Annotated in this window: 30 protein-coding genes, 1 tRNA gene, 1 pseudogene and 2 CRISPR repeat arrays; of the genes and pseudogenes, 10 read left to right on the top strand and 22 right to left on the bottom strand. The window is 50.7% G+C overall.

What is annotated here, in order from left to right:
• Positions 1-74: 74 nt before the first annotated feature.
• A pseudogene (locus tag FC814_RS15875) lies at positions 75-1076 on the bottom strand (APC family permease); the annotation flags it as partial.
• 207 nt (positions 1077-1283) lie between these two features.
• Complete coding sequence (locus FC814_RS15880) at positions 1284-2432, bottom strand: MFS transporter (RefSeq protein WP_000109306.1); 1149 nt, start codon at positions 2430-2432, stop codon at positions 1284-1286.
• A gap of 314 nt (positions 2433-2746) precedes the next feature.
• Between FC814_RS15880 and ycaC the strand changes: the two genes are divergently transcribed.
• Positions 2747-3373 carry an isochorismate family cysteine hydrolase YcaC gene (ycaC, locus tag FC814_RS15885; protein ID WP_000165876.1) on the top strand — a complete coding sequence of 209 codons (627 nt, stop codon included), beginning with the start codon at positions 2747-2749 and terminating at the stop codon, positions 3371-3373.
• Positions 3374-3409: 36 nt separating this feature from the next.
• Here the strand turns inward: ycaC and FC814_RS15890 are convergent, their stop codons facing one another.
• The 8 genes from FC814_RS15890 to lrp all read right to left on the bottom strand — a co-directional run bounded on the left by FC814_RS15890 (position 3410) and on the right by lrp (position 15549).
• A complete protein-coding gene (locus FC814_RS15890; RefSeq protein WP_000534711.1) occupies positions 3410-4273 on the bottom strand; it encodes a dimethyl sulfoxide reductase anchor subunit family protein in 864 nt (287 codons plus the stop codon).
• A 1-nt stretch (position 4274) separates the two neighbouring features.
• Positions 4275-4892 carry a dimethylsulfoxide reductase iron-sulfur subunit DmsB gene (gene dmsB, locus FC814_RS15895; RefSeq protein ID WP_000213098.1) on the bottom strand — a complete coding sequence of 206 codons (618 nt, stop codon included), beginning with the start codon at positions 4890-4892 and terminating at the stop codon, positions 4275-4277.
• Between the two features lie 10 nt (positions 4893-4902).
• Positions 4903-7347: a dimethylsulfoxide reductase subunit A gene (dmsA, locus tag FC814_RS15900; protein ID WP_137326171.1), complete on the bottom strand. Its 2445-nt coding sequence runs from the start codon at positions 7345-7347 to the stop codon at positions 4903-4905.
• A 237-nt stretch (positions 7348-7584) separates the two neighbouring features.
• On the bottom strand, positions 7585-8877 hold the full coding sequence (gene serS, locus FC814_RS15905) for a serine--tRNA ligase (protein WP_000886683.1): 1293 nt from the start codon (positions 8875-8877) through the stop codon (positions 7585-7587).
• A 90-nt stretch (positions 8878-8967) separates the two neighbouring features.
• Positions 8968-10311 carry a replication-associated recombination protein RarA gene (rarA, locus tag FC814_RS15910; RefSeq protein ID WP_085460577.1) on the bottom strand — a complete coding sequence of 448 codons (1344 nt, stop codon included), beginning with the start codon at positions 10309-10311 and terminating at the stop codon, positions 8968-8970.
• A gap of 10 nt (positions 10312-10321) precedes the next feature.
• Complete coding sequence (gene lolA / locus FC814_RS15915) at positions 10322-10933, bottom strand: outer membrane lipoprotein chaperone LolA (protein ID WP_105279494.1); 612 nt, start codon at positions 10931-10933, stop codon at positions 10322-10324.
• Between the two features lie 153 nt (positions 10934-11086).
• Positions 11087-14920, bottom strand: a complete 3834-nt coding sequence (gene ftsK / locus FC814_RS15920; RefSeq protein ID WP_137326172.1) for a DNA translocase FtsK — start codon at positions 14918-14920, stop codon at positions 11087-11089.
• Between the two features lie 134 nt (positions 14921-15054).
• A complete protein-coding gene (gene lrp / locus FC814_RS15925) occupies positions 15055-15549 on the bottom strand; it encodes a leucine-responsive transcriptional regulator Lrp (RefSeq protein ID WP_000228473.1) in 495 nt (164 codons plus the stop codon).
• A gap of 544 nt (positions 15550-16093) precedes the next feature.
• Here lrp and trxB point away from each other — a divergent pair.
• From trxB to FC814_RS15955, 6 genes are all read left to right on the top strand, one after another.
• Positions 16094-17059 (top strand): thioredoxin-disulfide reductase, encoded by a 966-nt coding sequence (gene trxB / locus FC814_RS15930; protein ID WP_000537426.1) that lies wholly within the window; start codon positions 16094-16096, stop codon positions 17057-17059.
• Positions 17060-17181: 122 nt separating this feature from the next.
• On the top strand, positions 17182-18948 hold the full coding sequence (gene cydD / locus FC814_RS15935) for a cysteine/glutathione ABC transporter permease/ATP-binding protein CydD (RefSeq protein WP_105280637.1): 1767 nt from the start codon (positions 17182-17184) through the stop codon (positions 18946-18948).
• Positions 18949-20670, top strand: a complete 1722-nt coding sequence (cydC, locus tag FC814_RS15940) for a cysteine/glutathione ABC transporter ATP-binding protein/permease CydC (RefSeq protein WP_137326173.1) — start codon at positions 18949-18951, stop codon at positions 20668-20670. It begins immediately after the preceding gene.
• Positions 20671-20714: 44 nt separating this feature from the next.
• Positions 20715-21419, top strand: a complete 705-nt coding sequence (gene aat / locus FC814_RS15945; RefSeq protein WP_001241665.1) for a leucyl/phenylalanyl-tRNA--protein transferase — start codon at positions 20715-20717, stop codon at positions 21417-21419.
• A gap of 284 nt (positions 21420-21703) precedes the next feature.
• Entirely contained in the window at positions 21704-21922 is a 219-nt protein-coding gene (infA, locus tag FC814_RS15950; RefSeq protein ID WP_001040187.1) for a translation initiation factor IF-1, read from the top strand.
• 106 nt (positions 21923-22028) lie between these two features.
• A CRISPR array of direct repeats spans positions 22029-22596; the repeat unit is 28 nt; unit sequence TTTCTAAGCTGCCTGTACGGCAGTGAAC.
• 339 nt (positions 22597-22935) lie between these two features.
• A tRNA-Ser gene (locus FC814_RS15955) sits at positions 22936-23023 on the top strand.
• A gap of 237 nt (positions 23024-23260) precedes the next feature.
• On the opposite strand, the gene cas6f is transcribed toward FC814_RS15955, so the two are convergent.
• The 9 genes from cas6f to FC814_RS23245 all read right to left on the bottom strand — a co-directional run bounded on the left by cas6f (position 23261) and on the right by FC814_RS23245 (position 35720).
• On the bottom strand, positions 23261-23815 hold the full coding sequence (gene cas6f / locus FC814_RS15960; RefSeq protein WP_000350180.1) for a type I-F CRISPR-associated endoribonuclease Cas6/Csy4: 555 nt from the start codon (positions 23813-23815) through the stop codon (positions 23261-23263).
• 10 nt (positions 23816-23825) lie between these two features.
• Positions 23826-24827, bottom strand: a complete 1002-nt coding sequence (gene csy3, locus FC814_RS15965) for a type I-F CRISPR-associated protein Csy3 (RefSeq protein WP_137326174.1) — start codon at positions 24825-24827, stop codon at positions 23826-23828.
• Positions 24828-24837: 10 nt separating this feature from the next.
• Positions 24838-25761 carry a type I-F CRISPR-associated protein Csy2 gene (gene csy2 / locus FC814_RS15970; RefSeq protein WP_137326175.1) on the bottom strand — a complete coding sequence of 308 codons (924 nt, stop codon included), beginning with the start codon at positions 25759-25761 and terminating at the stop codon, positions 24838-24840.
• On the bottom strand, positions 25758-27062 hold the full coding sequence (gene csy1, locus FC814_RS15975; protein WP_301546370.1) for a type I-F CRISPR-associated protein Csy1: 1305 nt from the start codon (positions 27060-27062) through the stop codon (positions 25758-25760). The genes csy2 and csy1 overlap by 4 nt, the downstream gene beginning before the upstream one ends.
• 20 nt (positions 27063-27082) lie before the next feature.
• The gene (cas3f, locus tag FC814_RS15980) at positions 27083-30316 is read right to left on the bottom strand and encodes a type I-F CRISPR-associated helicase Cas3f (RefSeq protein ID WP_137326177.1); all 3234 of its coding nucleotides are present in this window, start codon (positions 30314-30316) and stop codon (positions 27083-27085) included.
• Positions 30313-31296 carry a type I-F CRISPR-associated endonuclease Cas1f gene (cas1f, locus tag FC814_RS15985; RefSeq protein WP_137326178.1) on the bottom strand — a complete coding sequence of 328 codons (984 nt, stop codon included), beginning with the start codon at positions 31294-31296 and terminating at the stop codon, positions 30313-30315. Before cas1f ends, cas3f begins: the two co-directional genes overlap by 4 nt.
• Positions 31297-31465: 169 nt before the next feature.
• Positions 31466-32694: direct repeats of the CRISPR family, unit length 28 nt; unit sequence TTTCTAAGCTGCCTGTACGGCAGTGAAC.
• Between the two features lie 225 nt (positions 32695-32919).
• Complete coding sequence (gene clpA, locus FC814_RS15990) at positions 32920-35196, bottom strand: ATP-dependent Clp protease ATP-binding subunit ClpA (protein WP_000934072.1); 2277 nt, start codon at positions 35194-35196, stop codon at positions 32920-32922.
• 30 nt (positions 35197-35226) lie between these two features.
• Positions 35227-35547: an ATP-dependent Clp protease adapter ClpS gene (clpS, locus tag FC814_RS15995; RefSeq protein WP_000520781.1), complete on the bottom strand. Its 321-nt coding sequence runs from the start codon at positions 35545-35547 to the stop codon at positions 35227-35229.
• Between the two features lie 98 nt (positions 35548-35645).
• The gene (locus FC814_RS23245) at positions 35646-35720 is read right to left on the bottom strand and encodes a hypothetical protein (protein ID WP_212741843.1); all 75 of its coding nucleotides are present in this window, start codon (positions 35718-35720) and stop codon (positions 35646-35648) included.
• A gap of 149 nt (positions 35721-35869) precedes the next feature.
• On the opposite strand from FC814_RS23245, the gene cspD reads away from it, so the two are divergent.
• Positions 35870-36094, top strand: a complete 225-nt coding sequence (gene cspD, locus FC814_RS16000; protein ID WP_000410785.1) for a cold shock-like protein CspD — start codon at positions 35870-35872, stop codon at positions 36092-36094.
• A gap of 72 nt (positions 36095-36166) precedes the next feature.
• Here the strand turns inward: cspD and macB are convergent, their stop codons facing one another.
• Both macB and macA read right to left on the bottom strand, forming a co-directional pair.
• Entirely contained in the window at positions 36167-38113 is a 1947-nt protein-coding gene (gene macB / locus FC814_RS16005; RefSeq protein WP_137326179.1) for a macrolide ABC transporter ATP-binding protein/permease MacB, read from the bottom strand.
• Positions 38110-39225 carry a macrolide transporter subunit MacA gene (gene macA / locus FC814_RS16010; protein WP_000797455.1) on the bottom strand — a complete coding sequence of 372 codons (1116 nt, stop codon included), beginning with the start codon at positions 39223-39225 and terminating at the stop codon, positions 38110-38112. The genes macB and macA overlap by 4 nt, the downstream gene beginning before the upstream one ends.
• A 150-nt stretch (positions 39226-39375) precedes the next feature.
• Between macA and FC814_RS16015 the strand changes: the two genes are divergently transcribed.
• Positions 39376-40332: a VirK/YbjX family protein gene (locus FC814_RS16015; protein ID WP_137326180.1), complete on the top strand. Its 957-nt coding sequence runs from the start codon at positions 39376-39378 to the stop codon at positions 40330-40332.
• Here the strand turns inward: FC814_RS16015 and FC814_RS16020 are convergent.
• Positions 40329-41987, bottom strand: a complete 1659-nt coding sequence (locus FC814_RS16020; protein ID WP_000599824.1) for an ATP-dependent endonuclease — start codon at positions 41985-41987, stop codon at positions 40329-40331. The two genes, FC814_RS16015 and FC814_RS16020, sit on opposite strands and share 4 nt — an antisense overlap.
• A gap of 423 nt (positions 41988-42410) precedes the next feature.
• On the opposite strand from FC814_RS16020, the gene aqpZ reads away from it, so the two are divergent.
• Positions 42411-43106: an aquaporin Z gene (aqpZ, locus tag FC814_RS16025; protein WP_010347562.1), complete on the top strand. Its 696-nt coding sequence runs from the start codon at positions 42411-42413 to the stop codon at positions 43104-43106.
• Positions 43107-43371 lie beyond the last annotated feature (265 nt).

Consider the following 43371-nt stretch of genomic DNA (forward strand, 5'->3'; position numbering starts at 1 on the left):
CTGATAGAAACAGAAGCCACTGGAGCACCTCAAAAACACCATCATACACTAAATCAGTAAGTTGGCAGCATCACCCGACATAAACTTGCTGGAATATATTTGCTGTCGGCATCGCCTAATAACACTTTAAGCGGTGCATCAATCGAAAATACCAGTGCGGCAACTTGCCCCAGAGTGTTCGCAATAGCATAAATCACCATTAAGGTATTACCCATATTGTAATACTCCCCCAGCTTCTGGAAGGCGTAATACTGACCGTTAGTCATCAAATCATCGGGAATATTGCGCGAGTCAAACATCATCCCCATCGCCAGTGAGCCGAGAATCGCACATACTGCTACCATGCCCGCCAGACACAACATCCCTTTTGGAAATTCTTTTCCTGGGTTGCGTGTTTGGTTAACGTAAGGAGAAATCTTCTCAGCACCACCAACCGCAAAAACCAGCATTGAAATGGTGGTAATGTAGGTGAAATCGATATGTGGTATGAATGTTTCCCAGGTAATATTAGTAGTCGCAATATGCACTTCAGTAATCGCAGGCGCGGTTACCGCCATCGCCACATAGAGGAGCGACATGACAAACATCGCAATCCCTGCCACTGAACCAACAATTTTCAGTGACTTCATGCCTCGGGAGGCAACCCACATAAAGAAGATAAACAGCACCAGCGTTAACCCCTGTAACGCTACGACCGAATATTCTTTGATTAACGAACCATCGCCTTTCATCGCCCAACCGAGCGCGATCAGTATTGCCTGTGGTTTTTGTGCCAAATAAGGAATATGCACCACCCAGTAGGTCCATGCTGCAAGGTAAGCCAGCCCTGGCCCCATGGTATGTTTAATCCAGGTACTAACGCCCCCTCTCCCGTCTTTAAAGGTCGAACCTAACTGGCCGACAATCAGGGCATAAGGTGTGAAATAGAGCGCAAAAATAAATACCCATGAAAAAACAACCACCAGTCCCTGGTTGGCATAGTTATTTACAACGTTGCCAAAGCCCCAAACGGTAATAAATGACATCAAAGCAATGTTGTACCATCGCAACTGTTTTTCCTGAACGTTCCCAGCCATAGTTCGATCCTTCGCCAATATTTAATGGATATTTCGAAAACGAGGAATTATGCGCGGCAAACAAGACGTGCGGAAATAGCGGAATGCAAAATTATAACCTGCTGCACACTTTATTTTTTAACGAATAAAATTTGCTAAAAAATAGTTGTACAGCGGAAACAAAAAACAGAGTGCGAAACAGCCAGTTCACACTCTGCACTCATTCATTTACACGTGAGCAACGGGTTTTGGTGTATGACCGGCGTTGCGAAGCAGCATGAGTAAATAAATAAACGACACACTGGCGATCATGATAAACAGCAGATTATCAGAGAAATTCTGCATTAACATGGCAGTAAAAGACGGGCCAAGCAGACTACCGACGGTATAACTTAACAATAACGCCTGATTCATTGCCACCAGCTGATGATGTTCAACTTTCTCGCAAGCCCAGGCCATCGCCACCGGATAGAGCGTAAAACCGGCTGCACCGAGGATGAACAACGCAGGTGCCATTGCCGCCTGACTTAACATCGCAATACTACCGAGAATGACGACAAATACCTGAACGCGCAGTACCAGCAGGCGACCAAATTTATCTGCCAGACGACCAATTGGCCATTGCCCAAGGATACCAGCACTAACCAGAACCGCCATCCAGAAGCCAATGCTGGCGTTGCTAATCCCTTTATGATTGAGGTACAGCGGCATCAGACCATACAAAGAACCCAGAACGATTCCCGAGATAATACAGCCGTTCACGCCAAGCCGCGCCTGACGAAGTTTTAGCATTGACGTAATTGGCGTCGAAGCATGGTTCTCAGCCTGCTGATTCACGATACGAGTAAACAGCAGCGGCAAGATCCCTGCCAGGGTCAACCCTGTAGCCCACGGCAATACGCTCATCAACTCGGTTGAAACTTTACTGAGCAGTAACTGGCCTAAAAACGTCCCCACATAATAAACCATCATATAGGCGGCAAGTAACCGCCCACGGTTACGTGACGTACCGCTGCACATCAGCGCGCTTTCTACCACCACCCAAATCATGGCGCAACCAACGCCTGCGACGAAACGCCAGGCTAACCAGCTCCAGAAACCAATCATCAAGCCAAGCCCGGCACAACCCGCAGCAAAAATAAAGGAAGCAAGGTAATAGCTGCGATTAAACCCAAAGCGTTTAATGACATACCCTGTCAGTAAAGTACCAACCAGGTTGCCGGTAAAATAAGACGAACTGACGACGCCGACCTGCCATGTGGGCAAGTGTACCTGGGCGAGCCATAGCGGCACGAGTGTATTTAACACCGCGATCGCCAGAGTCAACAAAAGTAGGCCAGACAGCAAAAGCATGACAGGCCGGGTATACGTGGACATGAATGAAAACCGTGAGGAAGTTCAAATTTCATGCGCATCATGCCACCGCCAAAAACATTGTCAATGGGTGAAAATACGTACATAACGCAGCGGCTGTATTATCGATTTATATTACTCATTCATAACACTAATAACGAAAAGATAATCAGTCTCATCTAATTGTTTTTATTGATCTAACATAACGTTCATATGTTTAGTTCAGTCGAAAAATTTCATGGTCACTGCAAACCTGAATTTCCCGTCTATGCTTTCAGGGCAACGCATCGCGTCTGAACGATTTCAGGCGTACCACTGACTCTCGAAAGGAGAAGAGAATGACCAAACCGTATGTTCGTCTCGATAAAAATGATGCTGCTGTTTTGTTAGTTGATCACCAGGCCGGTTTACTTTCCCTCGTGCGGGATATTGAACCTGACAAATTTAAAAATAACGTGCTGGCGCTGGGTGACTTAGCCAAATATTTCAATCTACCCACCATTCTTACTACCAGTTTTGAAACCGGTCCTAACGGCCCATTAGTCCCTGAACTGAAAGCACAGTTCCCGGATGCACCGTATATTGCCCGTCCGGGAAATATTAACGCCTGGGATAACGAAGATTTTGTTAAAGCGGTCAAGGCGACAGGTAAAAAGCAGTTGATTATCGCCGGAGTGGTCACCGAAGTTTGCGTAGCATTCCCGGCGCTTTCGGCGATTGAAGAAGGTTTCGATGTCTTTGTGGTGACTGACGCGTCAGGAACCTTTAACGAAATTACCCGGCATTCGGCATGGGATCGTATGTCACAAGCAGGGGCACAATTGATGACGTGGTTTGGTGTCGCCTGCGAACTGCACCGTGACTGGCGCAACGATATCGAAGGTCTGGCGACGCTGTTCTCTAACCACATTCCTGATTATCGTAATTTGATGACCAGTTATGACACCTTAACGAAACAGAAATAAAAGAAAACCGGGGCCGAGACCCCGGTTATAAACATCTTAGCTGGCAACGGCCATCCCCACAGTCATATGCAACCCGTAGAACACGCCGCGCCCGATTAACTCACCAGCCAGAAGCAGGATGAATGACACGGAAAGCAGCGATACAGCAGGCTGAGAACCTTTTAACTGCGGTACAATCCACAAGCACAGTGCCACGGCGATAAGCACAATCCGCCAGGCCATCAGCGCACCGTAATCCGGCACTAACGCCACTGCCTGTTGTACAGAAGAGTGAATCGTAGCGAGTTCAGCCCCCTGCATCACAGACATTACGCCGCTCACCACCAGCGCCAGCACTGAAATGGCCGGAAGTAAACGCATCACCCAACCATTAACCCCCGCCAGACGCAGTAACAAATATCCCAGCAGCGGGCCTCCCATAAACATAGTCAGGAAGAAGCCCATCGGTGTCCAGATGCTGTACCAGGTCGGTACGGTATCGATGCTGTTATAAACTCGCACCATCATCCAGACAAACACCACGCCGAGAATCATCGTCACCACCAGCCACAGCGTGCGTAATGCCGGTGACAGTTTTTTCAGCACTGCCAACAACCAGCCGATGCCACCTACGGCAAAAAAGATCGAACCACTGGCGATTTCATTACTCAATGCCGAAGAGCCAACCCGGTTGAGTGAGTTAAAGGCGCGCATAGGTGAGCCAAGGTGAAGCATTGAGGCGATAAAGCCAATGCCCATCAGTACCCACAAGCCAAACATACAGGTAATCACCCGCTGTTGGGTATCAGCCCGAAGTTCGCCTTTCAACAAGGCAAATGCCAGAACGATAAAACCGCCCACGACGCACTGCCCGAAGACCGTGAAGATCATCAACGGCCATTCATGCCATCCACTTCCCATCTCACACCTCCTTCGGATTTGCCAGATAGCCAGTGGTATCCCCGGTTGGGCGGCTGTTGGCGTTAGGTTTGATCACAATATTCGGTTTGGTAAAGTGCGCTCGTGGCAATGGCGCAACAGCCGCCAGATCACCATGTTTTTTACGCAGCTCGTCGATAGGGCCAAAATCCAGCGCCCGCAGCGGACAAGATTCAACGCAGATCGGCTTTTTACCTTCCGCGACACGGTCATAGCAACCATCGCATTTGGTCATATGCCCTTTGGTTTCGTTATACTGCGGTGCGCCATACGGGCAAGCCATATGGCAGTAACGACAGCCGATGCACACATCTTCATCAACAACGACAAAACCATCTTCACGTTTATGCATCGCACCGCTCGGGCAGACTTTGGTACACGCCGGATCTTCGCAGTGATTGCACGAAATCGAGAGATAGTAGGCAAATACGTTCTGATGCCAGACACCGTTATCCTCCTGCCAGTCGCCACCAGCATATTCATAAATGCGGCGGAAGCTGACTTCAGGCGTCAAATCTTTGTAGTCTTTACAAGCCAGTTCGCAGGTTTTGCAACCGGTGCAACGGCTGGAATCAATAAAAAATCCATACTGGGTTGTCATCGGTTACTCCTTACACCTTTTCAACCTGAACAAGGTTTGTATGCGACGGATTCCCCTTGGCGAGAGGAGACGGACGTTGAGTGGTCAGTACGTTGATACAACCGCCCTTATCGACACGTTTTGCATCCGGGTCATACCAGGCGCCTTCGCCCAGTGCGACCACGCCCGGCATCATTCGTGGCGTCACTTTCGCCTCAATATGAACTTCACCACGATCGTTAAAGATCCTGACCTTATCGCCGTTGCTGATACCACGTTTTTGCGCATCAAGCGGGTTGATCCACATTTCCTGGCGGCAAGCCGCTTTCAGCACGTCTACGTTGCCGTAGGTGGAGTGAACGCGAGATTTATAGTGGAAACCTGTAAGTTGCAGCGGATACTGTTTGTTCAGCGGATCCTGATAACTTTCAAAGCCCGGCGTGTAGATCGGCAGTGGATCGATCACGTCGCCTTCTGGCAATTCCCAGGTAGCGGCAATGTCAGCCAGCGCCTGCGAATAGATCTCAATTTTGCCTGATGGCGTGGTCAGTGGATTAGCCTGCGGATCTTCACGGAAGGCTTTATAAGCAACGTGATGCCCTTGTGGGTCGCGCTTTTTAAAGATCCCCTGCTGGCGGAACTCTTCAAAGGTAGGCAACTCAGGAATCGCTTCCCGCGACTGGGCATACAGATGGCGCATCCACTCTTCCTGAGTACGACCTTCAGTAAACTGTTGCTCAACGCCAAGACGTTTTGCCAGTTCGCTGGTCATCTCATAGATGGTCTTACATTCAAAGCGCGGTTTAATCACCTGGTCGTTGAAAATCACATAAGACATATTCCCGCAGGATGCATCCAGCGCAAAGTCCATCTGTTCGGAAGCGGTGCAGTCCGGCAGCAGGATGTCAGCATATTTCGCTGATGAGGTCATGTGGCAGTCGATAACCACAATCAGCTCGCACTTCTTATCATCCTGAAGGATTTCATGGGTACGGTTGATTTCAGAATGCTGGTTAATCAGGCAGTTACCGGCATAGTTCCAGATCATTTTGATCGGCACATCCAGCTTATCTTTCCCGCGCACACCATCACGCAGCGCCGTCATTTCCGGGCCTCGTTCAATGGCATCGGTCCACATAAACATGGATATGCTGGTCTGGATCGGATTTTCGAGAGTCGGCATACGGACAAACGGTAAGCTGTATGAACCTTCGCGCGCGCCGCTGTTCCCTCCATTGATACCAACGTTACCGGTCAGAATCGCCAGCATCGAGATAGCACGGGTTGCGATTTCACCATTAGCGTGACGCTGCGGCCCCCACCCCTGGCTGATAAACGCCGGTTTGGTACTGCCGATTTCACGAGCCAGTTTGATGATTTTGTCTGCCGGAACACCGGTAATTTGCGATGCCCATTCCGGCGTTTTGGCAACGCCGTCTGTCCCTTCACCCAGAATATAGGCTTTGTAGTGGCCATTTTTCGGCGCACTGGCTGGCAGGGTTTTCTCGTCGTAGCCAACGCAATATTTATCGAGGAATTCCTGATCAACCAGATTTTCGGTGATCATGACGTACGCCAGACCGTTAACCAGTGCGGCATCTGTTCCCGGACGAATTGGGATCCACTCATCTTCACGCCCGGCACCGGTGTCGGTATAGCGCGGATCGATGATGATCATGCGAGCATTTGATTTCTGACGTGCCTGTTCAAGGTAATAAGTTACCCCGCCGCCGCTCATTCGCGTTTCGCCCGGGTTATTACCAAACAGCACCACCAGCTTACTGTTTTCGATATCTGACGGGCTGTTGCCATCCGCCCAGCCGCCATAGGTATAGTTCAGACCTTCTGCAATTTGCGCGGAGGAATAATCACCATAATGGTTCAGATAACCGCCGCAGCAGTTCATCAGGCGTGCGACCAGGGTATTTCCCGGTGGCCAGGAACGGGTCATGGTGCCGCCCAGCGTACCTGTACCATAGTTCAGATAGATGGATTCATTACCGTACTCTTTAATCAGGCGCTGCATATTGGTCGCGATAATGTCGTAGGCTTCTTCCCAGCTAATACGCTCGAATTTGCCTTCACCGCGCGCCCCGACGCGTTTCATCGGATATTTCAGGCGGTCTGGGTTATAAACGCGGCGACGCATGGAACGTCCACGCAAACAGGCGCGTACCTGATGCAGGCCGTCGTAATTGTCATCACCGGTATTATCTGTTTCGACGTATTTGATTTCACCGTCCACAACATGCATTCGCAGTGGGCAGCGGCTACCGCAGTTAACTGTACAGGCGCTCCAGATAACCTTCTCGTCAGAATTTGCCGCAATGGCGTTATCGACAGCGTGCGCTATTCGACTAAAAGGTAATGTTAATGCACTGCTGGCCATCGCCAGGCCACCGATCGCTGTCGTTTTAACCAAACCACGGCGACTCACCTCAGCAGCCAATACCGCATCAGGGATTTTCGTTTTCATAATGGCTCACTCAAGCTTGCTCACGATTAATTCCAGTAACAAACCGTATTGTGTAATTATTTTTATAGCTGGCGCTATATAGGTTTGTATACATCGAATGATTTGAAAATCAACGGGATAGGTAGATTTTCACTCGTAAGTAGTATTGCGCTTAAGTAACGAGTAATTATTGTTTGGTATCAAAGGGAGACAAAAAAAGCGCCCGCAGGCGCTTTTTAGATTCAGAAAAATTGGGTATTAGCCAATATATTCCAGTCCGTTCATATATGGACGCAAAACTTCTGGTACTTCAATACGACCATCTGCCTGCTGATAGTTTTCCATTACCGCAACCAGCGTGCGACCAACAGCCAGCCCGGAACCGTTCAGGGTATGAACCAGACGGGTTTTCTTGTCAGACTTGCTGCGGCAGCGTGCCTGCATACGACGCGCCTGGAAATCCCAGACGTTAGAGCAGGAAGAAATTTCGCGGTAGGTGTTCTGCGCCGGGATCCATACTTCCAGGTCGTAAGTTTTGCACGCGCCAAAGCCCATGTCACCAGTGCAAAGGATGATTTTACGGTACGGCAGACCCAGCAGTTGCAGGACTTTTTCTGCATGACCGGTCATCTCTTCCAGCGCCGCCATAGAGTCTTCCGGGCGCACGATCTGAACCATTTCAACTTTGTCGAACTGGTGCATACGGATCAGACCACGGGTATCACGACCATAAGAACCGGCTTCAGAACGGAAGCATGGCGTATGGGCGGTCATCTTAATCGGCAGGTCATCTTCATCAATGATTTCACCGCGAACCAGGTTGGTCAGCGGAACTTCTGCCGTTGGGATCAGCGCGTAGTTACTGGTGTCTGCTTCTTCTTCCAGCGGACGGGTATGGAACAGGTCGCCAGCAAATTTCGGCAACTGACCTGTACCGTAAAGCGTATCCTGATTAACCAGATACGGGACATAGTTTTCACTATAGCCATGCTGCTCGGTATGCAGATCCAGCATAAACTGCGACAATGCGCGGTGCATACGTGCGATCTGCCCTTTCATCACCACAAAGCGCGAACCGGTCAGCTTAACCGCTGCTGCAAAGTCGAGGCCAGAGTGCATTTCACCCAGCGTCACGTGGTCACGAACTTCAAAGTCAAACTCACGCGGGGTGCCCCAGCGGCTGACTTCAACGTTGTCATTTTCGTCTTTACCCACCGGCACTTCATCTGCAGGCAGGTTAGGGATTGTCAGCGCGATATCGCGAATTTCAGCCTGTAAAGCATCCAGTTCGGCTTTTGCTGCATCCAGCTCTTCGCCCAGTTTGTTCACTTCCAGACGTAAAGGCTCGATATCTTCCCCGCGCGCTTTCGCCTGGCCAATGGATTTCGATCGGGAGTTACGCTCCGCTTGCAGGTTTTCCGTTTTGACCTGCAATACTTTACGACGCTCTTCAAGAGCGCCCAGCTTATCTACATCCAGCTTAAAGCCCCGGCGTGCCAGTTTTTCAGCGACTGCGTCTGGCTCATTACGCAGCAGATTGGGATCGAGCATGCTTATCCTGTGCTTATCGAATTAAATGGGAGATGTGGCCACAGCCTGCGACCACAGGGATACAGTAACAACATTACCGCAACGATAACATTAACGGTAGCGTTTTATGGGGCTATTTTGATCCTGTTCAGCCAGCCAGGCGAGCTTTTCGCCAATCTTGCCTTCCAGCCCCCTGTTTGTCGGGAAATAATAGCGTGTTTGTGCTATTTCCGGTGGGAAGTAAACCTCTCCGGCCGCATAAGCGTTTGCTTCATCATGAGCGTAACGATATTCCTGCCCGTAGCCCATTTCCTTCATTAATTTCGTCGGCGCATTACGCAAATGAACCGGCACGTCATAATCCGGACGTTCGCGAGCATCGGCCAGCGCGGCTTTAAACGCCGTATACACAGCGTTGCTTTTCGGTGCGCAGGCCAGGTAAACAATCGCCTGGGCAATGGCGCGTTCGCCTTCTGCCGGACCAACACGGGTAAAGCAATCCCATGCAGCAATCGCTACCTGCATCGCACGTGGGTCAGCATTGCCGACGTCTTCCGACGCTATCGCCAGACAGCGACGCGCGACATATAACGGATCACCACCAGCAGTAATAATTCGCGCATACCAGTACAACGCCGCATCAGGTGCGCTGCCACGCACAGATTTATGCAGTGCGGAAATCAGATCGTAAAAGCGATCGCCTTTGTTATCGAAGCGGGCGCTACGCTCACCGGCGATTTCCGTCAGTAATTCGGGCTTCAGGACACGTTTGCCACTGCCATCGACTTCGGCCATATCCGCCATCATTTCCAGCGTATTTAACGCCCGACGCGCGTCACCATTCACCAGTTCAGCAATCGCACGGCGTGTTTCATCTGGCAGAACAATATCCTGCCCGCCATAGCCGCGCGTTTTGTCTTCCATCGCCTGAGTAAGTACTCGCTCAATATCCTCGGTCGTCAATGATTTCAGCAGATAGACGCGGGCACGTGAAAGCAGCGCCGAATTAAGCTCAAACGAGGGGTTTTCAGTCGTCGCGCCAATGAAAGTGATGGTGCCATCTTCAATATGCGGTAGAAACGCATCCTGCTGGCTCTTGTTGAAGCGATGCACTTCGTCAACAAACAGAATGGTGCGGCGTCCGGCGTTGCGGTTCTGTCGCGCGCGCTCGATCGCCTCGCGAATCTCTTTCACACCAGAAGTAACGGCAGAAATACGTTCCACATCAGCGTTTGCGTAGCGGGCGATCACTTCAGCAAGGGTCGTTTTACCCGTACCCGGCGGCCCCCAGAGGATCATTGAATGCAGGTGCCCGGCTTCGATAGCGCGCGGCAACGGCTTCCCCGCAGCCAGCAAATGTTGCTGACCGATATACTGTGCTAAATTTTCTGGCCGCATACGCGCGGCCAGAGGTTGAAAAGTATTATCCGAAAAATCGAGCGACAGATTGCTCACTCAGGTGCCTCTACTTACGTTGGTCATCTACCGTTACGCCTTGCGGCGGGGTGAAGGTAAATTTCGCTGCATCCACAACGCCATTTTGCTGGGATTTCAGTTGATAACTGCTGCGCTGATCGTCCTGCTCCACCGCGCTAAACTGATGGATTGTGCCGTCACGCCCCACGTTGATGGTGAACTGCTTCAGGTTGCCATTGCTGGATTTCGGCGTGAGGATAAAGTCATCACCATTCTGTTTGATATTGTACTGCTGCCAGTCACTGGACTGGTTGCGGGCAATCAGCATAAACGGCGTATTACCAGTAGCATCTTTCAGCCAGGTTGCCGTAGCCTGCTCAACGAACGGGTTATAAAACCACAGTGTTTTACCGTCAGAAACCAGGATGCTTTCATCAGGTTGAGTCATATGCCAGTTGAATAAGTTAGGACGTTTCACCCACAGATCGCCCTGACCTTCCTGCACCGCCGCACCGCTACCGTCAGTCACTTTTTGCGTGAAGCTGGCGTGGAAGCTGCTGACTTTATCCAGGCGGCTTTTCAGATCGCTTGCGGCATCAGCCCAAACACTGGACGCCACTAAACTTGAGAGTAATGCACAGGTGATGGCAATTTTTTTCATCATTGTTCCTCAAATTACGTCACTCCCAAACGGGAGTTCCCTCTACTCTATTCCAGGCTAATAATCAGCTTGAGGAAAGAAGAAAATACTGAATTTTCAGTTGATAGAGTGCCGAATGCGACGCTATTGCGTCTTATCCGGCCTACACATCCATTAGTCAAACGGCGGTGGGGCCAGCACTTCACGATTACCGTTGTGCCCCTGTTCGCTGACGATCCCCTGCGCTTCCATCTGTTCGATAATACGCGCCGCACGGTTATAACCAATGCGGAACTGACGCTGTACGCCTGAAATTGACGCTTTGCGTTTTTCAGTGACAAACTGCACCGCCTGATCGAACAACGGATCCAGTTCTTCAGCGCCATCGAAACCGCCCGCGCCACCTTCGCTTTCACTGTCGGAGGTGATGCCATCAACATACTGTGGGCGACCACGCGCTTTCCAGTCCTGCACCACGGCATGAACTTCCTGATCCCGAACAAAGGCACCATGAACACGTACCGGCATGGTGGAGTTCGGCCCGGAGTAGAGCATATCCCCCATGCCCAGTAACGATTCGGCACCAGCCTGATCGAGAATGGTTCGTGAGTCAATTTTACTGGATACCGTAAAGGCGATACGGGTCGGAATATTCGCTTTAATCAGACCTGTAATAACATCAACTGATGGACGTTGCGTTGCCAGTACGAGGTGGATACCTGCGGCACGGGCTTTTTGCGCCAGACGTGCAATCAGCTCTTCCACTTTTTTACCCACCGTCATCATCAGGTCGGCAAATTCATCGACCAGAACAACAATATAAGGCTCTTTTTTCAGCACCGGATGCTGAGCATCCATACTGTCGCCCGGTTTCCAGTACGGATCTGGTATTGGGCGCATCATACGGTCAGCTTCAGCAATTTTTTCGTTATAACCCGCCAGGTTACGCACACCCAGCGCAGACATCAGTTTATAACGACGCTCCATTTCGTTGACGCACCAGCGTAAAGCGTTGGCAGCATCTTTCATGTCGGTCACGACTTCCGTTAGCAGATGCGGAATACCTTCATATACCGAAAGCTCCAGCATTTTCGGGTCGATCATGATGAAACGCACATCTTCCGGCTGCGCTTTATAGAGCATACTCAAGATCATGGCGTTCACACCGACTGACTTACCGGAGCCGGTAGTGCCCGCAACCAACAAATGCGGCATTTTTGCCAGATCGGCAACGACCGGATCGCCAGCGATATCTTTACCCAGCACTATCGTTAATGGCGATGGGTTATCGCGGAACTTAGCGTTGTCCAGCACTTCGCGCAGGTAAACGGTTTGGCGTTTTTTGTTGGGTAACTCCAGACCTACGTAAGGTTTACCCGGAATAACTTCAACGACACGAACCGCCACGGTTGATAGCGAACGAGCGAGGTCACGTGATAAATTAGAAATACGCGCCGCTTTTACGCCCGGTGCCAGATTCAGCTCAAAGCGGGTGATAACTGGCCCCGGAGAATAATTGACGACATCGGCTTTAATGCGGAAATCAGCCAGACGCGCCTCTACCAGACGCGCCATTTGCTCAAGCGCAAAGGTATCTACGGGTTCCACTTCGCTCGGCGGCGGCGTCAGCAAATCCAGAGAAGGCAGCGGCGTCGTCGGTTTGTGTAGTGGACGACTGTCGCCATTGCGCATTAACAGCGGATGAAGCAGGGTATCCTGCGACTGTGGCGCTACCGGTTGTTGCGGCTGTTGAACAGGTTCAACAATTGGCGCAAACAGCGGTTCGTGTGGACCATCATCCACTAACGCTTTCATCGGTGAAAATTCGAAATCATCCAGCGAGAACGGATTCGCCCCAGCCGGTTGTTCACCGGAATAACGCTGCTGCTGAGTCTGGGCAAACTGACGAGCCAGCTCAGCCTCTGCCGCAGCATCTGCATCTTCCGCGTTCACTGGCACATCATGTTGATATTGCTCGCCATAGCGTTGCTGCTGCGTCTGGGCGAACTGACGAGCCAGTTCATCCTGCTGCATCGCATCGATTTCATCATCGTTATACTGCCCGCCAGCATCGTACTGGTTGCGCTGGGCTTCACGAGCCTTCTCTTCCGCTGCACGCTGTGAGGGCAGCTTAATGCCATATGACGCCAGTTCACGACGTGTTGGTACGCGGATACGCTTCGGTCGAGGTAACTGCGGGCCAATGCCCTCTTTCACTTGCGGACGCGGCGCACCGCTATTTGCCAGGCTGAAAACAGGCGCAGCAACCGTCGCTGCGGCTCCCGTCGCCAGGGTCGCTTTTTTCACGCCCGATGCCAGCGGTGAAACAGCGGCAGCGGCTTCTACTGGAGGTACTGCTGCAACAGAAGTTGCTTTCAGCGAAGATTTGATCGGTTCTGGTTCTTTAACCGGTTCAGGAATCGGTTGATACCAGGCCGCAAGTTGTTCACGTTCACGGGCACGCTTCTCTTCCACTTCTTCAAAATAGTAAAGCGGCGGACGCGCAGGCTTTGTCTCTTCTACAACAGGCTCAGGTGTCGCGACAGGCTGCTGTTCAACAGGTTGCGGCTGTTGGTACAACGGCTCCTGAACGGCTGGCTGCTGATAAGTTTGCTCAGTCTGGTATGTAGACTGTGGAGCAAAAGCGGATTGCTGCTCTTCGGCTTGCCAGGCGTTACCAGCCACCGGCTGTTCTGGTGCAGGGGCATAATACGGCTGTTGAACAGGTTGTTCCGCAGCAGGTGCGTAAGATGGTTGCTGAACCGGTTGTTCCACAGCAGGCGTATAGTACGACTGCTGTGGCGGTACAGGCTGTTGCAGCGGCTCATTATATTGCACCGCAGGCTGCGAATATTGTGGCTGCTGTGGGTAACCTTCCGCTGCAGGAGCAATAACCGGCTCGCCCGTTTGCGGCTCCGGTACAGGCTGCCAGGCAACAGTAGGTTGCGCAGGTGGAACATCAACAGAGGCAACAGGCGGCGTCTGAGTAACAGGTTCAACCGGCGCGGCCCAGCTTTGCGTCGCCGTGGTTGCAGCCGCTGCGGCAGCAACAGGCTCGGTAATCGGCGCACCATTTAATAAAGGATCGTATTCGTCATACTCTGGCTGCGTTGCACGATTGCCCGAAAACAGGACGTCATCAGGATCGGCTGCTACGCCGCGCGCAGTGTAGGTAACATCGTCTTCATCATCCATCCGCTTGCCGGAGAATAACGCAGCGTCTGTTTGCCGCCCCATCGGATTAATGAATTTTTCCGCCAGGCGTTTACGACGCGCTAGCGCGCCACGAAGAATACGAGCACGGCGCGATTCATGCTGTTTGCCGTGGTTTTCATCTTCGTACTCTTCGTCGTCTTCATACTCATCTTCATCGACCCAGGTATCATCGCGACGGGTGCGATTACTGGCGAAGGTGAGAATGTTTAAAATCCAGCCGCCCAGTTTTTCGGCAATAGTCACCCAGGACCAACCGGTAAACAGCGTCAGGCCAGCTGCCCAGACGCAAAGCAGCGCAATAGTTCCCCCACTGCTGTGTAGCAGAGGCTGCAACGTGGTGCTTAATAAACTACCGATTACGCCACCAGAGGCAAAATACCAGATATCGTCGGCGTTAATGGCTGCCAGACCACAGGAGGTAAGGATGAGCGCCAGCACACCAATAATACGTAACGAAACGGCAAAATAATCAATGTATTCGTCGCTGGCCTGATGACGCCACGCAAACCAACAGCCACCGACAATGATGACGGGGATGGTGTAAGCCATCACGCCAAAAATGAAGAACAGGGTATCGGCCAGCCACGCACCAGGAGCCCCACCTAAATTATGGATAGGCTCATGCCAGGCAGTTTGCGACCAGCTAGGATCCGAAGGGTTAAAACTCAATAAAGCTGCCATCAACCAGACGGCAAACAGGACAATAAGAATCAGCAACGCCTCCAGAAGTCGGCGCCCGCTGCTTAACTTTGTCAATGTGACTTCTTTGTCTTCAGTGTATTCCTGGCTCAAGAAAGGCTCTCCAGGTTACAGGCTTTTCCTGCCCGATGCTAAAACGGACAACAGTACCAGGTTACCCCAGTACTGTTGCTGTATGGATTAACAGGAGTGTAATCAAAATACGCCGATTTTGCACCTGTTCCGTGTTAGCGCGTCTTAATAACCAGACGATTACTCTGCTTGACTTCTTCCATAACAACGTATGTCCGTGTGTCATTGACGCCAGGCAGACGCAGCAGAGTTTCCCCCAGCAGCTTACGGTAAGCTGACATATCCGGCACGCGTGTTTTCAACAGGTAGTCGAAATCACCAGATACTAAATGACACTCCTGAATTTCTTCAAGTTTTTGTACAGCGGTATTGAATTGTTCAAACACATCCGGAGCACCACGATTCAGAGTAATCTCAACGAATACCAGAAGTGATGCATCCAGATAATGCGGGTTCAGCAGTGCCGTATAGCCCTGGATAAACCCTTGTCTTTCCAGCCGACGCACACGCTCAAGGCACGGCGTTGGGGAAAGTCCCACACGTTTAGAAAGCTCGACGTTAGAAATACGCCCATCCTTTTGCAACTCATTAAGAATGTTACGATCGATACGGTCGAGATCTTTGCCAGGGCGCTTCTTGCTATCTACCATTATTATTGTCTCTCTGTATTCCTTCCCTACTCCTGTCTGACCCTGAAAACATCACTGTTCAGAGTCGCTACCCGTCACGATAGACCGAAATCATTAAGATTCACGGCGCGCAATGCCTGGGTCTACGGTGAGAAGACCGTTGCCTGGAGGCTGCTATCGACATCACGAATGGCGTCTGTCCACGCCATGCGTAGATTTCACTAGCACGGTAAACATGGTATTTACATGCATGATTATGCGCATATAAGAATACTGTTTTTTTCTTCCTCGAATGTTTTCGCAAAACACCAGGTGATTGTCAAAGCAAAACATCGTTTTTTAGTACAACATGCCAGTTATTCATTAACAGTCGCGTTTAATCATCATTTAATCGGCTTATAAACCGGAAAAATTAAGTAGCAGGCGTGATAATGACAGAAGAATTTGACATGCTTATCGCTTCTGACGATTGCACAAATCGTTAACAAAATCGTCATACTCTTTTTTTACGTCTGTAAATTCCCTACAATCCTGCCCATTGTCTGCCAACAACTATGGGGATCTCATGGGCACGACCAAACACAGTAAACTGCTTATCCTGGGTTCAGGCCCGGCGGGCTATACCGCTGCTGTCTACGCGGCGCGCGCCAACCTGCAACCCGTGCTGATTACCGGCATGGAAAAAGGCGGCCAACTGACCACCACCACGGAAGTGGAAAACTGGCCAGGCGATCCAAACGATCTGACCGGTCCGTTATTAATGGAACGCATGCATGAACATGCCACCAAATTTGAAACTGAAATCATCTTTGATCACATCAACAAAGTGGATTTGCAGAATCGTCCGTTCCGTCTGTCTGGCGACAGCGGCGAGTACACCTGCGATGCGCTGATTATTGCTACCGGAGCTTCTGCTCGCTATCTCGGCCTGCCCTCTGAAGAAGCCTTTAAAGGACGTGGGGTTTCCGCCTGTGCGACCTGCGATGGATTCTTCTACCGTAATCAGAAGGTTGCGGTTATCGGCGGCGGTAATACCGCTGTTGAAGAGGCATTGTATCTCTCTAACATTGCTTCTGAAGTACACCTGATTCACCGCCGCGATACTTTCCGCGCAGAAAAAATTCTGATTAAGCGTCTGATGGATAAAGTGGAGAACGGCAACATCATTCTGCACACCAACCGTACGCTGGAAGAAGTGACCGGCGATCAGATGGGTGTCACTGGCGTTCGTCTTCGTGATACACAAAACAGCGATAACATCGAGTCGCTCGACGTTGCCGGTCTGTTTGTTGCTATCGGTCATAGCCCGAATACCGCCATTTTCGAAGGGCAACTGGAACTGGAAAACGGCTACATCAAAGTACAATCGGGTATTCATGGTAATGCCACCCAGACCAGCATTCCGGGCGTCTTTGCCGCAGGTGATGTGATGGATCATATTTATCGCCAGGCCATTACTTCCGCCGGTACAGGCTGCATGGCGGCACTGGATGCTGAACGCTACCTCGACGGTTTAGCTGACGCAAAATAATTTTACAAATCAGTAACAAAAGTAAAGAAGGCGACACCATGCGACTATGGGTCGCCTTTATTATTCCTCCGTTGTAACATTGCCCTGCAAAAAATTCTGATAACTCACCTGCTAAGCGTGCAATGAATAAATCCCGTCAAAAAGAGTTAACCCGCTGGTTAAAACAGCAAAGCGTCATCTCCCAACGGTGGCTGAATATTTCTCGTCTGTTGGGCTTTGTAAGTGGCATATTGATAATTGCCCAGGCCTGGTTCATGGCGCGTATTCTGCAGCACATGATTATGGAGAACATCCCCCGCGAAGCCCTGCTTCTGCCCTTTACTTTACTGGTGCTGACCTTTGTGTTGCGCGCATGGGTGGTCTGGTTGCGCGAACGGGTGGGTTATCACGCCGGGCAGCATATCCGTTTTGCCATCCGCCGCCAGGTTCTCGACCGTTTGCAGCAAGCAGGACCGGCGTGGATTCAGGGCAAACCAGCGGGGAGTTGGGCGACGCTGGTACTCGAGCAAATTGACGATATGCATGATTACTATGCTCGCTACCTGCCACAAATGGCGCTGGCAGTGTCGGTGCCGCTGCTGATTGTGGTAGCAATATTCCCTTCTAACTGGGCTGCGGCGCTTATTCTGCTGGGCACTGCGCCGTTAATCCCGTTGTTTATGGCGTTAGTTGGAATGGGCGCCGCCGATGCAAACCGACGTAACTTTCTCGCACTTGCTCGCTTAAGTGGGCATTTCCTCGATCGCCTGCGCGGCATGGAAACGCTGCGTATTTTTGGTCGTGGTGAAGCTGAAATTGAAAGCATTCGTTCTGCTTCGGAAGATTTCCGTCAACGGACAATGGAAGTGCTGCGGCTGGCATTTTTATCCTCTGGCATACTGGAGTTCTTTACCTCGCTGTCGATTGCCCTTGTGGCGGTGTACTTTGGTTTTTCCTATCTCGGCGAGCTGGATTTTGGTCACTATGATACTGGCGTGACGCTGGCTGCGGGTTTTCTGGCGCTGATACTTGCGCCGGAGTTTTTCCAGCCATTGCGCGATCTCGGTACGTTTTATCATGCTAAAGCCCAGGCTGTTGGCGCGGCGGACAGTCTGAAAACGTTTATGGAAACCCCGCTCGCCCATCCGCAGCGCGGTGAGACGGAATTAACATCGACAGATCCGGTGACCATTGAGGCCGAGGATCTGTTTATCACATCGCCGGAAGGTAAAATGCTGGCCGGACCGCTGAACTTTACTTTGCCAGCAGGTCAACGTGCGGTGTTGGTTGGTCGTAGCGGTTCAGGTAAAAGTTCACTGCTTAATGCGCTTTCCGGTTTTCTCTCATATCAGGGATCACTACGGGTCAACGGGATAGAATTACGTGATTTATCACCGGAATCGTGGCGTAAACATCTCTCCTGGGTTGGGCAAAATCCACAATTACCAGCAGCAACACTACGGGACAATGTGCTACTGGCGCGACCTGATGCCAGCGAACAAGAGTTACAAACAGCACTGGATAACGCCTGGGTCAGTGAGTTTCTACCGCTCCTGCCACAAGGAGTTGATACGCCTGTTGGCGACCAGGCTGCCCGCCTTTCCGTGGGGCAGGCGCAACGCGTGGCGGTGGCTCGCGCATTACTGCATCCCTGTTCGCTATTACTGTTGGATGAACCCGCTGCCAGCCTGGATGCACACAGTGAACAGCGAGTGATGGAGGCGCTGAATGCCGCCTCTTTGCGCCAGACTACGTTAATGGTCACCCACCAGTTAGAAGATCTTGCTGACTGGGACGCCATATGGGTGATGCAGGATGGTCAGATTATTGAGCAAGGGCGTTACGCGGAATTAAGCGTGGCTAACGGTCCTTTCGCTACATTGCTGGCTCATCGTCAGGAGGAGATTTAAATGCGCGCTTTGCTACCCTATCTGGCTCTGTATAAACGTCATAAATGGATGTTAAGCCTTGGTATTGTGTTGGCGATTATTACTCTGCTCGCCAGTATCGGTCTGTTGACGCTTTCCGGCTGGTTCCTCTCCGCCTCAGCGGTTGCGGGCGTTGCAGGACTGTACAGCTTCAACTATATGCTCCCCGCCGCAGGGGTGCGTGGCGCGGCAATCACCCGTACCGCAGGGCGTTATTTTGAACGTCTGGTGAGTCATGACGCGACTTTCCGCGTATTGCAGCATCTGCGCATTTACACCTTCAGTAAACTTTTGCCGCTCTCCCCTGCCGGGCTGGCGCGCTATCGTCAGGGCGAATTGCTCAACCGCGTCGTGGCGGATGTTGATACGCTCGATCATCTTTATTTGCGCGTTATCTCACCGCTGGTGGGCGCTTTTGTGGTGATTATGGTGGTGACAATTGGGTTAAGCTTCCTCGATTTCACCCTCGCCTTCACGCTGGGCAGCATTATGTTGCTGACGTTGTTCCTGATGCCTCCGCTATTTTATCGTGCTGGTAAAAGCACAGGGCATAATCTGACTCATCTTCGCGGGCAGTATCGCCAACAACTGACAGCCTGGCTGCAAGGGCAAGCTGAACTGACCATTTTTGGTGCCAGCGATCGTTATCGTACGCAGTTAGAGAATACTGAAATTCAGTGGCTGGAAGCGCAACGCCGTCAATCTGAACTAACCGCTTTATCGCAAGCGATAATGCTGCTCATTGGCGCGTTAGCGGTGATCCTGATGCTGTGGATGGCGTCTGGCGGCGTTGGTGGCAATCCTCAACCCGGCGCGTTAATTGCCCTGTTTGTCTTCTGTGCGTTAGCTGCGTTTGAGGCTCTGGCGCCGGTGACAGGTGCATTTCAGCATCTGGGGCAAGTCATTGCCTCTGCAGTACGGATCACTGACTTAACGGATCAAAAACCGGAAGTCACCTTCCCTGATACCCAAACCCATGTTGCCGATCAGGTTTCCGTGACGTTACGTGATGTTCAGTTCACTTATCCTGAGCAATCACAGCAAGCTCTTAAAGGGATTTCCCTTCAGGCAAACGCCGGAGAACATATTGCGATTCTCGGTCGAACGGGATGCGGTAAATCAACACTGTTACAACTGCTGACTCGCGCATGGGACCCACAACAGGGCGAGATTTTGCTTAACGGTAGCTCTATAGCCAGCCTGAATGAAGCGACTCTGCGCCAGACCATCAGCGTTGTGCCACAGCGTGTACATCTGTTTAGCGCCACGCTGCGAGATAATCTGTTACTTGCAGCACCAGGCAGCAGTGATGAGGCTCTGGCGGAGATCTTGCGCCGCGTCGGTCTGGAGAAGCTGCTTGAAGACGCAGGACTCAACAGTTGGCTGGGTGAAGGTGGACGCCAACTCTCCGGTGGCGAACTGCGCCGTCTGGCTATCGCCCGTGCGCTATTACACGATGCGCCGCTGGTATTGCTGGACGAACCAACTGAAGGCTTAGATGCCACAACTGAAAGCCAGATCCTTGAATTACTTGCAGAAATGATGCGTGAGAAAACGGTGTTAATGGTCACCCATCGACTTCGCGGTCTCTCTCGTTTCCAGCAAATAATTGTGATGGACAACGGACAAATTATTGAGCAAGGTACTCACGCAGAACTGCTTGCCAGACAGGGGCGTTATTACCAGTTTAAGCAGGATTTGTGAGCTATTATTGAACGATCCGACTTGCGTAGTGGAGTTTTGCGGTCATGCGCCTGGTTCAGCTTTCTCGCCATTCAATAGCCTTCCCTTCCCCGGAAGGCGCATTACGTGAGCCTAACGGCTTGCTGGCGCTGGGGGGCGATCTAAGCCCTGCGCGTCTGTTAATGGCTTATCAACGCGGTATTTTTCCGTGGTTTTCTCCTGGCGACCCCATTCTGTGGTGGTCGCCCGATCCGCGCGCGGTATTATGGCCAGAATCACTGCATATTAGTCGCAGTATGAAACGCTTTCATAAACGCTCGCCCTATCGTGTCACAATGAATTACGCCTTTGGTCAGGTTATTGAAGGTTGTGCCAGCGATCGCGAAGAAGGAACCTGGATCACGCGCGACGTGGTTGAAGCCTACTACCGCCTGCACGAGTTGGGTCATGCCCACTCGATTGAAGTCTGGCGTGAAGACGAGCTTGTCGGCGGCATATATGGCGTGGCGCAGGGAACGTTATTTTGTGGTGAGTCGATGTTCAGCCGCATGGAAAATGCGTCCAAAACGGCGCTCCTGGTATTCTGCGAAGAATTTATCCATCACGGTGGCAAATTAATCGACTGTCAGGTGCTTAATGATCACACAGCTTCGCTTGGCGCCTGCGAAATTCCCCGCAGGGATTACCTCAATTATCTTAATCAAATGCGCCCGGAACGATTGCCGAATAACTTCTGGGTGCCACGGCAATTGTTTTCGCCTCAGAAATGAATGTTTTCGGCACATTTCTCTCCAGAGTGTTATAATTACGGTCGCAGAGTTGGTTACGCTCATTACTCCGCTGCCGATAAGGAATTTTTCGCGTCAGGTAACGCCCATCGTTTATCTCACCGCTCCCTTATACGTTGCGCTTTTGGTGCGGCTTAGCCGTGTGTTTTCGGAGTTATGTGCCAAACCTGTTTGTTGCGATTTAGCGCGCAAATCTTTACTTATTTACAGAACTTCGGCATTATCTTGCCGGTTCAAATTACGGTAGTGATACCCCAGAGGATTAGATGGCCAAAGAAGACAATATTGAAATGCAAGGCACCGTTCTTGAAACGTTGCCTAACACCATGTTCCGCGTAGAGTTAGAAAACGGTCACGTGGTTACTGCACACATCTCCGGTAAAATGCGCAAAAACTACATCCGCATCCTGACGGGCGACAAAGTGACTGTTGAACTGACCCCGTACGACCTGAGCAAAGGCCGCATTGTCTTCCGTAGTCGCTGATTGTTTTGCCGCCTGATGGGCGAAGAGAAAGAACGAGTAAAAGGTCGGTTTAACCGGCCTTTTTTGCGTCTGGAGTTAAGGAAGAAAATAAATATTGGGTTATGGATTTTATAACTGCCTGTGCGGTAGTGAACGATGATCCGTACCGGCTACGCCGGGCTTCGGCTTTCTAAGCTGCCTGTACGGCAGTGAACCGCGTGCTGAACAGCATGATTCATGATGCACGTTTCTAAGCTGCCTGTACGGCAGTGAACGCCCCACATCAGCGTTATTCGCTGGCAATCTGTTTCTAAGCTGCCTGTACGGCAGTGAACGTGTATCATCTTTACGACATCCAGCCTGTTCCTTTCTAAGCTGCCTGTACGGCAGTGAACCTGAGCTACCTGCCCGGCAGTGTAATGGATTATTTCTAAGCTGCCTGTACGGCAGTGAACTAAACGCATATCTGCATAAATTAGAGGAGCAGTTTCTAAGCTGCCTGTACGGCAGTGAACGCTCGTCGTCATAATACGCATCCTGGTTTGCCTTTCTAAGCTGCCTGTACGGCAGTGAACTTTTTCTTCATCGCTCAGGTCATCAGCGTCCATTTCTAAGCTGCCTGTACGGCAGTGAACGGCGCGCTCGCAAAATGGGAACCGCGCATTCATTTCTAAGCTGCCTGTACGGCAGTGAACTGGAATAATAACAAACTATCCGATTGATTTACTGTTAAAACTTACAAAATCTCCAATTCATACCCTTTTTCGAGGCATCAAAATAGTAATAAATAAAATCAATGCGTTACATCTCACCCTGAAAAAAGGGTCGATTAGAATGTCTTCAATCTCATATTTCCAGCGTAGCTTTTGATAAATAATTGCCCAGAGCATATACATTCACAATCCTGGACGGATGAACCGCATGAACAATGCATAACCAAACAAACCAATCTAAATAAATTCTTCTTGACCGTTTTACTCCAACTCCCTATAGTAGCGCCCCGTTGCCCCCATGAGGTCAGGCAGCAAAAATTTGGTGAGGTGTCCGAGTGGCTGAAGGAGCACGCCTGGAAAGTGTGTATACGGCAACGTATCCGGGGTTCGAATCCCCGCCTCACCGCCATATTTTAAGAAGAGCTCGTACGAAAGTACGGGCTTTTTTTTCGCATATAGATGGCTTCGTATACCTCCCAGCTCAATAACTCTCTCTCCAGGAAATGGTTTAGCAATAAAACTTTTTTAGCAAAGAAAACAACATCCCGGATATGAACAATTAATATCCAACACATCTTCTCAACGGCCAGGCCACACTAAAAAAAAGCCCAGCCGCACGGCCAGGCATCTTAATAATTGCAAAACATCAAAACCAGGGTATGGTTGCTGTTGCGCTTAATCCATAACTACTGAATTCCCCTTTAACCGGTTCTGCGCGCAAATCACCGTGCTGGATAAACAACTTGAACTGTTGCTGACTCGACAAACTCTTCATATTAAGAAAAGGTAAATCGGTCCGCTGTTCAGCTTGCGTCGCCAGTCGCTCAATCGCCTGTTCTTCAGTAAGCCAGCCTTTTTTCACTGAACGCCTTAACAGACGCTGTGGGTTACTTTTAACCTGCACACGACTTACCACTCGCCAGCCCTTTATTTCTGGAATGGGAGTGACAGGCGAACATTGGCAATAATCCGTAAGCCCTTTACGCCACGTTGAGTCTTCAAGCTCCTGCAATGCCGGGGCGCTACCATGTAAGCGTAAGCGCGCTCCTGGCGTAACGTTTATGTCCGGGAAACTCACGCCGATATCACCTTGCCCTCTTGCACCCAATGTCCGGTGCAATTTGGCAAATAACGCCGCCATCAACATTTCACTCGAAAATTCAGGATCGGGCAGAACACGGATCTCAAGATAGTGATCCATTGACAGCTCCTTATTCCGCTTTCTCACCAAAAACACCACCACGAATCAAGACAGCCATCACGTAGTGCTGCTGATCAACTTCCGGTTTGACGCCTTTAGTCACCAAATTATCCAGTAAGGTATAAAAATCGAGTTTTTCTTTTGGCTGACGACAAGCGACACCGCGACTGGTTACAGAACCATAAGGTTCCACAGCGATAGCTCCCAACTCATCAACCTTCGGATGCCAGGTATCAATGGTACGTAAAGCGTTGCCAATTTTTTGGGAGTGAATACCGGCAATGCCTGCAACCTGGTACAACACACGACTTTTGCTACTGTTACTGTCGAGCACCAGTTCCTGTGATGGGAAGACTTCTTGCCCGGCACCGAGGCGAACCTGTGTCTCAACCGTAAGCATGACCCACTCTTTTCCGCTTAACCCTTGTTCAATCGTTGCCGCCAGTTCTGTGACGCTACTCTGGCCTTGACCAAATTGACGTAAAGAGAAGTCATGGCTGTTAAAAGTCCATGAAGTATCATTCGCAGTAACTTTCACCAGGATCTGCTCAGCACCAATGCGGTTGCGCCACAAAAAACGACCATTTGCCAGATTCAGCGCATAGCGTAACGCCAGCTCTTTAAAGCCATGCTCGCTGATGTAACCTTCAATGACCTCAGAAAGCGCCTCCTGATAGGCCATATCATTACATACTGAAGGTGAAGATAAATTACCCAGCACTCGCAGCGTAAACACCACTTTTAGCGTATCTGCATCTACCGGAAGCGAAGCCACATCCACCCGTTGTAGGTTGGCTTTTTGGATTTCAGCATCCAGTTTGGTGGGGTCGCTGGCAATCGTATTTTTCAGGCGATTAGAGATGGTTCCGCGAACGGCTTTCTCCTGAATCTCAATAGGTTGCCATTCATTTCCTTGCCAGTTACCGGCATACATCACCGCATCAGAGGTTGCCAGTTTGCGTTCAAATGCCAGTACCGATGCTGTTTTTATTGCTACAGGAGCCTTTGCCATAATTATGTCCTTATTCTGAATCGTCATCTTCATGAGTTATAGGGTCGTCAACGAGTGGTATTGCCGAGCAATAGTATCCAGTGTCCGTTGTACGGTAGCGCCACATCAGCGGTTGCAGGTCAGTAATGCGATGTAATCCGCGCCATTCACCAATCCCATAAACGGCTTCGGCAAAAGCAAATGGCGTCACGGTGTCGCGCGCATTTTCAACTTCACCAGAGGCGTACACAGGAGAAATACGTTGGTAACCACACATTAATGGCACGAGGAAACCGGGCATTGGCTTCGGCTGGTATGTCCATTGTGCGGTATTGTCTTCAGCCGGGGATTCGGCCTGATATTTAATGGCGGCGAAATCGAGCCAGGCATCAAGCAACGATATGTCAGGATGTTGTTGGTGATGTTCAGCCAGCCATTCGCTGCGATCGTAAAGCGCGTAACCCGGCATTAAACGCCAGATGATTTTACGCAGTTGCTTTTCATCTTCTGGTGCATAAAAAAGCTGCGGATCGCGCATACTGACAATGCTGCCACCCGCCAGTTTATGGCTCTGGCAAAGCATTTTCAGATGGTCACACAGGGCTTTTCTACCGTATTCACCATTAGTAATTTCGCCATTACATTCAACAAGTAGAGAAACCGTCAGGTGCATACGCCCCTCTTCATTGAACGAGGCAGTTTTACCTTCTTTGGTTAATGGGTTACGGGTGAGAGCGAACTGAAAATCGCGCCCGGAACTGTACGCCTGAATATGCTGTTCATGGCTTACTACCCCGCAACCGGCAAAACTTACGCCAAATTCATCCACGACTTTGCGAGAAAGCGCATGAACATAGCCGAGAAAATGGGTCATCGCCGGGAATCCCCAGGTCAACCCGGAGACGGCGTTAGCGTTTTCTATGCGTATATGGGGTAACAAGAGCAGATAACTCATTTCAGTGCCTCCTGCAAAACAGTTTCCATTTCACGCATCCGTTGAGTGAACAGGGACTGACTACGCCACTCTCTTTGCTCGACAGCCCCCACATCGAAACTTGCTTTTTTCAGGCGATAGTTCAGCCAGCGCACGAAGTCATCAGCGACTATCCTCTGCCAGTCGTTTTTCTCACGCTCCAGTTTGAAAGCCTCATCTGACAAGCTTCGCCACGGGTCCAGCCAAAGCTGCTGGTGACGAGGTAATTCTGGTGATTGTGCTGACCACCCCTGCCATTTTTCTTGCTGAAAAGAGGATGCCTGCATGAAAAGCAAATCTATCAACTCATCAATATATTTCGCGCGCGCAGTACGAATATGAACATTGTTTATGTCAACTTTCAGTAAGTAGGTCATCCGGGCGATAGTGCCCGAAGCTGAGCGATTGAAATCACCGCGTAAGGCAAAAATACCGCGCATGTTTTGTGGTGCGCGCTCCTGCGTCGTCCAGGTGGGGGGCATTGATGGCAACAACCAGATACGACCACCACGAACACTGTTGAGCAGAGAAATATTCTGCGGTTTTGTGCCGCCAAAATGCATTTCGGCAAGATTAGGGAAACGAATATCTGGCTGTGAGTGCCATTTACCCGCCTTGCGGGCATCGCGAATGGCTTTCGATTCCTCGCTAAAACGCACGGCAATTAGTTTTTCATGCATCGCCTGCGCCAGTGAACTGGAAAACAGAGGGCATAAAAGGTGATAGCCATCATCGACAGGGAAATAGATTTGTTTTGCCAGTTTATGGCTGACAGGCTGAGCAAGTGTCCATGCCTGACGAAACCCTGCAATCCACTGCGCCAGTTGAGCTTCATCCTCTGCAAACGTGCTTAATGCCTGATAATCGCCACGCTTAAGACTGGCAAGCAATGAATCTCCATTGACATCGGTTTGTAGCAGTTTTGCAACGTCCAGTGCGGCGGCGTTACCAATGGCGTCAGTGGCGACTTTCGCCAACGATGCTGTGTTTAAATAGCTTTCGTTAGCGGAGGTGTCCAGATAAAAGCTGCTGGCTTTAGAATCACCATGACTAAATTTAGCACCATGAGTGACTAACTTAATTTGCCCGGCACGCTTCGCCGCATCCGTTAACCAGTTACGTGGCAGGTAGCGTGCTTCAAGTTCCTGCCGTTCCTGAGCGATGGCGCTGGCATCATCGCCCTGCTCTAGCCTCTTTGCTGCTTCTTTTTCAAAGGCATCGATTTTGGGTTGCCTTCGCGAAGCGATGTAGTCAGTTATAAAATCTACTAAATTGTTGTTCAAACGATTCCCTCCTTGCCCCTTCACGGGGCGCGAAACACCCCTAACCATGGGTGATAATGCCAGCCGTTGAGCACATCTTCGTCACAGACGGGTACTCTCACTTCAGCAAACCTTTCTCCGACACGATTAATCTCACAACTGTGCTCAACAGCCAGATCCAACAAAACTTGTTGGTAATCCATCATGCCCCAGCAAGCAACGCCGCTGGCGCATATCACTTCTTCTCGTTTGAAATTCCCCTGCTCTTTACGCTCGTTGTCGCCCATGCGGGAATAGAAACTCGCTTTACTTTCTTCGTCATCCATATGCAGAAAAAACACCGCTTCCGGTAACGACGAATAACGAAAAGGCGTCTGGCGCTGCATCCAGCCGTTCCAGCTTAGCGGTGCGCGCCACCATTGCGCAGCTACCACATGTTTGCTTTTACTACTCATCAACTCGGTGAATAAACGACTATGCTCAAGTTCCGCCAGTTTATTTTCATTATTGGCAGGTAAGATCCGTGGTAAGGCATTAATCGTCCGGTAGTCCGTGAGTGGTATCAGCTCGCAAATATCATGGCTATTCAGCACGCGATCTTTTGTTTCGAAACCCGGTTTACAAAATGCGGGGCATTTTTTCTGCAATGCTTTGATATTGCTCCAAAAAATAACCAGATTCTCACTGGTTGGCACATTTCTGCGGTGGCGTTGAATACGTCCGGCAAATTGAATAATCGAACGCATAGAACTCGGTTCAATAATTCCCCAGTCCGCATCCCAGTCACGCCCCACTTCTATAACCGATGTGCCCAACACCACAAAAATATGGTGCGATTCCGGACTTTTATGTAAGGCTTCAGCGATATCCTCGTTTTTCCAGAAATCATCTTCTCTATGACGAGTAAAAGCGCGATCCAGCCGCTTCTCAATATTTGAACGTACCGCCAGCGGATGTCGGGAGTGGTAAACGCAATAATGAATGCAGACATCTTCTGGTGAAGGAATGGTAATCAGAGCTTTGGCCACCGCGACCAGAGAATTAATATTGGCGAAGCGCACCAGACCCAGCGAAACAGTTTTGCCGCTTTCGTGTTGCTGGCGATGCGCCTGATGCAACTTCAGCATTTGCTCATGTACCGTCTGAGCCACGCTTTCGATAACATCCTGAATCGCGCTTGATGGGGATGAAATCGAAGCTATACGCCCGAAATGCAGTCGTTCTTTTTCAGCCAACATTAACGCTCGTCGCGCAACAAACTTTTTGTGCGTCTCACGAAAAGTAGCGCCATCACCAATTTGTGTGGCATCGGCATCTTTTTCATCAAACCAGGCACAGCAGATATTGACGGGTCTGCCGTTCGTACCGCATGACGCCTGCCACATTTTGCGCCCGGCAAGATAAGCCGCGAACAGAGCCTGAATCAAATCTGGCGGCAACGTCGCGGAAGAAAGTAATACCCGCGTTCCCAACATTCCGGCCCAGTTCATCAGACGACATACTGCATAGAGATCGGCAATATCAAAATCGTCAGGTTCATCGAGCACTAAATCACTGGTTAACAGACGCAACATCGCCGGAAGCTGTTTCCCGCCACGCACACCTTCGGTCGCGGAAATAAGATGATCAATCGTTGCTACCAGAATCGGTGCGCTTACTAACTCCTTAAGTTTGCTGTCATCCTTCAACCATTTTTCCAGCGCCCCGGTATGAAGACTGCCTTCGTATTTAACAAACTGTTGCTCCTCTGCCAGCGACTCTTGCGAAGCACTTCCACAATCATTGTCTGTTTTTTCCTGCTGCCAGAGTTGTTTGACTGCCGCCGAACCAATCAGTACAGCCAGCTCATCCTCACCGAGTCCAAGCCGGCTGCGCAGAGCATCACCCGTTTGTAAAGTCAGCGTACGTAATCCCAATGCGATGGTAAAACGACACCCTTCACGCTCATCAGCAAGCGCATACATAATGCGGGCGTTAGCAAAGGTTTTACCGCACCCCGTCGAGGCCATATTGACACCGAAAAAACCATCTTCCCGACTGCGTTCACGTAACGCACGCGCCACATCCCAGGCTTTGTCCTGCCAGCGATATTTCGCATCTGTAGCTCGCTGGTTAAAACCTTTATGTCGGGCAATTGCCGGAAGCGATGCCCGTGTGTGCATCAGTTGCCGCCCAAGCAAATACGCATGATGCGCGACGCCCACAAGATGCTCATCTACCCGTTGTTTGAGCGTGCCGCTCTGCCGATCGCTATTTGCCCAGACGATATAATTCGGATCTTGCCATTTTTGCTGCGCGTCGTTAGATGAATAGTAGTGATCGGCAAGCATCAGGCAAAAACGCGCCATATGTAATGGAAACAGTTGCTCCATCAGCCCCCACTCCTTTAAAGCGACTGCGTTACGCGCCCGACGGGCAATCTGACGCGCTTTTTCTCGCCAGCTCGCGCTTTGAAGCGGCGTTCCTGACGGAAACTGCCAGACTTGCTCGAAATCATGAGGTGACCAGTCATTCTTACGGTGGTTAACGGCATTCCAGTCAGCATTGAGTTGCTTCTCCAGCCAACTTTCACAGCCTTTGCATGATTGTTCCGGTTGTGGCGAAAGATTCTCCGGCATTCGATGATGGGAAAGGATCAACCAGCCTACCGTTTTGGCGAGTGGTTGCAGCGAACTGAATGGACTATTGGAAAAATGAGGCGTGTCCTTTTGCAGGCGCTCAAGAATCGCGGTTTCATCATCTGCCGTTAATTCCCCAAGTTTTTCCAGCCACACATCATCTGACTGCTTACCGACAAAAGCCTGAAAAAGCCGCAGCGAAATCCACTCATGCCGGTAAGGTTGATAACTTCGTGCACTCTTTTTGGTCAGGCTTTGCTGAAAGCTGCGTCCTGCTTTACCAAAATCATGAAATAACCCAGCAATAGCCGCCAGCAGCGCAATGCTTTCCGCGCACTGCCAGCGATGTTCTTCTTTGTTCACCAGGCTGGTTTGCGTTGTTCGATTTGTGGGAACGCGGCCTTGAGCATTAAAGCGACGAATATTGCCGACAATCCACATCAGCTCCGTTTGCCCATTCTTCTTCAGCCAGTGACAAGCAACCGCTGTGTTTCGTCTTGCCGTTTTGCGCAGTAAACGGCGTAAAGTGTTAACACCTTCCTGAGTAATCACCGTTTGCCATGCGGCATCACCTGTGCGTTCGGCAAACTGATCAATAATACGGCAACTCTCAACACGAGCATTTTTTGTGCATCGCGAAATAATCAGGACGTTCATTGGTCACCCTTAGCCAGTGCCTGAGCCGTTTCCTGCAGAGAGGTGATCATGACATCCAGCGCATCCGCTTGTTGAAAGATATTGATGCAGCGTTGACGAAACTCCTGAGCATTCTCTCCCGCCATTGCGGCGATAAATGCTTGTGGCATAACAAGGGCATCTTTAATCAGATCGGCAAGGTCAAAAACAAGCCCACCGCGACGTGTTTTACCGTGCATTACCGCTAAACCGTGGGGAATACCTGTTACCCACGCCGCCACTGCCGCCAGGCCATAGGCCAGATAATTCCCTTGATCGAGGAAACGGTTGGCCATATCAATCCCACCGCCCCGTTTTGCGCGGGTGAAATTGCCATAGCCCACTGTTTGACTGACCATTTTGTATAACGCCCTGGTCATTTTGGCTTCTACGAGCATAAGCTGCGTATGGTTTTCTGCCGCGTCTATTTCTTCGCGAGTACGATTTATCAAGGTCTGGAGCACGCTGGTATCAGGTTGAAATGCGTGTTCACGCTGCATTTTCGCGCTGGTCCAGTGCTTATCAATATGTGTCAGGCGGATTAACTGAAAACGTTTCGCGGCGGCAAGTCGTTTGTCTTCAATAAACCAGAAAGAAACCCATTGCTGAAGGTACTCGGTAGGACGATATTCGCTTTGTGGGCTGAGCCAGGAGACATCAACATCTACTTCATTGGCGGAGTAAAGCGGTGTGCCATCCGTACCACAAAATCCTACCATCACCCCCGCATGGGCAAATTCACGCATCGCCGCCTGGGTAACGGAAGTTCCCATCCCCAACATCAACGCCGTGGTATTCGCAATAGGGATATTCCAGTAGTACGACTCCTTACCTTCACTGGTAACATATTCCACTCGCCCACCATTCACCTGCACCCGGCATTTTTCCAGATAATAAATATTGGCGCGTTTGGAGTGGAGAATAGTTTTGAGGTCAGAAGGAGTAAGGTAATTTGAAGACATAAACACATCCTGTGATTATTTTTGTTTTAAGGCGTTAGGATTAGTACAACATTGATTTCTGTGCAGGAAATTGATTTCTGTCGCAATTATTACAATTGTTATTGTGTGCTAAGGCTAATGTTTTGACGTTGAGAGCATCATGATATGACCAAACGTCTACCATTACGTATTGTGAAACTGCCTGTACGGCAGTGAACAATCTTCCGCTTCTCTCCACCAGAGAGTGTCTTTTCTAAGCTGCCTGTACGGCAGTGAACCTCATTAGCGCGCGTTCGCGAGCGATTAATGATTTCTAAGCTGCCTGTACGGCAGTGAACGCACACTGGACGAAAAACGCAGCGCGGCATTCTTTCTAAGCTGCCTGTACGGCAGTGAACGAGCCAGACCTGCAACCGCCGGTAGCCAGAGCTTTCTAAGCTGCCTGTACGGCAGTGAACGCAACCACCGTTGATCTCGCAGATATTCAATCTTTCTAAGCTGCCTGTACGGCAGTGAACCGAAGAAGCGGAAGAACTGGCACGGATTGCACTTTCTAAGCTGCCTGTACGGCAGTGAACGGTCTTTTTGCCAGTGCTGATGCCGACATAGCTTTCTAAGCTGCCTGTACGGCAGTGAACGAAAAAGCGGCGGCTGACAAAGCGGCACAGCATTTCTAAGCTGCCTGTACGGCAGTGAACATAACGAACCCATGACATTTACTGAGCGCAAATTTCTAAGCTGCCTGTACGGCAGTGAACGCGGCGTGTAACGATTACGAAGACTCCCGCAATTTCTAAGCTGCCTGTACGGCAGTGAACGGGATTGCTGTAACAGATTTACCCGCCAGTACTTTCTAGGCTGCCTGTACGGCAGTGAACGTAACAGCAAACGTGGGTTTCGAACTGTGGGACTTTCTAAGCTGCCTGTACGGCAGTGAACATGATCGACATTGCCCCTTGTTTGACGGTCACTTTCTAAGCTGCCTGTACGGCAGTGAACAAGGATTTCAGTTGTCGGGTCTTCGGCGTAGCTTTCTAAGCTGCCTGTACGGCAGTGAACAGTTGCACGGAACTCATTCCCGGCCGCTTATCTTTCTAAGCTGCCTGTACGGCAGTGAACACTTTTTGCACATTTACTTTTCTGTATTTTTTTCTAAGCTGCCTGTACGGCAGTGAACGATATGTGACTCTCGATGCGGCAGGTACACCATTTCTAAGCTGCCTGTACGGCAGTGAACACGCTCGGCGCTAATCACGCGGCCCTCAGTGACTTTCTAAGCTGCCTGTACGGCAGTGAACCATCTTTTCGAGATGGCTATTCGTTATTGCGTGTTTCTAAGCTGCCTGTACGGCAGTGAACATATATCGCGCTGCAAGGCAACGACGTTATCCTTTCTAAGCTGCCTGTACGGCAGTGAACTCAAATACTACACGTTTAGCCCGTTGTTAATAAAGTAAAACTATCCAATTTCCCTGCTGCCACCCTTTTTTATCCTTGCCTTCCAGCAGCGTTAATTATCAATAAGTTACAGCAACCATAAAAATTAGGGTTACAACCGCCCTCACCTCACAAACAAAAAAGTCCGTAACCCCATACAGGATTACGGACTTTATCAACCTACTTAAAAGGCTTTACACCATCAGATTAATGCGCTGCTTCCGCCTTGTGCTTTTGCGCACTCTGGAACCCGTAGGTCAGCTCATTTTTCTCTTTATCCAGTGCAACAGTGACCTGGCCGCCGTCCACCAGCGAGCCAAACAGCAGTTCGTTAGCGAGCGGTTTTTTCAGGTTGTCCTGAATGACGCGAGCCATCGGACGTGCACCCATTGCCCGGTCGTAACCTTTCTCGGCCAGCCAGTTACGTGCTTCCTGACTCACTTCCAGAGAAACTCCTTTTTGATCCAGCTGAACCTGCAACTCGACGATGAATTTATCCACCACCTGATGGATTACGTCGGTTGACAGATGATCGAACCAGATAATGTTGTCGAGACGGTTACGGAACTCTGGCGTAAAGATCTTCTTGATCTCTTCCATCGCATCGGTGCTGTTATCCTGGTGGATAAGGCCAATAGATTTGCGCTCGGTTTCACGTACCCCGGCGTTGGTGGTCATCACCAGCACCACGTTACGGAAATCTGCCTTGCGTCCGTTGTTATCGGTCAGCGTGCCATTGTCCATCACCTGCAACAGAATGTTGAATACGTCCGGATGCGCTTTCTCGATTTCGTCCAGCAGCAGCACCGCGTGCGGATGTTTGATCACCGCATCGGTCAGCAGACCACCCTGATCAAAACCAACGTATCCCGGAGGTGCACCAATCAGGCGGCTGACGGTATGACGCTCCATATACTCGGACATATCAAAGCGTAAAAGCTCAATGCCCAGGGCTTTGGAAAGCTGTACCGTCACCTCGGTTTTCCCGACCCCAGTTGGACCAGCAAACAGGAACGAACCGACCGGTTTATGTTCGTGGCCTAAACCCGCACGCGCCATCTTGATAGCCTCAGTCAGCGCCTCAATGGCTTTATCCTGACCGAAGACCAGCATTTTCAGGCGATCACCGAGGTTTCTCAGCGTATCGCGGTCACTCTGAGAAACGCTCTTCTCTGGAATACGCGCAATACGGGCTACCACGGACTCAATATCCGCCACATTGACCGTTTTCTTGCGCTTGCTTACCGGCATCAGGCGTGCGCGAGCGCCCGCTTCGTCGATAACGTCAATCGCTTTATCCGGCAGATGACGATCGTTTATGTATTTCACCGCCAGCTCTACCGCCGCACGCACCGCTTTCGCGGTATAACGCACGTCGTGGTGCGCTTCGTACTTCGGTTTCAGGCCGTTGATGATTTGAACAGTTTCTTCGATCGACGGTTCAGTAATATCAATTTTCTGGAAGCGACGCGCCAAAGCACGGTCTTTCTCGAAAATGTTGCTGAACTCCTGATAGGTTGTCGAACCAATTACGCGAATTTTACCGCTGGAGAGCAACGGTTTGATCAGGTTAGCTGCATCCACCTGACCGCCAGAGGCTGCACCTGCGCCGATGATGGTGTGGATCTCATCAATAAACAGGATGCTGTTTGTATCCTGCTCAAGTTGTTTAAGCAATGCTTTGAAACGTTTTTCAAAGTCGCCGCGATATTTGGTGCCCGCTAACAGAGAACCGATATCGAGGGAGTAAATCGTACAGTCAGCCATCACTTCCGGTACATCGCCCTGAACAATACGCCAGGCAAGACCTTCCGCAATGGCGGTTTTACCGACGCCAGACTCCCCGACCAGCAGCGGGTTGTTTTTACGGCGGCGACAGAGAACCTGAATGGCGCGCTCCAGTTCCTTCTCACGACCAATCAGCGGGTCGATTCCTCCCACGCGTGCAAGCTGGTTCAGGTTAGTCGTGAAATTCTCCATACGGTCCTCCCCACCAGCTTGTTCTTCACTGCTCGGCTGGTTTCCTGGTTCAGAAGACTGAGATGGCTCGTCTTTACGCGTGCCATGAGAAATAAAGTTCACCACATCGAGACGGCTGACTTCATGTTTGCGCAACAGATACGCCGCCTGTGACTCCTGTTCGCTAAAGATAGCAACCAGAACATTCGCACCGGTAACCTCACTGCGACCGGAGGACTGAACATGGAAGACCGCACGTTGCAGTACACGCTGAAAACTCAGCGTCGGCTGTGTGTCGCGCTCCTCTTCACTGGCAGGCAGAACGGGTGTGGTTTGTTCAATAAAGGCTTCCAGTTCCTGACGGAGCGCCACCAGATCCACGGAACATGCTTCCAGCGCCTCCCGAGCAGACGGATTACTGAGCAATGCCAGTAACAAGTGCTCGACGGTCATAAACTCATGACGGTGCTCGCGCGCTCTGGCGAAAGCCATGTTTAAACTGAGTTCCAGTTCTTGATTGAGCATAGGCACCTCCCCCAATTTTTATGCCTGCATTCAGGCTTTTTCCAGCGTACACAGCAATGGATGCTCGTTCTCCCTCGCGTACTTGTTCACCATCGCCACTTTGGTTTCTGCAACCTCGGCGGTAAAGACTCCGCAAATGGCCTTCCCCTGGTAGTGAACAGCGAGCATCAATTGCGTTGCACGTTCTACATCATAAGAAAAGAATTTTTGTAACACGTCAATAACAAACTCCATCGGAGTGTAATCATCATTGACTAATATCACTTTATACATAGATGGCGGTTTTAGCGCGTCACGCACTTTTTCTTCCGCCAGTTGATCAAAGTCCAGCCAGTCGTTCGTTTTACCCATTGTCAGTTATCATCTTCGGTTACGGTTATCGGCAGAACGCTCTGCCGCTGACAAGAGCTTATTTGCCTGACCAATCTACTCCACATAATAGATAAGTATCATCTATCGTTGGCATCAGCGACATCAGTCACATTACTGTCAATAGCGTTAACTGCTTCAAATTTTTGATGCATACCTACCCCCTGGCCCCTGTCAAACGCTTGACGACTCGCCCTATTTCTCTAAATTGTATTTCTAGAGTTGGCGAGGTTTTGAACTGCCCCCTCTCTGACCCCGGTTTATTCCATCTTACTTGTATAAGATTTGCGAAGGATGTCGAAGCATGGAAAAGGGTACTGTTAAGTGGTTCAACAATGCCAAAGGGTTTGGTTTCATCTGCCCTGAAGGCGGCGGCGAAGATATTTTCGCTCATTATTCCACCATCCAGATGGATGGTTACAGAACGCTAAAAGCTGGGCAATCCGTTCAGTTTGATGTCCACCAGGGGCCAAAAGGCAATCATGCCAGTGTTATTGTGCCCGTCGAAGTAGAAGCGGCAGTCGCATAGCTCTTCTGTCTCATTGTGTACATCCTACAGGCAAAATGCCAGCCCGATCGGCTGGCATTTTTATCTCAAATACTACTCTCGCGCCAGAGCATCCACTGGATCCAGCCGTGCCGCATTTCTCGCAGGCAGCCAGCCGAATAAAATCCCGGTAATGGTCGAGCAAAGAAACGCCAGCAGCAGCGCCAACGGAGAAAAGCCAATTTCCCAGCCGGGTAAAAAAAGCTGCAAGGTGAAAGCGATTAACAGCGAAAGAGAGATCCCTAACGCGCCACCCACCAGACAAACCAGCACGGCTTCGATCAGAAACTGTTGCAGTACATCGCTGGCTCGCGCACCCACAGCCATGCGAATGCCAATTTCCCGCGTTCGCTCGGTCACTGACACCAGCATAATGTTCATTACACCAATGCCTCCAACCACCAGCGAAATCACCGCCACCAGCGTCAGAAACAGTTGTAAAGTACGTGTGGTCTTTTCGACGGTTTTCAAGACGCCGTCCATGTTCCAGGTGAAGAAATCCTTTTTGCCGTGACGCAGCGACAACAAACGCGTCAGTTGCTGTTCCGCCTCGGCGCTGTCAAAGCCTTCTTTCACTCTTACGGTAATTGAGTTAAGCCACGACTGTCCCATAACTCGCCCGGACATCGTGCTGTAAGGCAACCACACGCGCAGCACTTTACTGCTACCAAACATCGACTGTTTTTCTTCCGCTACGCCGATGACCCTCGCTGGCATATTACCAACCAGAATCACCTCGCCAACCACATCCGCTTTATGCGGGAAAAGCTGACGGCGGGTATTACTGTCGAGAACGACGACCTGCGCGCGACCGTTGAGTTGCTCCTGATTAAAGGTGTTGCCTTCGCTGAAGGTCATGCCATAGACATTGAAATAATCGCCGCTCACGCCATTGGCACTGGCAGCTACATCAACATTGTTATAACGCAGGCGCAGGTTTTGCGAGACAGCGGGGGTGGCAGAGGCGACCCACGGTTGTTTTTGAATAGCGATTAAGTCGTCGTATTTAAGCGCCTGTTGATATTGCGGATCGTCATCGCCAAAATCTTTCCCGGGATAGACATCAATAGTATTCGTACCAATAGAACGAATATCCGCCAGCACCATTTGTTTGGCGGCGTCGCCCACCACGACAATAGAAACCACCGACGCAATACCGATAATAATCCCCAGCATGGTCAGTATAGTACGCATTTTATTCGCTGCCAGCGCCCGCCACGCCATCGTCAGCGCCTCGTTAAAACCGCTGACAAACTGCCGCCAGCCAGACGCCGTTTTGACTACAGGCTCCGTCCCGCCAGCAACATTCTCCTTTTCAATAGCGGGCGGATTGCGCACGATTTCGCCGTCGCGAATTTCGATCACCCGCTCGGCCTGAGCAGCGACCTGCGGATCGTGGGTGACAATAATCACCGTGTGCCCGCGATCGCGTAACTGATGCAGGATCGCCATGACCTCTTCGCCAGAATGGCTGTCCAGTGCGCCGGTCGGTTCATCGGCAAGGATCACCTGCCCGCCGTTCATCAATGCCCGCGCGATACTGACGCGCTGTTGCTGACCGCCGGAAAGCTGCGCAGGGTAATATTCTGTGCGGTCTTCCAGCCCCAGTCGTTGCAGTAACTCCTGGGCGCGTAGCAGTCGCTGTTTCCTCTCAAGACCGGCATAGACGGCGGGTACTTCAACGTTCTGCTCGGCGGTTAAATGCGAAAGCAAATGGTAACGCTGGAAAATAAAGCCAAAATGCTCGCGGCGCAGTTGCGCCAGCGCATCGGCGTCCAGTGTGGCAACATCCTGACCGGCAACGCGATAGGTGCCGCTGGTGGCTTTATCCAGGCAGCCGAGAATATTCATCAGGGTCGATTTACCAGAACCCGAAGCGCCGACAATCGCCACCATCTCACCGGCATAAATATCAAGGCTGATGCCCTTCAGCACCTCGACCTGCTCATCCCCAGCGGGATAGCTGCGGCGAATATCCTTCAATTCGAGCAAAGGCGTCATTGCGCAGCTCCTGGCTTGGCCTCACCAATCACCACTTCATCGCCCGCTTCCAGCCCTTTGACAATCTCAACATCGGTATCGTTACGTGCGCCAATCGTCACTTCACGCTCGCGTGTTTCACCATTACGCAACAATTTAACCTTATAACGATTATCACCAACCGGATCGCCTAACGCTGACAGAGGGATCGTCAGCACGTTTTTCACATCGGTGAGCTGAATATGAACCTGTGCGGTCATATCCAGTCGCAGCAAACCATTGGGGTTTGGGACTTCAAAACGGGCATAGTAGAAAATGGCGTCGTTAACCTTTTCCGGCGTCGGTAGCACGTCTTTAATCTGCCCTTCGTAGCGCGTCAGCGGATCGCCAAGCACCGTAAACCAGGCTTTTTGCCCCGGCTTCAGGTGGATGACGTCCGCTTCAGAAACCTGCGCTTTTACCAGCATGGTGCTCATATCCGCCAGCGTCAGAATGTTCGGTGCTTGTTGTGCGGCAATCACCGTCTGACCTTGCAGAGTGGTGATTTGCGTGACTTCCCCAGCCATCGGGGCAACGATGCGGGTGTAATCAAGATTGGTTTTAGCGGTGTCGAGAGAGGCCTGATTGCGCTTGATTTGCGCGTCAATAGTGCCGATTTGCGCCTGTTTCACAGCCATCTCCGTCGCGGCGGTGTCGAGATCCTGTTGTGAAACCGCCTGCGTTTGCGCCAGACGTTGTTGACGTGAATACGTCACCCGCGCCAGTTTCAACTCCGCTTCCGCCTGTTGCCGCTGCGCGCGCAGCTCCATCAGTGTTGCTTCCACTTCCTTGATCTGGTTTTCAGCCTGCTCAGGATCAATAACCCCTAAAAGCTGATCTTTTTTAACTTTATCGCCAATCGCCACCGACAGCGTTTTCAACTGACCGCTAACCTGCGCGCCCACGTCAACCTTACGCAGCGCGTCCAGCTTTCCGGTCGCCAGTACGCTTTGCTGCAAATCACCGGGGCGAACAATCAGTGTCTGATAAGTCGGCACGGGCGCGTTGAGAATTCTCCATAACGCAATCAGCCCGGCGATGACTATCACCAGCGCAATAACGTAACGTTTCTTCACGGTTCTCCGATTTTTCATAAATATTCTGAATACTCCATATGCCAATCCGGGTCATCAACTTCAACGAAATATCAACAAAACCCTAAAATTTACGTTAGTAATCACACTATTGATGTTTGGTTAAGATACGCAATGGTGAAATCGGCGTCATGTACAACCATTGATTTCATGAATATGTCGCAGCTAACTGAACGGTCCTTTACGCCATCTGAATCTCTCAGCAGCCTGTCTCTTTTTCTTAGTCTGGTACGCGGACAGTGTCGACCAGGTAAATTCTGGCACCGACGTAGCTTTCGTCAGAAATTTTTGCTGCGCTCGTTGATTATGCCGCGCTTAAGCGTTGAATGGATGAACGAACTATCCCACTGGCCTAATCTCAATACGCTGTTAACACGCCAGCCGCGACTGCCTGTTCGTCTGCATCGCCCTTACCTTGCCGCCAATCTTAGCCGTAAGCAATTACTCGAGGCGCTACGTTACCATTATGCATTGCTGCGTGCGTGTATGTCGGCAGAAGAATTCAGCTTATATTTGAATACCCCCGGCCTGCAACTGGCGAAGCTGGAAGGTAAAAATGGTGAGCCGTTCACGCTTGAGCTGACCATGATGATCTCAATGGATAAAGAAGGTGACAGCACAATCCTGTTCCGCAACAGTGAAGGTATTCCTCTGGCAGAGATCACTTTTACCCTGTGTGAATATCAGGGGAAAAGAACGATGTTTATTGGTGGACTGCAAGGTGCGAAATGGGAAATTCCGCATCAGGAAATTCAGAATGCGACGAAAGCCTGCCACGGGCTATTCCCAAAACGCCTCGTGATGGAAGCGGCCTGTCTGTTTGCCCAACGTTTGCAGGTAGAGCAGATTATTGCCGTCAGCAATGAAACGCATATTTACCGCAGCCTGCGTTATCGCGATAAAGAAGGCAAGATCCACGCTGATTACAACGCTTTCTGGGAATCGGTTGGCGGCGTATGTGATGCTGAACGCCATTACCGCCTTCCGGCACTGATAGCACGAAAAGAAGTTGCCGAAATCGCCAGTAAAAAACGAGCTGAATACCGTCGGCGCTATGAGATGCTCGACGCCATTCAGCCACAGATGGCAACGATGTTTCGCGGTTAATCTGCCCGACCGCGCGCCAGCCACAGCACGCGTGAGAACATTTTTTTCAGCAGCGTCGGTACGGATTCCACACCACGACGGCCGGCCTCCATTGCCACTTCAATGGCAAGATCGGGTTTGGAAGAGCGATGGATCGCCTTCGAGATAATTTTGCGCAGATTCATCGGCACATTTTCCGGGATCTGCGCCACGCGGTGGAACACATCGGAAAATCCCTGGCGATACATAAAATGTTCCATATCCAGCGCCGGTAACGCCGTTAAATGTTCTCGTTCAGCTTCCCGATCGTTATTCAACAGGCTGCGTACCGTAGCGGCATATTTCTTCCCTGCTTCATCGCCATCGACCAGTACATGCCATTCAATCCCCATTCGCCGGGCAAATTTAACCAGTGGCTTTAGCCCGGACTGGGCAAATTCAATGACCTTGATCCCTTCGGCATCGAAATGGTGTCCACACTGGCGCGCCAGTTCATTGATAACCCAGGTTTCTGTTTCCCCTTCCACCAGCAACCAGCAGCGAGCAAACAGCGATGACGGACGATTAAAACGAATATGAAAGGATATGCGTCGGCTATCTTCAGTACTCAAGCCACTCGGCCCCAGACGCCAGGCGGCAACGCGAGAAGATTCACGCACTAGACGGCAAACATGCTCTACCGGTGTTAACGAAAGCAGCTCGCCAGAGTTGGTTGTAGCAATACGTTGCAATGGCAGAAGATTCAGCAGATGCCAGGCAACGGAAAGCATAATGGGGTGTAAACGGGTTTCTGGATCTTCTATCAGCAATAATGGACGGGCGTCTTTATCCAGCCGTAATGTACCTTTTGCCTGCAATAAAGTGGCAAACAGGCCGAGCAAAATAACCCTATACGAGCGACCTCCGGGCCGGTCAATCATCCGGTTGATGATATCCAGATATCGCCAGCTTCGTTGCTCATTGCTGGCTCGCCGCCGCATTAAACGATATCTCGCCTGTCCGGCTCCCTGCTCAGAGAAATAATGCTCAAGCAGTTGCACCATTGCCGAAAGTCCCTGACGAATCTGCCCATCAGAGAGATTTTGTGGATGCGAGGATAACTCACGGGCGAGGAAATCGAGCTGGCGTGCGGTGACTTCCACATTGGGGACATTTGGCACCGTGCCACTACGAATACGGCGCATAAAACGGGCATCACGCAAGCGCAGCACCGGCATTAAACGCACCAGATGGCGTGCCTGATCGTTAATATCCTCGACATCAATCGGATGTCCGTCTTTATCGAGAAAACTGCGGAGTGTCATCACACTGCCGTCTTCCGCACTCTCCCCTTCCAGGCGATAAAAAATACGGTGATAGCCATCGGCGCACGGCGTCCAGCACGCTTCCAGCGGACGATAGCGGCGCACCCGATGCCGGCCTGGCAGCGATTCGCGGAAGGTCAAAATGATATGCAGATGATGTTCCCGCCCATTGATATCTCCCGTCGGAAACCAGAAATCGTCGCGCTCAAAATGGTAGAGATCTGACTCTGGCGATAACAGCAGGGTTAAAGCGTCCAGCAAGCTGGATTTACCCCACGCGTTCTCCCCAATCAGGACATTGTTTTGTTCCAGCATCAACGATAAACGGTTGATACCGCGAAAACCCACAATTTCAACGCGCTCAAGAATCATATCCCCTCCAGAAATATGTTATTTATCTTCTACTCCGGCAGTATAACGAGAAAGACGGTGACAATACGTGATGACAGCACAATTAAGCATGGCAAATGACTGAAAAATGAGCGAATAATTGTGTTATATACCCTCTTAACGATCCCCCCGAAAAAACAACGAAATCAAATAATTAGCTTATGAATTATTTTTGTTACCACCAAAGGCTTAATTCAGTTGTTTGCACTACAATGTCAATCAGGCAAATGACTATATGAGGGAACTGACTATTGCCCTAAATCAAAATTACTGGATTTATTTATCTGGCGAATGACTCGCCTTCGTTTTTAAAATACCCACGCATTATTTCTGTCGTCACTTTTTTACGACGACCCTATAAAACGACCATATTTTTCACAGGGTCAATTTTTAATTGAGGTGGATATGTTCAGAAAATTAGCAGCTGAATGTTTTGGTACTTTCTGGCTTGTATTTGGTGGCTGCGGTAGCGCAGTGCTGGCAGCAGCGTTCCCGGAATTAGGCATTGGTTTTGCTGGTGTCGCGCTGGCTTTTGGTCTGACCGTACTGACCATGGCCTTCGCTGTCGGTCATATTTCTGGTGGTCATTTTAACCCGGCAGTCACTATTGGTTTATGGGCTGGCGGTCGTTTCCCGGCAAAAGAAGTCGTTGGCTATGTGATTGCCCAGGTTGTCGGCGGTATTGTGGCGGCGGCATTGCTGTATTTAATTGCCAGCGGCAAAGCTGGATTTGACGCGGCAGCCAGCGGTTTTGCTTCTAACGGTTATGGCGAGCATTCACCGGGCGGTTATTCCATGCTTTCTGCACTGGTGGTTGAACTGGTACTGAGTGCGGGTTTCCTGCTGGTGATCCACGGTGCAACCGACAAATACGCTCCGGCGGGTTTTGCACCCATTGCCATTGGTCTGGCATTAACACTGATTCACTTAATCAGTATTCCGGTGACTAACACTTCCGTTAACCCGGCGCGCAGTACTGCGGTTGCTATCTTCCAGGGCGGTTGGGCATTAGAACAACTGTGGTTCTTCTGGGTGGTGCCAATTGTCGGCGGTATTATCGGTGGTCTGATTTACCGTACTCTGCTGGAAAAACGTGATTAATTAGCATTGGCATTTTATCTGCCCTGATTGTTTTATCTTCGACGTTACAAACCGCACGGGTGTTGGTGGCGTCAAAATCGCTGAAGCGTTCCCCGAAGGCCGGGGCAGCCCACATGGATGTGGGCTGAGGGCGCGTCTTACAGGGACGTTACCTCGCGCCCGACCCGGTAGCCGAAGGGGATAAGCTGAAGGCACCGCGCAGCGGCGATTTTGTTCGCCAGAGCCCGGGGGTGCAGGGGGCGGCGGCGACTGGCCGCCCCCGGCG

Source organism: Escherichia sp. MR (genome assembly GCF_005280595.1).
Lineage (GTDB): Bacteria > Pseudomonadota > Gammaproteobacteria > Enterobacterales > Enterobacteriaceae > Escherichia > Escherichia ruysiae.

Excerpts from the sequence above, each read along its gene's own strand:
- ycaC (WP_000165876.1), top strand. The coding sequence starts at position 2,747 with ATGACCAAACCGTATGTTCGTCTCGATAAAAATGATGCTGCTGTTTTG.
- FC814_RS15890 (WP_000534711.1), bottom strand. The coding sequence starts at position 4,273 with ATGGGAAGTGGATGGCATGAATGGCCGTTGATGATCTTCACGGTCTTC.
- cas6f (WP_000350180.1), bottom strand. The coding sequence starts at position 23,815 with ATGGATCACTATCTTGAGATCCGTGTTCTGCCCGATCCTGAATTTTCG.
- macB (WP_137326179.1), bottom strand. The coding sequence starts at position 38,113 with ATGACGCCTTTGCTCGAATTGAAGGATATTCGCCGCAGCTATCCCGCT.
- cydC (WP_137326173.1), top strand. The coding sequence starts at position 18,949 with ATGCGCGCTTTGCTACCCTATCTGGCTCTGTATAAACGTCATAAATGG.
- cas3f (WP_137326177.1), bottom strand. The coding sequence starts at position 30,316 with ATGAACGTCCTGATTATTTCGCGATGCACAAAAAATGCTCGTGTTGAG.
- FC814_RS15880 (WP_000109306.1), bottom strand. The coding sequence starts at position 2,432 with ATGTCCACGTATACCCGGCCTGTCATGCTTTTGCTGTCTGGCCTACTT.
- dmsB (WP_000213098.1), bottom strand. The coding sequence starts at position 4,892 with ATGACAACCCAGTATGGATTTTTTATTGATTCCAGCCGTTGCACCGGT.
- dmsA (WP_137326171.1), bottom strand. The coding sequence starts at position 7,347 with ATGAAAACGAAAATCCCTGATGCGGTATTGGCTGCTGAGGTGAGTCGC.
- trxB (WP_000537426.1), top strand. The coding sequence starts at position 16,094 with ATGGGCACGACCAAACACAGTAAACTGCTTATCCTGGGTTCAGGCCCG.
- cas1f (WP_137326178.1), bottom strand. The coding sequence starts at position 31,296 with ATGTCTTCAAATTACCTTACTCCTTCTGACCTCAAAACTATTCTCCAC.
- serS (WP_000886683.1), bottom strand. The coding sequence starts at position 8,877 with ATGCTCGATCCCAATCTGCTGCGTAATGAGCCAGACGCAGTCGCTGAA.
- lolA (WP_105279494.1), bottom strand. The coding sequence starts at position 10,933 with ATGAAAAAAATTGCCATCACCTGTGCATTACTCTCAAGTTTAGTGGCG.
- infA (WP_001040187.1), top strand. The coding sequence starts at position 21,704 with ATGGCCAAAGAAGACAATATTGAAATGCAAGGCACCGTTCTTGAAACG.
- aat (WP_001241665.1), top strand. The coding sequence starts at position 20,715 with ATGCGCCTGGTTCAGCTTTCTCGCCATTCAATAGCCTTCCCTTCCCCG.
- FC814_RS16020 (WP_000599824.1), bottom strand. The coding sequence starts at position 41,987 with ATGATTCTTGAGCGCGTTGAAATTGTGGGTTTTCGCGGTATCAACCGT.
- macA (WP_000797455.1), bottom strand. The coding sequence starts at position 39,225 with ATGAAAAATCGGAGAACCGTGAAGAAACGTTACGTTATTGCGCTGGTG.
- clpA (WP_000934072.1), bottom strand. The coding sequence starts at position 35,196 with ATGCTCAATCAAGAACTGGAACTCAGTTTAAACATGGCTTTCGCCAGA.
- FC814_RS16015 (WP_137326180.1), top strand. The coding sequence starts at position 39,376 with ATGAATATGTCGCAGCTAACTGAACGGTCCTTTACGCCATCTGAATCT.
- clpS (WP_000520781.1), bottom strand. The coding sequence starts at position 35,547 with ATGGGTAAAACGAACGACTGGCTGGACTTTGATCAACTGGCGGAAGAA.
- lrp (WP_000228473.1), bottom strand. The coding sequence starts at position 15,549 with ATGGTAGATAGCAAGAAGCGCCCTGGCAAAGATCTCGACCGTATCGAT.
- cspD (WP_000410785.1), top strand. The coding sequence starts at position 35,870 with ATGGAAAAGGGTACTGTTAAGTGGTTCAACAATGCCAAAGGGTTTGGT.
- csy2 (WP_137326175.1), bottom strand. The coding sequence starts at position 25,761 with ATGAGTTATCTGCTCTTGTTACCCCATATACGCATAGAAAACGCTAAC.
- aqpZ (WP_010347562.1), top strand. The coding sequence starts at position 42,411 with ATGTTCAGAAAATTAGCAGCTGAATGTTTTGGTACTTTCTGGCTTGTA.
- csy3 (WP_137326174.1), bottom strand. The coding sequence starts at position 24,827 with ATGGCAAAGGCTCCTGTAGCAATAAAAACAGCATCGGTACTGGCATTT.
- cydD (WP_105280637.1), top strand. The coding sequence starts at position 17,182 with ATGAATAAATCCCGTCAAAAAGAGTTAACCCGCTGGTTAAAACAGCAA.